This is a genomic window from Rhizobium acaciae (assembly GCF_025941625.1).
Classification (GTDB): domain Bacteria; phylum Pseudomonadota; class Alphaproteobacteria; order Rhizobiales; family Rhizobiaceae; genus Rhizobium; species Rhizobium acaciae.
Map to the genome: position 1 here is coordinate 1 of NZ_JAPCZO010000041.1, position 41,259 is coordinate 41,259.

General features: G+C 57.9%; 32 protein-coding genes and 9 pseudogenes. 18 read left to right on the forward strand and 23 right to left on the reverse strand.

All coding sequences use genetic code 11. The features are described 5' to 3' along the window. The 4 genes from OLZ32_RS36865 to OLZ32_RS36880 form a co-directional block, all read right to left on the reverse strand. Nucleotides 1-372: gamma-glutamyl-gamma-aminobutyrate hydrolase family protein (locus tag OLZ32_RS36865; protein WP_264425296.1), on the reverse strand; the 372-nt coding region annotated here is incomplete at its 3' end. A 132-nt stretch (nucleotides 373-504) separates the two neighbouring features. Then, nucleotides 505-1,878, reverse strand: coding sequence for a CapA family protein (locus OLZ32_RS36870; protein ID WP_264425298.1), 1,374 nt, complete (start codon nucleotides 1,876-1,878; stop codon nucleotides 505-507). Between the two features lie 289 nt (nucleotides 1,879-2,167). Next, nucleotides 2,168-3,403, reverse strand: coding sequence for an ATP-grasp domain-containing protein (locus OLZ32_RS36875; RefSeq protein WP_264425300.1), 1,236 nt, complete (start codon nucleotides 3,401-3,403; stop codon nucleotides 2,168-2,170). Between the two features lie 425 nt (nucleotides 3,404-3,828). Further along, nucleotides 3,829-4,233, reverse strand: a complete 405-nt coding sequence (locus OLZ32_RS36880; protein WP_319641155.1) for a reverse transcriptase domain-containing protein — start codon at nucleotides 4,231-4,233, stop codon at nucleotides 3,829-3,831. Nucleotides 4,234-4,572: 339 nt separating this feature from the next. Between OLZ32_RS36880 and tnpA (OLZ32_RS36885) the strand changes: the two are divergent. Both tnpA (OLZ32_RS36885) and tnpB (OLZ32_RS39525) read left to right on the forward strand, forming a co-directional pair. Then, nucleotides 4,573-5,016, forward strand: a pseudogene (tnpA, locus tag OLZ32_RS36885) (IS66-like element accessory protein TnpA). 127 nt (nucleotides 5,017-5,143) lie between these two features. Next, nucleotides 5,144-5,227: an IS66 family insertion sequence element accessory protein TnpB gene (gene tnpB, locus OLZ32_RS39525; RefSeq protein WP_406649421.1), complete on the forward strand. Its 84-nt coding sequence runs from the start codon at nucleotides 5,144-5,146 to the stop codon at nucleotides 5,225-5,227. Nucleotides 5,228-5,234: 7 nt separating this feature from the next. Here the strand turns inward: tnpB (OLZ32_RS39525) and OLZ32_RS36890 are convergent. From OLZ32_RS36890 to OLZ32_RS36900, 3 genes and pseudogenes are all read right to left on the reverse strand, one after another. After that, nucleotides 5,235-6,330, reverse strand: a pseudogene (locus OLZ32_RS36890) (ISAzo13 family transposase). A 106-nt stretch (nucleotides 6,331-6,436) separates the two neighbouring features. Further along, complete coding sequence (locus OLZ32_RS36895) at nucleotides 6,437-6,565, reverse strand: hypothetical protein (RefSeq protein ID WP_264425302.1); 129 nt, start codon at nucleotides 6,563-6,565, stop codon at nucleotides 6,437-6,439. 590 nt (nucleotides 6,566-7,155) lie between these two features. Continuing rightward, nucleotides 7,156-7,696: pseudogene (locus tag OLZ32_RS36900) on the reverse strand (IS701 family transposase); the annotation flags it as partial. Between OLZ32_RS36900 and OLZ32_RS36905 the strand changes: the two are divergent. Both OLZ32_RS36905 and OLZ32_RS36910 read left to right on the forward strand, forming a co-directional pair. Next, nucleotides 7,688-8,011, forward strand: a pseudogene (locus tag OLZ32_RS36905) (IS701 family transposase); the annotation flags it as partial. The pseudogenes OLZ32_RS36900 and OLZ32_RS36905 overlap by 9 nt on opposite strands. Nucleotides 8,012-8,120: 109 nt before the next feature. Next, nucleotides 8,121-8,249, forward strand: a pseudogene (locus tag OLZ32_RS36910) (IS3 family transposase); the annotation flags it as partial. A gap of 164 nt (nucleotides 8,250-8,413) precedes the next feature. Here OLZ32_RS36910 and OLZ32_RS36915 read toward each other — a convergent pair. From OLZ32_RS36915 to tnpA (OLZ32_RS39295), 3 genes and pseudogenes are all read right to left on the reverse strand, one after another. After that, nucleotides 8,414-9,075, reverse strand: a pseudogene (locus tag OLZ32_RS36915) (IS66 family transposase zinc-finger binding domain-containing protein); the annotation flags it as partial. 43 nt (nucleotides 9,076-9,118) lie between these two features. Then, nucleotides 9,119-9,475, reverse strand: coding sequence for an IS66 family insertion sequence element accessory protein TnpB (gene tnpB / locus OLZ32_RS36920; RefSeq protein WP_264425305.1), 357 nt, complete (start codon nucleotides 9,473-9,475; stop codon nucleotides 9,119-9,121). Continuing rightward, nucleotides 9,472-9,926, reverse strand: a pseudogene (tnpA, locus tag OLZ32_RS39295) (IS66-like element accessory protein TnpA). The gene tnpB (OLZ32_RS36920) and the pseudogene tnpA (OLZ32_RS39295) overlap by 4 nt, the downstream one beginning before the upstream one ends. Before the next feature lie 168 nt (nucleotides 9,927-10,094). On the opposite strand from tnpA (OLZ32_RS39295), the gene OLZ32_RS36930 reads away from it, so the two are divergent. Continuing rightward, nucleotides 10,095-10,808 (forward strand): hypothetical protein, encoded by a 714-nt coding sequence (locus OLZ32_RS36930; RefSeq protein WP_264425307.1) that lies wholly within the window; start codon nucleotides 10,095-10,097, stop codon nucleotides 10,806-10,808. 328 nt (nucleotides 10,809-11,136) lie between these two features. Here OLZ32_RS36930 and OLZ32_RS36935 read toward each other — a convergent pair whose 3' ends face one another. Together OLZ32_RS36935 and OLZ32_RS36940 are read right to left on the reverse strand one after the other, a co-directional pair. Beyond that, the gene (locus tag OLZ32_RS36935) at nucleotides 11,137-11,307 is read right to left on the reverse strand and encodes a hypothetical protein (protein ID WP_264425309.1); all 171 of its coding nucleotides are present in this window, start codon (nucleotides 11,305-11,307) and stop codon (nucleotides 11,137-11,139) included. Nucleotides 11,308-12,063: 756 nt separating this feature from the next. Continuing rightward, nucleotides 12,064-12,780, reverse strand: coding sequence for a GntR family transcriptional regulator (locus OLZ32_RS36940; protein WP_264425311.1), 717 nt, complete (start codon nucleotides 12,778-12,780; stop codon nucleotides 12,064-12,066). A 283-nt stretch (nucleotides 12,781-13,063) separates the two neighbouring features. Between OLZ32_RS36940 and OLZ32_RS36945 the strand changes: the two genes are divergently transcribed. From OLZ32_RS36945 to OLZ32_RS36995, 11 genes are all read left to right on the forward strand, one after another. Continuing rightward, nucleotides 13,064-13,795 (forward strand): GntR family transcriptional regulator, encoded by a 732-nt coding sequence (locus tag OLZ32_RS36945; protein WP_264425313.1) that lies wholly within the window; start codon nucleotides 13,064-13,066, stop codon nucleotides 13,793-13,795. A 47-nt stretch (nucleotides 13,796-13,842) separates the two neighbouring features. Then, complete coding sequence (locus OLZ32_RS36950) at nucleotides 13,843-14,991, forward strand: ABC transporter ATP-binding protein (protein WP_264425315.1); 1,149 nt, start codon at nucleotides 13,843-13,845, stop codon at nucleotides 14,989-14,991. Nucleotides 14,992-15,013: 22 nt separating this feature from the next. Further along, nucleotides 15,014-16,096 (forward strand): ABC transporter substrate-binding protein, encoded by a 1,083-nt coding sequence (locus tag OLZ32_RS36955; protein ID WP_264425317.1) that lies wholly within the window; start codon nucleotides 15,014-15,016, stop codon nucleotides 16,094-16,096. Between the two features lie 11 nt (nucleotides 16,097-16,107). Further along, nucleotides 16,108-17,901, forward strand: a complete 1,794-nt coding sequence (locus OLZ32_RS36960; protein WP_264425319.1) for an ABC transporter permease subunit — start codon at nucleotides 16,108-16,110, stop codon at nucleotides 17,899-17,901. Nucleotides 17,902-17,915: 14 nt separating this feature from the next. Further along, complete coding sequence (locus OLZ32_RS36965; RefSeq protein ID WP_264425321.1) at nucleotides 17,916-19,049, forward strand: M24 family metallopeptidase; 1,134 nt, start codon at nucleotides 17,916-17,918, stop codon at nucleotides 19,047-19,049. Continuing rightward, nucleotides 19,046-20,062, forward strand: a complete 1,017-nt coding sequence (locus tag OLZ32_RS36970; RefSeq protein WP_264425324.1) for a D-2-hydroxyacid dehydrogenase — start codon at nucleotides 19,046-19,048, stop codon at nucleotides 20,060-20,062. The genes OLZ32_RS36965 and OLZ32_RS36970 overlap by 4 nt, the downstream gene beginning before the upstream one ends. Nucleotide 20,063: 1 nt before the next feature. Then, nucleotides 20,064-20,846, forward strand: a complete 783-nt coding sequence (locus OLZ32_RS36975; protein ID WP_264425326.1) for a gamma-glutamyl-gamma-aminobutyrate hydrolase family protein — start codon at nucleotides 20,064-20,066, stop codon at nucleotides 20,844-20,846. 17 nt (nucleotides 20,847-20,863) lie between these two features. Further along, on the forward strand, nucleotides 20,864-22,237 hold the full coding sequence (locus OLZ32_RS36980) for an aminotransferase class III-fold pyridoxal phosphate-dependent enzyme (RefSeq protein WP_264425329.1): 1,374 nt from the start codon (nucleotides 20,864-20,866) through the stop codon (nucleotides 22,235-22,237). A 94-nt stretch (nucleotides 22,238-22,331) separates the two neighbouring features. Further along, entirely contained in the window at nucleotides 22,332-23,780 is a 1,449-nt protein-coding gene (locus OLZ32_RS36985) for an NAD-dependent succinate-semialdehyde dehydrogenase (protein ID WP_264425331.1), read from the forward strand. 28 nt (nucleotides 23,781-23,808) lie between these two features. Further along, nucleotides 23,809-24,888 carry a tartrate dehydrogenase gene (locus OLZ32_RS36990; protein WP_264425333.1) on the forward strand — a complete coding sequence of 360 codons (1,080 nt, stop codon included), beginning with the start codon at nucleotides 23,809-23,811 and terminating at the stop codon, nucleotides 24,886-24,888. A 261-nt stretch (nucleotides 24,889-25,149) separates the two neighbouring features. Continuing rightward, nucleotides 25,150-25,836 (forward strand): aspartate/glutamate racemase family protein, encoded by a 687-nt coding sequence (locus OLZ32_RS36995; protein WP_264425335.1) that lies wholly within the window; start codon nucleotides 25,150-25,152, stop codon nucleotides 25,834-25,836. Nucleotides 25,837-26,915: 1,079 nt separating this feature from the next. Here the strand turns inward: OLZ32_RS36995 and OLZ32_RS37000 are convergent. After that, on the reverse strand, nucleotides 26,916-27,389 hold the full coding sequence (locus tag OLZ32_RS37000) for a transposase (protein ID WP_264425338.1): 474 nt from the start codon (nucleotides 27,387-27,389) through the stop codon (nucleotides 26,916-26,918). A 297-nt stretch (nucleotides 27,390-27,686) separates the two neighbouring features. On the opposite strand from OLZ32_RS37000, the gene OLZ32_RS37005 reads away from it, so the two are divergent. After that, on the forward strand, nucleotides 27,687-28,220 hold the full coding sequence (locus OLZ32_RS37005; RefSeq protein WP_264425340.1) for a DUF4334 domain-containing protein: 534 nt from the start codon (nucleotides 27,687-27,689) through the stop codon (nucleotides 28,218-28,220). 193 nt (nucleotides 28,221-28,413) lie between these two features. On the opposite strand, the pseudogene OLZ32_RS37010 reads toward OLZ32_RS37005, so the two are convergent. The 4 genes and pseudogenes from OLZ32_RS37010 to alr form a co-directional block, all read right to left on the reverse strand. Then, nucleotides 28,414-29,887 (reverse strand): annotated as a pseudogene (locus tag OLZ32_RS37010) (NAD-dependent succinate-semialdehyde dehydrogenase). A 125-nt stretch (nucleotides 29,888-30,012) separates the two neighbouring features. Further along, nucleotides 30,013-30,393, reverse strand: coding sequence for a RidA family protein (locus tag OLZ32_RS37015; RefSeq protein ID WP_264425342.1), 381 nt, complete (start codon nucleotides 30,391-30,393; stop codon nucleotides 30,013-30,015). A gap of 36 nt (nucleotides 30,394-30,429) precedes the next feature. Then, nucleotides 30,430-31,680, reverse strand: coding sequence for a D-amino acid dehydrogenase (locus tag OLZ32_RS37020; protein WP_264425345.1), 1,251 nt, complete (start codon nucleotides 31,678-31,680; stop codon nucleotides 30,430-30,432). A gap of 39 nt (nucleotides 31,681-31,719) precedes the next feature. Further along, a pseudogene (gene alr / locus OLZ32_RS37025) lies at nucleotides 31,720-32,848 on the reverse strand (alanine racemase). A 124-nt stretch (nucleotides 32,849-32,972) separates the two neighbouring features. On the opposite strand from alr, the gene OLZ32_RS37030 reads away from it, so the two are divergent. Continuing rightward, nucleotides 32,973-33,437 (forward strand): Lrp/AsnC family transcriptional regulator, encoded by a 465-nt coding sequence (locus OLZ32_RS37030; protein WP_264425346.1) that lies wholly within the window; start codon nucleotides 32,973-32,975, stop codon nucleotides 33,435-33,437. Between the two features lie 283 nt (nucleotides 33,438-33,720). Here OLZ32_RS37030 and OLZ32_RS37035 read toward each other — a convergent pair whose 3' ends face one another. From OLZ32_RS37035 to OLZ32_RS37060, 6 genes are all read right to left on the reverse strand, one after another. Beyond that, nucleotides 33,721-35,097, reverse strand: coding sequence for a CapA family protein (locus OLZ32_RS37035; RefSeq protein WP_264425348.1), 1,377 nt, complete (start codon nucleotides 35,095-35,097; stop codon nucleotides 33,721-33,723). Nucleotides 35,098-35,360: 263 nt separating this feature from the next. Then, nucleotides 35,361-36,380 carry an ABC transporter ATP-binding protein gene (locus OLZ32_RS37040; RefSeq protein WP_264425351.1) on the reverse strand — a complete coding sequence of 340 codons (1,020 nt, stop codon included), beginning with the start codon at nucleotides 36,378-36,380 and terminating at the stop codon, nucleotides 35,361-35,363. Further along, entirely contained in the window at nucleotides 36,377-37,426 is a 1,050-nt protein-coding gene (locus OLZ32_RS37045; protein ID WP_264425354.1) for an ABC transporter ATP-binding protein, read from the reverse strand. Before OLZ32_RS37045 ends, OLZ32_RS37040 begins: the two co-directional genes overlap by 4 nt. A 1-nt stretch (nucleotide 37,427) precedes the next feature. Next, nucleotides 37,428-38,309 carry an ABC transporter permease gene (locus OLZ32_RS37050; RefSeq protein ID WP_264425356.1) on the reverse strand — a complete coding sequence of 294 codons (882 nt, stop codon included), beginning with the start codon at nucleotides 38,307-38,309 and terminating at the stop codon, nucleotides 37,428-37,430. Between the two features lies 1 nt (nucleotide 38,310). Then, nucleotides 38,311-39,252: an ABC transporter permease gene (locus OLZ32_RS37055; RefSeq protein ID WP_264425358.1), complete on the reverse strand. Its 942-nt coding sequence runs from the start codon at nucleotides 39,250-39,252 to the stop codon at nucleotides 38,311-38,313. Then, nucleotides 39,252-40,847: an ABC transporter substrate-binding protein gene (locus OLZ32_RS37060; protein ID WP_264425360.1), complete on the reverse strand. Its 1,596-nt coding sequence runs from the start codon at nucleotides 40,845-40,847 to the stop codon at nucleotides 39,252-39,254. Before OLZ32_RS37060 ends, OLZ32_RS37055 begins: the two co-directional genes overlap by 1 nt. Nucleotides 40,848-41,259: the final 412 nt, after the last annotated feature.

Below are 41,259 nucleotides of genomic sequence, written 5' to 3' on the forward strand. Positions count from 1 at the left end.
CAGCAACGGAACGCCTTGGTCAATTGCCCTTCGTATCAACGGTAGCGTCGCCGAGTCCCGCGCTGGATCATAGGGGCCATTCGCTTCACTCGCATCGCCGCCATAAAGAGAGGGATGCACGTTGGATCCTGACCCTGTAATTATGACGCCGTCGACAGCGGCAAACAGTTGGTCGAAGTCGAGCCGTTTGCCAAAGGAAGGCACCACCAGGGGGAACACTCCGGCCGCTGCGACCGCAGCCTCAAGGTACTGTTGGGGTGCCGCGTGCCAAAGGTCATTATACAACTCACAAACATCCGCCGAGACCGCAACAAGCGGCTGAGTCGGCTGCGACGTGCGAATCTGTTGCGCCCTCGAAAATGCATCAGCCACTGCGACTTTGCCCTGTGACATATTCGTGGTCTTTCATTCGTTGGATGTATCGTGAAGCCGCCGGCTCGATGATGCAGACTAAATCACGGAGACGCGCGGTGTCCCTCTTTGTGGCATTGGTTGGATTTAGTATCACCGTCTTATGACTCCGACGTCGTTTTCGATTGTAATCTCAGTTCCGAACGGCTCCGAGAGCTTCTGAAGGCGTTCCAGAATAGATATTGCCAATGGCGGGGCAGCGAAGCTTGGAACGCCCCTGTTGGCGAACCTCTTGGAGTGGCCAAGGTCTAGGGGATGGAGTCGCAATTCAACGAGCTGATTTTGCTCAAAACGGCTGACGGTGACGATGCTCTCGTAGAAGACCGGGTCTGAAAATCCCGCATCCGTCTCGTACCCTCGCGCCATCTCTGCCAGCGTTACCTCCGCATCCGTGTCGGTCCGCGGATCCTTATCGTAAGCCGCGAACATGTCAGCGCCGACTGGCGTCCGGAGGTCGTCCATTATGAAGTTTCCGATGCTGTAAAGGATCGGTCTGCCTTTGTAGATTTCGATACCTCTAAGTTGATGCGGCCCATGCACAATATAGGCGTCGGCGCCGGCATCGATCATCTTTCGCCCAAAAGCTTGCTCGTAATCAGGCGTCTGCTGGCACCAGTTTCCAGGCTCATGCCCGTGGTTGGTGACTATGCAGAAGTCTGAGAATTGCTTACCCTGACGCACATCGCGAAGAATGCGGGCGACGTCCGCCGGGTCGGGCAGGTAGCTGTAGCCAACCTCGTCGCCCGCCTTGAATCTGGCCCCGGCTATCGTGATGCAGTCCGGATCGCCATGGGCGGGATTGTAATACGGCAGAGCATCCCGCACTTGTCGCAGATTCTCGAGCATCGGCTGTGGAACCGTGATGTCTTCGCGCAGTCGGAGGGGATTGAGGCCTGGTCTGCCCGACGTTCCACCGGCCGGATCGCACGCACGCGACATCGGTGTGAACGTGGAGGCAAACGACACTAAGGCGACCCGTCCGCGCGGCGTTTCCAGGTATCGAGCAGCACTGGCCTGCGAAAGGTTTTCGCCAACACCGGCATAGACAATCCCGTTTTGATCGAGCGCCCTGCAGGTTTCGCGCATACCCTCGGCACCCCATTCAAACGTGTGGTTGTTCGCGTAGCTTACCAGGTTGAAACCCATCATCTTCAAGTCAGGCCCGAGTTCCGGAACGCTGACATGATAGGCACCGCCATGTTCGGCTTGCGGGCTTCCGCTGAACGACCGGGCGTCAAAGATATTGGTTTCCATGTTGCCGAAAGTGACATCGGCGTTCTGGAGGATCTCGACGATTTTTCCGAATCCCGGATGGTATCCGTTGGTTAAGGGCCGTGTCACGATGAGGTCGCCGACCGCAATTAAAGTGAATCCGTCCGCGATGTTCGTATCTACCGACCCCGCTACGTCATACTCACCAACATGCTCCGCTCGAACTCGGGTAATATCTAGCGCCTGAGCATCCATAGGTTAAACGTTCTCCTTCGTAAGGCAGGTGGTGCTTTTTGCGTTCAACCGGTCAGAACGAGCGACCTCTTACTGAGCCGCACAAGTCTTATGTCGCCCAAACACGCTATTCTCTTAAGATGCGAACGAGTGCAACATCTGCGGATAGGTGATTGGTTCATCGGCCCGCACCTGATGCAACTGGATCGATGCAAAGCGAGCAATCACCGTCTCAGTTTCCGGCAAGACAAAACGGACTCTAACCTGACGCCACCACGCTGGTGCAGCGAGGTGAGGGTCACCGACTTTCCTATCCGCCCATTGCCGGAAATGGGGTGATCGAGCAATCGATTAAGCTAACGGCAGCCTGAAGTATCGCCTCGGTCTGAGCAAGGGTAGGTGAAGCGGCGATGACATATCCGATCCAATCTCGGTAGTCTCCTTTCCTGATTATCGGCGTTTTGGGCTCAATATACCATTTGACCTCGGCGACACCCGGTACAGCAGCCGCAAAATTGTCATTGTCGCTCCAATCCACGATCCCATCGCGATCAGGAACAAGGAACCGCGCGGCAGCAGTGTGCGAGAGCTTTCTGCGCAAATTCCATTCGTCGCCAATGACAAGCTTGATGTTCTCCGTGATGAGATCGACACCGTACGCCAGCTGAATCAGTTGAGGAGAGGGCGCACCGCCAAGACGCGGATTGACTTCAATTACGACCGGCCCAACCTTTGTCCACCGGAATTCAATGCACGTTGGCCCCCAGGCAAGGCCAAGAGCTCGCAAACTGCTTAGGGCAGTATCGGCGATAAGCTCATGCTCGTCATCCGTTAACGCGGCCGGATATGCGAATTCACGAAAGACGAAATACGGCGGGGGGCCGAAGCCGCCCGCGGCAATCCCAATGATCTCATTTCCCATTATGTCGACGCAATAATAGGGACCTTGTGCGAATTCTTCGACGAGTATCCTCGGCGATGACCGCCATATGTGTTTCCCGCTCATCAGATGAGTCGTATGTTCGGCCACCTCATCGATGGTGCAGCACAATCTGACACCGACGCTGCCACTGCCTTCGACTGGTTTAAGAAGCACGGGAAGGCCGATTTCCGCGGCAAAGCCTTCAACCTCTGTCGCATTCGCTGCTAGGCGGTAAGCAGGTACTGGAACTCCGGCCGCCGCAAGGAGCTGACGTTGAGTGAATTTATCGTAGCATCGTTCAACCGATGCGGGGTTCGGCCCTGGTAAATCGAAGTGCCGGCAGAGCTTGCCAACCGTCACATAGACCGACTCGTCCAAGCCCGAAAAGCCAGTAATGCCAGCAATGTCATAGGTTGCACGTACTCGGGAGCATTCTCGGATCAGCGAATCGAGATTGTCTGTATCGACCCGGATTGCTTCACTCCTTGCCGCCGCAAGATAATCGTAGCAAGCTGGATTGGCCGACAGGGTAATTGGATGAAGACCAAGACGCCGGGCCGCTTTAACGAATAGCGGACCAATACCTCTATGACCTTCAACCATGATGAGCGCTCTTTTTGTCATTAGGCGTTGACCTCCTTAGGGGATGCGCGGCAATCCGACGCGTAGATCGGCATCAAACTTTTTTGCCTGGGCCTGACCTCAAACCTTTGGTGAACGTACCATTGCTAGCGATTTGCAATCGTAAAGGTTCTGTAAATTTAGGTTGAACGATGTGTTGCAGCGTCGATCAAGTTGTTGGGGGGAGTCTGCAATGAGTCATGCCGAGAGCGAGATGTCCTTTGTTTAACTTCGCCGCCGAACCTATTCACGCGCGCACGTAAGGGACGTCACGGCAACTCGTTGTCAGCCTCCAGCGAAGCCTTGCAATCGAGAGAGGTGGAGTACAAACGGCTCTGGGACTTTCACCGCTCGGCGAAGCTGGTACCATCTGCTTCGCATCACCTTTCTCCCTCTTCCTCGAAGACGGATGCCGCGCATGGTGTGTCTTAGTCGGGCCGAACGACGCAAAACAGGCGCGAGCTCGTTAGGCCCGCGATGTTGACCGGCGGCGCACGTGGGACGAGCCAGATCCTTGCGAAAATGCTCGGGGGCAAAGCTATAACCAAGGAAGTCGAAATGCTCCTGACGGCATCCTTCACCGAGATCTTCAACTCGTTGAGGGTGAGCCCGAGCTTCGTCATCACCGTCTTTGTCCACGCCAGAGCCTCCGCCGCGCAACCGCGGCCGAGGATGACGAAGTCGTTGGCGTATGCGACGACGTTGGCTTGGAACGCTTCGCGTGCAGTCTGTCGCCAATGCTTCGGAAATCGGTTCATGTAAATGTTGGCCATCAAAGGACTTGCGTCACCGCCCTGAGGCGTTCCGCGCATCGCATTGCGACCACTACTCATACGCCCTTCCCGTCGCCATCCCGTTCCTCTACGGGCGCCTTAAGCCGCATCTTGATCAGATGCAGCACATGCCTGTCGACGACCCTGCGGGCCACGGACCGTAGAAGGTCCGAGTGTGTGAATGTTGTCGAAATATGTCCCGACAAATCAGCATCGACCACATCGGTATAGCCCCGACAGATCAGCCGGTGCAGTTCCTTGACCAACTGACCAACGCCGCGGTTGGGACGATAGCCGTAGGCGTTGTACTGTAAGCGACGTCTCCGCCCCATTGGATTGGCTGTATATTGATGCTTGCTGGGTGTGCGAGAAGGTTTCCGGGGCTATCTGGAGATTTGCATGGCAGAAGATGGATTTGTGGGGCGCTACGAAGTTGTCGAGCCGCGCCGCGGAAACCGGCGTTGGCCGGATGATGTGAAGGCGCGGATCGTGGCGGAAAGCCTTGAGCCTGGTGTTCGTGTTGTTGATGTCGCTCGCCGTCATGACGTTGTTCCGCACCAGCTTTCCTTGTGGCGCCGGCAAGTGCGCGAGGGCATTCTGGCCCCTGCCTTTTGAGTCTATGTCGGGCCTGTCGGAGAGCGGCGATGCCGAGCCTGCATTTGTGCCTTTGGCGATTGCGGCAGAGCCGAGCGAGGCTGTGAATGTTTGGCGCCGCCGCTGCCGGAGGCGGTTTCGTCGGTCTTGACGTTGGAGATCGGCCCGGACGTTGTGATGCGGGTTCCCGGCGATGTGCCGGTTGAACGTGTGGCGGCTCTGGTGCGAGCCATGCGAGGGACGGCATGATCGTCGCGGGCCAACGACTGCCGATCCTGATTGCAACGCGGTCGGTGGACTTCCGCTGTGGGCATCAGGCGCTGGCTCCTGATGGTGCAGACCGAGTTGAAGCTCGACCCGCATTCCCGGGGTGACGGTGATCTTTCGGTCGAAGCGCGGTGAACGCCTGAAAATCCTGGTGTGGGATGGCACCGGAATGGTGCTAAGGAAGCGTCGATAAATTGCGGCTACGTTTTTGGCGGTCTTGGGCTAATTGTATAGTTCCATTCGCCGTGGAAGGTATGGCGGAAGATATTGATCGAGGCCATTTCGGCGTCGGAGATTTTGATGCCGGCGGGATAGAGATTTTCATCGAGTTCGCAGCGAACGGTGAGGCCAGCGGTCGAAGTGGTCGCGGCGATGAGTTCGACAATGGTGCGATAGTCGATGAGCGGTCGTCGCCCTCACCAGTTGCGCGAGATGAATGAGAAGAGGCGATGTTCGATTTTGTTCCATTTGCTGGTGCCGGGCGGCAAGTGCAGGACGTCGATGGTCAGGGCCAGTTCGTCGGCGAGCTTTTGAAGTTCGATCTTCCAAAGGCGAACGCGCGAGCCGTTGCTTCCCCCGCCATCGGCGGTGATCGTCAAGGTATGGGCGTGCGGGTAGCGGTCGCGTCCCATGCTCATCCACCAGGAGCGTATTGCATTGACGGCGAAGGCGGCTGTGTCGTGGTCGATCCCGACGCTGACCCAACCTTTGTCGTCGGCGATGTCGTAGATGCCGTAGGGCGCGGCGCGGCCCAGCTTGGGGTCGATGAAGTCGTGGTCCCGGACTTGCTCGGGTGATCCGGCCGGCTGGTCGGCAGCGATGGCGGCCTTGACCGTCTCGGCGATATGCTGGAACTGCGCGTCGCGATCGGCGTGGCCTGATCCCTCGATCGTCTTTCGATTGGCTTGAAGAGAGTACCCAAGGCTTTTCAACAGGGTCCCGACGACGTCGTAGCCGACCCGATGACCCATGGCGCAAAGTGCGCCCGCCAGGTTTCGCAGGCTTTTCGAGGTCCACTTCAACGGCGACATCGGATCGCCGCGCGTCGCCGGATCGACAAGATCTTCCAGGTCCGACAGAAGCGTCGGGTCCGTCTCGGTCAGGGGCTTGCGGCCCGCACCCTTGCGGCGGATGCCGCCAAGCGATGAATCCGGCGCCTGGCCGCGCAGCTCCCGCAACCCATAGCCGATGGTGCTGGGCAATCCCCGTCGCCGCGCTCACCGCCGCGATCCCACCCCATCCGGCCGCAAGCGCTTCCGCCGCAGCAAAACGACGCCGACCCCGCTCGTCCAACATTGGACGGAGCGCCTCATAACGAAGCTTTATCGCGGCAACATCGATCACCAACACTGTCTACAAACAAACCGCGAAAATGGGAATCCTCCAAATCCGATTGCTCGATTCAGAAATTTGTCGATACTTCCTTAGTGCAAAACTCTAAGCAGACGACGCCGTCGTCCAGGTCCCACAGTGCGGCGCAGCCATAGTCGACCACTGGCTTTGTTGCGAGCTTCAGGTCAGTGATGGTCATCACGCCTCTCCACGTTTCACCGAGCTAACGTGCCGTCGGACGAGAGACAACTCCGCATGCCATCGGCGACGTAGAAATCCCCCTACTCGGTGGCGAGAGCGAGATAGGCTGGAGCGGCGAGGCTTTGCACCTTTAGACATTCAACGAACTCGTCGATGGCCCTGTAGAGGCTCTGCTTCACGTGAAGGCGTTCGGCTATAGCTTCGATATCCAGTCGACCCGGTTAAGGAGCTCCATGTCGTCGGCGCTCGAACCGGTGGTGCTGGGCCCCGCAAAAGCTGCATCCATGAAGCAGTTCGCTTTCAGCTGGCGAGCAATGCTCCTATCGGCCCGTTTCTTTTCCATGTCGAGAAGAAAACCTCTACGCTGACAATGGCGAGATGGGTGGTAATGCCAGAACCCATCGTGCCGTTCCTATAACTGCCGCCTTGCGAATCTTTGCCATCATTACGACCTCCAGCTGCCGGCGATCATCAGTTCCAGCCTATCCCAACAACTTCGGAAGAAGAGCATAATATGAAGTTCCCAGCTTCTCGAACTACCGGTCTTGTAGTTTTCACAGTGCATTCCTGGGTTTAGTCTGCGCCCAGAGGATTACCCGACCAGAAGCCGAAATGGTGGTCCGACTTAACCGCAAAAACGTAGTCTTTGCAGGTTCGGCGCAGGCTTCCTTCGACGTCCCCGGCGCATACACCGCATCTGCGGCAACCCATGAAAACGGCACATCGGCTGCCAGCGCACGCCGTATCATATCGACAGCCAAGCCTGGCGTGGTAACGAAGGCTATAGCCTCAGGAACATGGGTTGCTGCAAGCCTTGCCGGATCGCCGGTCCAGCTTTTGGGCAAGTACAAGGCCCGATCGATAATGGCATGACCGCGAGCGGACACATAGGCGGCGAACACACCGATCTGGCAGTTCGTTATCTTGCCTGCCGAACCTGTATATCGACGCGCAACACGGCACGATGTCTTGCCCGCTTGAGGAAGCCCGTCTCATCGATGACCAGGACCGCATCATCTGTGGCGAGGTTTTCTACAACATACTCTCGCACGATGGCGCGAAGTCCGTCTGCGTCCCAACGCCTGCGACCCAGATTGGCTTGTTGCCGCCGTGGGCCGGGATCCCCGGCCATGGACGACCACGCAAGCATTCCATCCCCGATACACTCTCGGCAGTCGCCGAAACGATGCTGGCGGGCACGACTTGGAAGACGGTCAGTTGGCGGCGCGGTACGAGAGGTCGATTGACCGCGCGCTTTGCCGTCCTGCGCGTCCGGATCGCCGATTGCAATCCGCAACGTATCCTCGCAAGGGACAGCAGCATCTGCCGGGCGAAGAAGCGTGGCTCGTTGGCGATGGCGCTCAAACGACGAACGCGAATACTATCTCTCCAATCCGCCGGCCGAGGCGAATTGAAAGAGCTGGCGGCGGCCATCAAAGAGCGCCCGGCATTCCTCTCGGATTTCCTCTGCCGGGGCCTTGGTTTAAACAGAGAGCCGTATGCGCTGAAAGGTGCCATGTACGGTTCGGGAAGGAGAAGCGCATCCGCTCCTTACTCCACTCGTCACCTGGCAAGGCTTCGTCTACGTGGCCTCTATCATCGACGTCTTTGCCCGCCGCATCGTCGGCTGGCGAGTGAGCCGGACGGCGCATGCCGGGTCCGTCCTCGATGCTCTGGAGCGAAAGAGGCCGTCGCCGCCGAGGAAACCCACGGGGCCGGTGGGCGAACGGCGGAGGCTGGTGTCGAGCCTTGCCACGCTTCTCATCGAGGCAGCAACAGATACGAAGGAGGACCGGCACGATGACGAGCGTTGAGATCCTTCCTCCCACCATCCTGCAGCGGAAAGCCAGGCGACCCGCGTCACCCAGGCGCCGAGCGTGCCTCGATCAATAGTCACGCCGCAGGAGGCCAGCATCTGCGCCTGGCGATGGAGCGGAGATGCCAGGCAAACTTCGAAACAGCGACATGCGCGGCAAATGCAGTGGTCACCATGCCGCCGTCCATCACGCGCGCTGGTGCCGGCGCCTGCACGATGACACTTTCGGAGGCCCGGCATGCATAGCGCGGCCGGATCGTCCGCTTTACCCGGACAACCGCAGGTACGATGTCGAGCGCTTCGCTGACATCCGTGCCGATGCAATGCAGTTCGAACGAACAGCAGGGGCAAGTCTTGCTCTCCGGCTCAATGATCTCGTCATAACGCGGAAAGTGTTTGGGCAAACGCCCGATATTGCGGGCTGGCGATCGCCGTGCCTGCGTTTTCCCCTCGGCGACGGGCGCAACATCGTCCTTGGCAGCAACGGGAATGTCGCTGAGATCGCCAAGATCGAGCGTCGCCTGCGTTGGATCGAGCGTCGTCATCTTCTCCGATTTCGGCCCAAAGAGCTGGCCCTCGAGAAAGGCAACGCGCGCTTTGAGATCGGCATTCTCTTCGTCGAGCGAAAGAATGATCCGGGTCAATTGCGCAGCATCCTGGCGCAAGGGATCGGGTCGATAACGGCATGACAGACCCTACCATATGAGTCTGAATCTTTAAGCAAAACCAATAGGATCAGCCTGTCTTTGTTGGTCTTTTTACCGGGTTTTGCTTGACCCTTGTCCAATCAATTCCGGCCAGCAGAAGCGAGAACTCTGCACGCGTCATCTGAATCGAACCATCGCGGATTGGCGGCCAGACGAACGCCCCATTTTCCAGCCACTTCGTCGTCAAGATCATGCCTGATCCGTCCCAGTAAATGCAGCGCAGCCGATCGAGACGCTTGGCGCGGAACACGAAAACATCGCCACAATAGGGATCGGAAGCAAGCGCTGACGCCACCAAAGCCACAAGGCCATTCATGCCGCGCCGGAAGTCGACAGGTTGCGTCGCCACCATGATCTTTACGCCGCCCGGCGAAAGACCGATCACCGGCGCCCCCGCAACGCCGTCACCATCGCGTGCGCCACCGAGCCGATCACGGTTATGCGCGCGCCGGCAAGCTCGATCTCAATCCGACCCGCGGCGAAGTGGGCGACATCCGACGGCGAGCTCTCGGGAGACGTTCGATCGCCAACCACCGTCACCGGCACGATCGCCTGCTGCGCGCAGGTCTTGGCAGAGCGATGAGAGGTCGGCCCAGCTTCCGACGCCAGACGTTCAGCAAGCCGCGATTGACGCCCCAGCGCCGGGCAACAGCCGAGATGTTCACGTCGGGTTCTGCGCTCTCGGCAAGGATCCGAGCCTTCTCTTCGTCAGTCCAATTCCGCCGCTGGCGCCGACCGGTGATCACCTCGATCCGACGGTATTTTCCCTCATGCCTGGCTTCATGCATGCCTTCATCCATGACTTCAAGCATGGCATCAGCGCGATCTCCAACCATTCCATTCCGCTCCTGTCGATGAAGGAGCTTATCTCGCGGCCTCGATCACAAAAGAAAAGGTGGGCTGTTCGTCGCGCTCACTGTCAACTACAAAGGATGGGAGTATCTTCTGCGGCCGCAGGCTCTTATTTTCAGGCGCACTATCAAGCTAAGGCGGGGCGCTAAACAATGGAAAAATACGTGACCAACCTGGAGGTATCGCAATACATTTGTTCGTTTGATGAAGCAGGCCGCAAAGCGGGAATACGCTTCAACATGGGGGACAATTTTGAAGAATATCTTGAGATTACGACAAACATCCCCGGAAAATCGCCGACCTTTCCGATGTTCCGGCCGGATTGTTCAAGGCTTGAGCCTGGCTGTGCGTTTTGGATTATCGGAGAAGATCAATCGGGCGAAGTAGCGCATGTTCAGGCACTTCGTATGGACAATCTAAGAACAACCAACTTGGCTGAACACCTCGAGTCATTGAAAGCCTGCTATGCGGATCCAAAGAGCCAAGCGGGCTCAGGCTCCTCATGTGTTTGCCGTGCATCGACCGCTCGGAAGATAACAGGAACCGTAGCTTATCAGGGCGACATATGGCTCCGAGATGATTTTAGGGGACAGGGGTTACCTAGAACGTTTTCAAGCCTTGCGTTTGGGTTGGCGTGGGCGAAATGGTCACCAGATTTCATTTATGGCCTTGTCCCCACTTGGTCAATCGACAAGGGAGTCGCAGATCTGTATGGCTATCTCCACAGAGAGGCGCACGGGTCCGTTCTGCGTTTACCTGACCGCGGAATCGAAGATGATGACTGGCTTGTGTGGCTAACGCGACGCGAATTGTCCCAGCTGATTAAACGCACGGTGACCGGTACCCTCGTGCCGGCCCTTTCTTAACCGCCGCCGTCGTTCTTGCAGTTGGACATTCTTTGGTCGATGCGGTGGGCCGGCTCCTTTCGGCACTGGGACTACACAGTCTGGACCAACGGACAAATCCGCAATGGTTCCGTTTCCGGCTTGGGGCTCCGTGTACGCCGCTGAGCCATAGGTCCTTCGTCCATGCCTACCAGTTTAACGGCAAGCGTTGCCGGAAAGTGCTGGGGTCCACGATCTCGCCGTTAGTATAGATATGGGGTGTCAACCGCCGTCGTGACTTGTCGAATATCGGCGTCGCCGGAAACTCCGTCGCTGGATCCAGACGCGTCATGTAGGGCGCAAACCGGCTTCACGATTGCCAGTCGTCCAGCCCAGGTAAAGGGGCGATTGACGCGCGATCTGTCCTTTGCCAGTTGATGGCGGGGTCACTGGTCAGCGTGCCACAGTCCTGCTCGTCAGCGAAATCGGCAGAGGAACTCAGCAGTCGAGTATTGGGGCCGCTGACGCTGAAGCCGATCATGGAGCGCTCGAGCAGTTAGGCGGCGACAGGCTCCTTCTTGTTATCTTCGTCGTCATCACGCTCTCCCTGGCCAAGGACGAGCAACAGCCGATAGCCGCTCGAGATCGAGCTTGGTGTAGATCTTTGACGTGTCGAGGCTGCGATGACGTAGAATATCGGCGATGTGCTTCATGGAAGTACCCTCGCATAGCGGTCGGTCGCCATACTGTGGCGCAGAACATGCGGGTCGCAGCGATCCCAACCGCACACAGCCGAAACGCAGTAATGACTGCTCGCTTGGCTCCCTTGCGGCCGCGGCATCGACCTTCGTGACGTCGACGGCGCCTGTGCCAAAAAGTGTGAGCGAGGAATCTGCCGACAATCAACCCACGTTGCCGGCGCGTGGTCTCCGCCAAGCCTGGACATCACGCAATTAGGCATCGAACGCGGCCAGTTCCTCGCTTAGTCCATCAGTCCATCCTGCTTGTCGGCAGACTGAATGGCCTCGGCCTCAAGCAGTCTCAGCAGGGAGCGAATGGCGGTCCGCAGTTCATACCGCGTCCGGCGAACCGGCTAAGGACAACTGCAGATTAAGAAAGCGATCGAGCACCGCCGCGCCTAGCGATGGAGGCCGGGCGCTGCTCGCCGGCCAGCGCGCAAAATGGGCGACACTCGCAAGATAGAGGCGGATCACATTGTGCGCATACCGATCTTCCCGCAGACGAGCGACATAGCGTTCCTAATAGGCTGATAGAATGCTGGAGGTCAGCCATGCTATCATTGCTGCTGCTTGGATAGTCCAGACAGGCCATAGCCCGCCGGCAAGACAAATGTCGATTGGGCCTCTCGTGCCCGCAGGACTGCCGTCAGGCGTTCCCTGCCGGCCCGTATGTGCGAGCGCATAATCTCGGCTGCGTTGGGCCCGTCTTTCATCTCGATGTACTTAACAATCCGCTCGTGCTCATCCTGCGAACCCGCTGACGCCCCTTGAGGCTCATGCAAGACCTCCATCCACATGAAGGTCACCATTTGGTTTAAAACACGGACGAGGGCTTGGTGTAGTTCCTTATTTCCGCTGACACGAGCGATTGATTCATGAAGGATCATCCCAACCCTAACTTCGTCGGCACGCCGCCCCGGTAAAGTTCGGAAATGGTTCACCTGTTCGACGATCTCTCGGAACTCTTGGAGGTCGCTCTTTGTGGCCTTTTCAGCGGCCAGGCTGACAGCCGCAACTTCAAGTACCTCTCGAAGCTGGTAAAGGTCGAAAGCTCGCGAAGAACTCATTTCTACCACGAAATAGCCGCGGTCGCGTTTCTCGACCAGTCCCAATACTTCCAGCCTTCCAAATGCCTCACGAACTGGCGTGCGACTGGCCTGCAACTGGGCAGCTAGCGTGCGATCGACCAGCTTTTCACCCGGGCGAAGTTCGTGCCGCAGAATCATATCGCGCAATGTGTTGAGTACAGCGGTTCCGATCTGGGCGTCGCTCATTGAAAATCCTAGGAATGTCATTTGGAATACCGAACCTTTTCGGCTAGCAGTCATCCCGTGGTGGGTCAAGACACCAACACGTGCCGCCTAATACGGAATTCGCGGAAAGGGGCTTGGCTCAACACGATCAGAGGGTTGCCATCTTCTTGTCCAAGTCTCCGACAGATGCAGCTGCGTGGATGGCTGCCCTGAAGCCAATGTCAACCGAAAACTACCCAGAACCGGACTTGACTCAATGCGAAACCTGTGGCATTCGAAATGGAATACCAAAAGGAATTCAATCATGGTTGAGCGCCAGTTGAGCGACGTTACGCTCGACCGACTTAGGACAATGATCATCAGCAACGAACTACGCCCAGGAATGAAGCTCGTCGATCGGGCTCTGGCCGGCGTTCTGGGAGTGAGCCGCACCCCCGTCCGGGAAGCGTTGGGCCGGCTAGTCGAGATCGGCATTGTGGATAGCCGCGAGCGAGGTTTCTACGTCGCTGAGGCGGACTCAAGGCGAGTTGCGGATCTCTATTTCCTCCGAGAGATCTTGGAGATGGGATCGATCCAACTCGCGGCTGCGAATGTCCAGCCGACTGATATTCTAGAACTACGAGATATCCTGGCGCAGATTGAGAAGTTACAGGCTAATCCGGGGCTCAAAGGTGAAGAGGTTCGCTTAGGGCTGACTATTCATCAGGTTCTCGCGCGCTCGAGCGGCAATGGCGCAATTCAGCAGGCCCTCGACCGCCTGCTGGACCAGATGCTGACCTTTATCTGGATGGAGGTTCTCAATGAGAGCGATGAGGCTTCTGCGACCTCGCATCGCGAGCATAAGCTACTCGTCGACCTGGTCGAGGCTGGCAGGGGGCAGGATGCGGCGGAGGTGATCCAGGTGCATCTTCGTTCGGCGAGGGAGCACGTAATCTCCGTCATGCGCGTTCGTGAAGCAATGTTCGCCCCAGCTAGAGCATCGCTGCCGAAGGATGTCGTGCACCACCAGCCGGCTGGCCCCCCCCCGAACCAATAAAGGAGGCTTTTGTGTCTAGCGAAATAACTCCCACTCTCGAATATTCAATGTCAGATGCAGGCTTCTCGTCATGTCCAAGCATAGAAACACGAGGCTTCGGCAAAAGCGTTCAGGTTAGGCTGGCCTCCAAATTCTATGGCGATTTCGCGGCGCTGAAAGATGTCACTTTAACAGTTAATCCAGGTGAGTTCCTGACGCTGCTGGGGCCAAGCGGCTCAGGAAAGACGACGACGATGATGGCGATCGCCGGGTTCACCGAACTAAGCTCTGGCGCAATTCTAATTGATGAAAACCGCATAGATCACCTACCGCCCAATCGCCGCAATATCGGTGTTGTGTTTCAGCATCTAGCGCTTTTCCCGCATATGTCGGTCGCAGACAACGTGGCATTTCCGCTGAGGATGAGAGGCGTCCCTGAGGATAAGGTTCGCCTGCGGGTTCGGCGTGTGCTCGAACTGGTCGAGTTGCCCACATTCGGCGAAAGGCTGCCGTCTCAGTTAAGCGGCGGACAACAGCAAAGGGTTGCATTCGCTCGCGCCGTTGTCTTTGACCCGCCTGTTCTTCTGCTTGACGAGCCTTTAGGCGCTCTCGATCGCAAGTTGCGTGAAAACATGCAAGCCGAGTTGAAAAGACTTCAACGGCAGCTCGGGATAACGACGATCATGGTCACCCATGACCAGGAAGAAGCGCTGACTGTATCTGATCGAATCGCGGTCATGAGCAACGGTCAACTTGAGCAGATTGGTTCTCCTGAAGAGCTCTACCAATATCCGGCTACGCCCTTCGTTGCGGATTTTGTGGGTGACTCAAATCGCATTGTAGGGACAGTGCGCACTGTAGCTGGGGACACTTGCACGATCGTAACCGCCGGAGCGATCGAATGTATTGGCAAGAAACGCAACTGGGATGACGCAAGTGTAGCAGCATTGGTAGTGCGGCCTGAGCGTGTTCTGGTTGGGCGAGAAGTCGGTGCTGTTGCGAACCGGTTTAATGGCGTGATTGAGAACGTCAACTATGCCGGAGACTCTATCAAGTATGTGATCCGAATTTCTCGCGAGGACACTTTGGTGGCGAAGGTCCGGAATGCACCGCATCATTCCCGGCTACACGTGGGAGAAGCCACCGTAGTCGGCTGGGGAGCCGATGACGCCGTCGTGTTCACTCCGGCGAATTCTCTTGGAGACTACCGGAACTGACAACCAGTAAGGGAGGAAGACTATGAAGCAAAATTTAACGCGGCGCTCGTTCACAGCAGGTCTTGCAGCAGGTGCAGCACTCACATGCGCTGGTCGAGCGCGAGCTCAGAGCTCCGGCACTGTGGTGATCGCTTCGTTTGGCGGTCAGTTTCAGGACGCCCAGCGTAAAGCGCTCTTTGAGCCGTTCGAAAAGTCTACCGGCATCAAGGTAGTGGAAGCGACGGGGCCTTCGCTCGCGAAAGTGCGCACAATGAATATGAGCGGCAACATCGAATGGGATGTCGCTGAGTTTACGCCTGCAGACTTCCTTGTACTGGCGGAGAATAATCTCCTTGAGAAGATCGATTACAGCGTCATCGATAAAAATGTCATCGCCGAGGTCGACGAGCGCGTCGTGCATCCTTATGGGGTCGGGGCGTTGTTCTATGCAAACGTCATCGCATTTAATACGAAGCGATATCCCACCGGCAAGCATCCGCGGAGTTGGGCAGAGGTTTGGGATGTCCAAAAATTTCCCGGACCGAGAATCTTGCCATCCGGCACCTATGTCGTACGTCCGAACGAGTTTGCGCTATTGGCGGACGGCGTTCTACCCCAACAGCTGTATCCGCTGGATCTGGAACGGTCCTATCGTAGTCTTTCCAACATAAAGCAGCACGTCGTGAAATGGCAAACGACAGGCGCCATGGCTCCCCAAGCAATTGTCGACGGTGAAGCCGACGTCGGAATGGCGTCTCAAGGGCGCATAGCACAGTTGAAGGCGCAGGGAGCGCCAGTTGACTATGACTGGAACCAAGGTCTTGTCACAGCCGACTATTGGGGCATCCCTAAGGGGGCGAAGAACGTCGAGAACGCCCTGAAGTTCATAGAGTTCGCATCACGGCCGGAACCGCAGGCTGAACTCAGCAAGTTGATCCCATACTCTCCGGCAAACCCCCAGGCCTTCAAGCTGCTTACTGCCGAGCAAACAAAGGACCTCGCGACCGCCCCTGACAACCTGCAAAAGCAAGTTTGGCTTGATGCCGCATGGTGGGCTGCAAAGACGAATGAGAAATCGAATATCGAACGTAACACCGACATGTGGAACGCTTGGTTGCAGCGCTGAGGAGATCACCGATGAGCACAGGAGCTGTGACAGCCAGAACATGCGCGGGTGTTCGGAGTGAGAAGTTTTTTGCTGGGTTGTTCGGCCGCCACGGCTTCCTGCTGCTCATGTTTCCGGCGCTCCTACTACTTGGCACGATTTACGGAGTGCCTATTTTCAGGTTGCTTGCTACCAGTTTCGGCGCGAACGAATGGTCGTCGAACAACTACCAGGTGGCGCTGACGGATCGCTACATGTGGAAGGTGCTTCTAAGCACTCTCCGGCTATCCGCAGAGGTGACCGCGGTATGCCTGCTTCTCGGTTACCCCGTCGCCTATCTAATGATCAGGACCGGGCGTCGCTGGGCCCAAGTCCTGACAATTCTGGTCGTGTTGCCTATGTGGACCAGCGTGCTCGTGCGATCATATGCATGGATTGTGGTGCTAGGCCGCAATGGGATTATAAATCAGCTTCTGACGGATAGCGGACTGATCGCAGAACCTCTCCCACTCTTGTACAATCGGTTCGGTGTCTACGTCGGCATGGTTCATATCATGCTGCCTTATATGATCCTTCCGCTCTACGCGGCCATGAAACGGGTTGATCTTCGACTCGTTGATGCAGCCAGAAGCGCCGGTGCCGGCGGATTCGCAGCTTTCACCTTGGTGTTCGTTCCGCTTACCACGTCTGGGATTGTAGCGGGCTCGCTGCTCGTCTTTATTCTAAGTCTAGGCTTCTTCGTCACACCGGCATTGCTGGGAGGCGCTGGTGACGTAACATACGTCATGCTTATTGAGCGCCAACTGAACGAGTCCCTCAATTGGGAACTCGCGGCGGCAATGGCCGTTATCCTCCTGGTCGCGACCCTTATCCTTGTTGCCTTGTATTGGAGGCTTGTCGGCATTGCCGGCCAGAGCGATGCAGATCGTGGAAAAGCGACACCGAGCCGGGTCTTGCGCACGGCAACACGTGCGCTCGCCGCTTGGCAGTCCACATTCGGTTACGGTTCGTCCGCGAGCCGCTTGCTCGCGCCAGCACTGGGATGGACTGTGGTCGGGTTTCTGATTGCCCCCATCATGATCTTGTTCCCACTCAGCTTCAGCGCATCGCCATTCCTGGAATTTCCGCCACGTGGGTTTTCGTTGCAGTGGTTTCAGAACTACTTCAATCGCCCTGATTGGACCGCGGCTACCTGGGTTAGCATCAAGGTCGCGACGCTCACAATGTTCGCAGCCACACCGCTGGGAACGCTAGCTGCTATCGGCCTCGTGCGGGGGCGTTTTCTAGGGGCTCGTCTCGCCGCGGGGTTTCTGGTGTCGCCTTCGATTGTGCCTACCCTGATAACAGCAGTGGCTATTTACTTCCAGTTTGCACGGTTCCAGTTGGTTGGCACTATCACGGGGTTGGTACTCGCTCACGTGGTGCTGGCTCTGCCCTTGGTCGTGATCGTCGTTTCAGGCGCATTGAGCAGCGTCGACATCCGACCCGAGCAGGCGGCTCGTAGTCTGGGCGCCACTCCGATCATGGCTTTTCTCAAGGTGACGCTGCCAGCGATCAAGCCCGGTATTCTCACAGCGGCTTTCTTTGCCTTCCTTGCCTCCTTCGATGATGTGGTCCTGGCATTATTCCTCAGCGGCACCTCGGCAACGACCCTCCCAAAACGAATGTGGGATGGAGTTCGTTTCGAAGTCGATCCAACCATCGCTGCGGTCTCCACGATGATGATTATGGTCTCGATCGTTCTCTTGGCTGCGCCGCAACTGCTTGCACTCAGATCCCGCCGAGCTGGACGCGCCGACGGTGGGACCAAGACTGTATCACTTTGAGTAAAGGACACATCATGGGCACGAACCTCATCTTCTCGAGGGAAGAGTACGAGCGCCGAGTTCGCAATGTTCAGGCGGATATGCAATCTCAAGATCTCGACGCTCTCCTCGCTTTTGAACCAGAATCGATCACGTATCTGACCGGCTTTCTCTCGCCCAGAGGCTACAACTGCTTCCACTTTGCCATCATTCCTCGTGATGGTGAGCCTGTACTTTTTTTTCGCGATTTGGAAGCTTACCATTTTCAGCGAAGCGCCGCGTTTGATAGAAACTTTCGCTGGGCGGACGGAGACGACGTTGACGCTCTCGCGGTAGGCGCCATCAAATCAATTGTCGGGCAGTCGGCAAAGGTGGGGGTCGAGAAGTTTGCTTGGCAATTGAACGCCAGTCGATACGAGAGGCTCGCGGGCCTGCTGCCCGAAACTTTGGTGATCGCAGACGCTCAGAACCTCGTTCGCAAACGACGCCTTATCAAGTCTCGGGCAGAGATGGATTATCAGCGGCGGGCAGGGCGTGCGGCAGAAATGGCAATGGATGCTGCGCGAAAGGCGGCCCGGGCGGGAGCGCGCGAAAGGGATATCGGCGCTGCCGTTGCCGCAGCCATGGTGCTTGCTGGCAGCGACCGGGCCGAGCCCGGACCAATCGCATCTGGCGAGGCTGCGAAGTCCATTCATTGCATGTACACGGATCGCACTCTGCAAGCTGGCGATACAGTTCAGCTAGAAATGTGCCCTCACGTCCAAAATTATCATGCGCGTTTCATGCGCCCGCTCAAAGTTGGGCATGCATCAGCCGCAGAAGAACGTTTAGCGAACCAGCTATTCACGATTCAGGACCACGCCCTATCCGAGATTGCTCCTGGTGTTGCGGCAAGCGTACCGGATAAAATCTACCGAGAGGGGATCGTGGCAACCGGAATAGTCGATCGATACACAAATAAGACCTTCTATTCCGTCGGACTGATGCTCTATCCGAATGGAGCCGAGTATTTGGAAGTCACTCCGCAATCAAGCTGGTCATTCCAGGCGGGCATGACGTTTCATACCTACCTCGTCGTAGACGGTTTTGCGGTGAGCGAAACGATAGCTATTACCGCCACCGGGTGTGAAAAACTGACAAACTATCCTCGGGAGCTTATCGTATCATGAAAGATATCACTTCGACGGTCGAGAATACACAAGAGCATCGCTTCGTGGGATCACGAGACGCGCGGTCGGCTGCCAAAATACTTGTCTACCATCCCGAGCCAGAAGAATATTCGGTGGGCATTCGCCGGGCGCTTCCGGATGCAGAGGTTGTTTCTGGTTCTGATCCAGATTTTCTGAGGCAGCACATCGGCGATACCGAAATCATATTGGCGCCGCGCTTTCCTGTGGAAGCGCTCCAAAATGCGCAACGCCTCAAATGGATTCAGTCGACAAACTCAGGCGTAGATTTTCTCGTGCCGGTTCGCGAGCGCCTAAAGGATACTTTGGTCACCAATGCTCGTGGCGTGCATGGAGAGGTCATGGCTGACTACGTCTTGGGTACCGTGACGATGTTGCATTGGGACTTTCCGAATTTGCTGCGTCAGCAGGCCGCGCAACAATGGCAACCAAAATTCGTTGACCCGCTGTCAGGTAAAACGATCGGCATCGTTGGGTTGGGGGCAATCGGCGCCGAGATAGCGAGAAGAGCAAAGTCGGCGGGTATGACCGTGTTGGGTATGAGACGCGGATCCACGCGGCTCGGCGAGTCAGTCGACCAATATTACACTAGAGAAGAGTTTGACGAGTTTCTCTCTAGGTCCGACTTTGTTGTACTGGTAGTGCCAGCGACCACCGAAACCTACAAGCTTGTAGGCGCGAAGGAGTTTAGCGCAATGAAGCGCTCGGGCTACCTAATCAATGTTTCGCGCGGGTCGGTTGTGGATGAGTTGGCTCTCATAAGAGCTATTGGAGACGGTCAGATCGCCGGCGCTGCTCTTGACGTGTTCGAGGTAGAGCCGCTTCCGCCTACGAATCCTCTTTGGACGATGCCGAACGTCATTGTCACATCGCACATAGCGGGCAATCCAACTGAGTATCCTCGCCGTATACTTGAAATTTTCGTCGAGAACGCCAAGCGATATCTGGCTGGCGAAGATCTTATCAACGTCGTGAACCTCACGAGGGGCTATTAGGATGCTACAAAGCGTCTCTCCTCTCGTGGGCATCTCCACCTGCATTCGGTCGATTGAGGGTCAAGACTGGCATGCCGTGCAGGACAAATACATCGTCGCAATAGCAGCCGGCGCAGACGTTGCCCCGGTTCTATTGCCGGCCCTGGGCTCCGACTATGCGAAGAGCATCATCTCGCATCTCGATGGGCTGTTTTTGACTGGCAGTCTCTCCAACGTTGCACCTGAAATTTACGGTGCTTCGCAGGAAATCGAACGTGACTTCCTTGATCCCAAACGTGATGAAACCGCCATTAGCCTCATCAAATTAGCGATCCAACAGGATCTTCCGCTGTTTGGTGTTTGCAGAGGGTTGCAAGAGCTGAATGTCGCCTTGGGCGGCACCTTATGTGCCAGGCTGCACACGCGGCCCGCCAAGATTGATCATCGAGCTATTGCAAATGCAACCAAGGACGCGCGCTACGGCAAGGCGCACTCCGTGAGTTTGGCCGGCGGCTCATTGTTGTCGGAACTGGTTGGGGCAGACACCATCGACGTGAACTCATTGCACGAACAAGGAATAGATCAACTGGGAGCAAGCCTGGAGATCGAGGCCCTGGCACCGGATGGACTGATAGAAGCCGTGCGCGTACGCGACGTGGGGTTCGCTGTCGCCGTTCAATGGCATCCGGAATGGCGTTTCTGGGAGGATCCGCCGTCGCAGGCACTTTTCAAAGCGTTTGGAGAAGCCGTGCAGCGGCGAGCATATCAAAGACGTCGTCATGCTGCCCTACCGGTATCTGTTTAATCAAGGACAATTGTATAATGTTCAAAGCCCTCCGGCCGCGCCAAAATGCGACTAATCAATTCATCCATCCCTTCACTCAGCTTGCCGATGTCGAAGACGATGGGCCAAATGTGATCGTCTCGGGTAAGGGAGTCACGGTAACGGACCGTGACGGCCGTGAGTTGCTCGACGGTTTTGCGGGGCTATGGTGCGTGAACATCGGGTATGGCCGAAGCGAGCTTATCGAAGCAGCACAGCAGCAGATGTCAAAGCTGCCATATGCTTCCAGTTTCTTTGGTTTTGCCAACGAGCCGGCACTGCAACTCGCCGAAGAACTCGTTCGGCTTACTCCAGAAAGCCTTCAGCATGTCTTCTTCACGTTGGGTGGCTCGGACGCTATTGACACTACGCTGAAAACAATTCGCTATTTCTTCAACATCACGGGCCGGCCTGATAAGAAACACGTTATTGGACTTGAACGGGGCTATCACGGTGTGAGCTCGACCGGCGCGGGTCTCACCGGTCTCTCTGGTTGCCACCGCTTCTTCGATCTTCCTCTTCCGAACCAGCACCATATTCCATCTCATTACCGGTATCGCAGTTCCTATGGAGTCACGGACGCTGCGATCATCAGCGGGAGCGTGGCCGCGCTTGAAACGAAGGTCGCGGAACTCGGCGGATCGGAGAAGGTAGCTGCATTTTTTTGCGAGCCTGTGCAGGGGTCCGGGGGTGTCATCGTGCCGCCGGATGGTTGGTTAGCTGCCATGCGCATTGCCTGCGCAAAGCTGAACATTCTGTTTGTGATTGACGAGGTGATCACTGGATTTGGTCGCACGGGCCAGCTTTTTGCGTGCGATTGGGAACATGTCGAGCCCGATCTTATGACCATCGCGAAGGGTTTGACATCAGGCTATTCGCCCATGGGAGCGGTGCTAATGAGTGACGAGATCTACCGCGCCCTGGTCGACAAAGTGCCGCGCGAGCTACCTTTCGCAAATGGCTTCACTTACACCGGTCACCCCGTCTCTGCAGCCGTTGCTCTCGCGTGCCTTGAAATTTATGAGCGCGAAAGACTGCCTGAGAACTCGAAAGTTGTCGGAGCCCACTTGCTTAAGGGCCTCGATGCGCTCCGGGAACATCGTTGGATCGGCGATGTTCGTGGCAAAGGACTGCTTGCTGCGGTCGAACTGGTCGCGAACCAGGAGAGCCGTGAGCCATTTGATCCTCGGCTCAACGTCGGCCAACTTGTCCGTAAGAAAGCCTACGAAAACGGCCTGATCGTCCGCGCATTCTCCGACAACGTTATTGGCTTGGCGCCACCCTTGATCGTGGGCGAAGCCGATATCGACCGAATGCTGGATCGGCTCGCCCGAGCAATTCATTCAGCCGAGGCTGAATTGCACGAGATATGAAGTGGGCTTTCCCAGCGGTTATGTGAGGAGCGCAATCATAGGTGCTCCGGTGACAAACGCTCCGAGCGTGCAGGAACCTGAAGGACGAAAAGTAATGGTGAGCTGGTTTGAATTGAAGCGCGAAAAGAGCTTCATCGGAGGTGTTTGGGTCGAAGCGGACTCTGGCGCATCTATTGAAGTCATCGATCCGGCAACAGGTGAAATCATTGGAACCGTACCAAATGGAGGCGCGCGGGATGCAAGGCGAGCGATCGGCGCCGCCAAGACTGCATTTGAGGCATGGAGTTGCACGACCGCAGACCACCGCAGCAAGGTGTTGCGCAGGCTGTCTACATGCATCTTGGACCACCAGGATGCGCTCGCGGAGCTGTTGACGCGGGAACAGGGTAAGCCGCTCGCTGAAGCTCGCCTCGAGGTAGGTGCGAGCGCCGCCTATATCCTGTGGTTCGCCGAGGAGGCACGTCGCATTTACGGGGATATCATCCCCTCGCCATGGCCAGATCGTCGCATCACCGTAACCAAAGAACCAGTTGGCGTGGTTGGGGCCATTACGCCATGGAACTTCCCTTCCTCCATGCTCGCGCGAAAGATTGGACCGGCACTCGCAGCAGGCTGCACCGTGGTCGCGAAGCCAGCCACGCAGACTCCCTATTCGGCACTTGCCTATGGAGTTCTAGCGGAACAAGCTGGTGTACCCTCTGGCGTGATTAACGTATTAACCGGCTCGGCGCGAGAGATTGGCGGCGAGATGACCGGTAGCCCAGACGTCGCCAAGATTACATTCACCGGATCCACTGAGGTCGGCAAACTGCTCCTTCGGCAATCGGCCGACACTGTTAAGAAGGTCTCGATGGAGCTTGGCGGAAATGCGCCTTTCATAGTTTTCGACGACGCTGATTTGGAGCGCGCTATCGGCGGCGCGATAGCGGCCAAATTTCGAAATTCTGGACAAACTTGTATTTGCACAAACAGACTCTATGTCCAGGCCGGTATCTACGATCGGTTCTTGGAGCGATTTGCGGCTGCGGCAGCGAACTTGACGGTTGGCTCAGGGCTTGAGAGCGGCATCACGCAAGGCCCGCTTATCGATAGATCTGCCGTTGAGAAGGTCGAGCAGATTGTTGCCGACGCTTGCACAAAAGGCGCCAGGATCGTGTTGGGCGGTGCGAGACGCGATCCTGACAGTTTGTTCTTTCCTCCGACTATTCTAGCTGACGCACGCCCTAATATGCGATGCACGCAAGAGGAAATTTTTGGTCCGCTAGCACCGGTGTATAAATTCGAAACCGAAGATGAAGTCATTAAGTTGGCGAATGATACCGAGTATGGATTGGCCTGCTACTTTTATTCAAGAGATCTCAGCCGAACCTATCGCGTATCTGAAAAGTTAAAATATGGATTGGTCGGCGTAAATGAAGGACTAATCACGACAGAGGTGGCTCCATTCGGCGGAGTTAAACAATCTGGTTTGGGAACTGAAGGATCGAAATATGGAATAGCCGACTTTTTGAATATAAAATACACCTGCGTCGGCGGCATTTAGAAATACTGTAGAGTATGGGGGGTATATCGTGAAGACGTACAAGATTGCTGTCATTCCCGGCGACGGTATAGGCGTAGAGGTTATCAACGCTGCGTGGAATGTCCTACGAGTTGCCGCTGACCATTTTGGATTCGCCCTCGATAGTACCGAGCTCGACTGGTCATGCAACTATTACCTGAAACACGGTAGGATGATGCCGGAAGATGGCATCGAGCAGTTGCGAGAGTTTGATGCCATCCTCCTAGGCGCTGTGGGCTGGCCAGATAGCGTACCAGATTCTGTATCGCTCCATGGTTTGTTATTGCCCATCCGAAAGGCATTCGATCTTTACGCAAACGTACGCCCGCACCGCCTCTTGGCCGGTGTTCTCGGACCGTTGCGGACGCCCGATTTCGATATTCTCTGCATTCGAGAGAACACAGAAGGCGAATATTGCGGTGCGGGCGGCCGCCTTCATCAAGGAACACCCGAAGAGGTCGCTGTCGAAACAGCAATCTTCACCCGCCGCGGCGTCGAGCGCATACTTCGTTTTGGATTTGAGCAAGCAAGGCGACGGCGAGGGAGACTTGCGTCCGTCACAAAATCAAATGCGCAGAAGTTTACGATGGTATTATGGGATGAAGTAACGGAGACGGTTTCCTGCGATTACCCCGACGTAGAGGTAACTCGGTATCATGTCGATGCCGTCGCGGCACGATTTATCATGCAGCCGGACTCATTGGATGTCGTGGTGGCGTCCAACTTGTTTGGTGATATCCTCACTGATATCGGGGCGGCGATTCAAGGTGGCCTAGGCTTTGCCGCCTCAGCAAACCTAAATCCTGCAGGTCGGGGGCCATCCATGTTCGAACCGGTCCATGGCTCTGCCCCAGATTTGGCCGGTCATGGCAAGGCCAACCCTCTGGCTGCGCTTTGGTCCGGAGCTCTAATGCTAGAACATTTAGGGGAGTACTTAGGTTCTCGGGCAATCCTCGAAGCAATGGAAAAGGTGACTGCTGCAGGTGACGTGAAAACGCCAGATCTTGGAGGCACGGCTGCAACTAACGATGTGGCGAACGCAGTCATCGCTCAAATGCGAGTTTCGCGATTAGAACACCTGTCGTCATGAACTGAAGAGAGGCGCAGATATTGGGCCGTTGTGCTCGATATTGCTGAGCTATCGTGTTCGGGATGGTGATGTCGCGTAATGCGATGTCAACTGTGAGGCTCAAGGATAACCAATAAACATTCCTTCCAGCCGAGTATTGACGGACGTTGTTACCGCAGAAGGTAGCGCGGTTCCGGAAGGGAACGCAGGTTTGGGGAAGCAGTGCTTGCTGCTCTGCCTCCAGACATTGCCGTGTCTGAAGATTGCAAAAGGAGGACAAAGATGATTGGCAAAACCCTCGGCATTTTGGAGCTTGAAAATAAGCCGATGGAGCACCCTGGGGCTCTTTCGGCGCCTGGAACGTTTCCGTTTCCGGTGAGGCGGTTAACGGTTCCCGGAGCAACGACTCGAAACGTTGTCGATGGCGATCCATCCGTGAAAGACGCCTACATTAGAAGCGCGCGCCAGTTGGAAGATGAAGGTGTCGCAGCCATTATCGCAAATTGCGGCTTTAGCGCGGTGTTCCAAGCTGAGGTATCGGCGGCAGTTTCGGTACCAGTTGCTCTTTCAAGCCTTTTGCTTGTGCCTCTTGTAGCCAAGACACTGCCGCCTGGGCGGAAAGTTGGCATCGTAACTTATGACGCCAGCAAGTTGAAAGAAGATCACTTTCGCGCCGCAGGATGGTCGTCAAGGGAAATAGACGTTGCCATTGCGGGAATTGAAGGCTCGGAGTCGTGGCACCAGTTCGCGAAGCCAGTTCCTGTTATCCCGCAAGCCTTGCTCATAAACGATGTGATGGCAGCGGCAACATCCCTCATCAAGACGGAGCCCGACGTTGCAGCCTTGGTGTTCGAATGCGCAGGCTTTCCGCTTACGGCGGAACCGGTGCGGATTGGCACGGGACTGCCTGTAGCTGACTATGTCAGCTTGGCAAAAATGATCATTGAGATGAGTCCGCCGGTCTCCTAAACTCGGTGGGTTGCCTAGCGCAAAGCGCCTGTTTATGGGGAACCGTGATTGAGTAGCGTGACCGGTGTTCACGGGGGCTGAGAACCACACCATGGTTTGCGTGAAAGTTTGTTGAAGCCAATCTCGTTGTTTACCTATCGCGGTGGCGACGTTGTCGAGGCGGCGATATATTCGCTCGCTCGATCAAGAATGATGCGACGTTGAAAGGCCTTGGAGAAGAACGTCGAATGCAATCGGTTTTCCCGACATAGAAGTCTCGATACCGTGCGATGGAGCGGAATTGGCAAAGCCTCGCGGCACTACGAATCTAATCTCTCAGTTGATCCGACAGGATATGGAGCTTGTGGCGGTGATCAGTTCGAGCCGCCAAATCGTGGATTAGTCGAGGGGAGGCGCGCCAGCATTTCTCGAAGCTGAGCATTTTCCACTTGGAGGCGAGAGCGCCACACAGCCTTCAGGCGGCGGTTTTCGGTCTCCAGCGCTTCCAGGTCATCGGGGCCGGCTTTCCCTGCTTGCGCGGCAGGGTCGGACTTCGCCGTCGTTTTCCTCGCGAGCCTTGTGACTTTCGAAGCCGCGCGGCGCCCCACGGGGGCAGCGTGATCTGTCTGCTCTTGTGCGGACACTGATACCGGTACCACCGATGCGTCTTCCGTCTCCCCGGTGTCTCGTCCGCGTCGGCCGGCGGTGTTGGCACCACGCCTATCGCTGGATCGCCAGAAGGTGCCGCAGGCAGTTGATCGCTCGGCATGTCGATCGTCTCGAGGATCCTGGCGGCTGGCCGGACCGGAACCAGCGATGACCGTTCCGCTGCGCGCTCCGCGTCGGTTTCCCCGCCGGCGTTCGGCAGATCGGATTCCACCGCACGAGTGATGGCCTGGAGATCGGTGTCACCCCAGATTGAGGCGCTTGTCCCTTTTGCCTGAGGTCGGCTCGACTTGAATTCGACAACGAAGTTTCGTCGTGCTTTCATGCAAATGCATATCCGAAGAAAAGGAGGTTGGTCCCCGGCAAAGCGGGATCGGCCGGAGAGATAAGCGAGAGCGCGCGCTATTGCAACGCGGGCGCCATGGCCCAGCGGTTCAATCCAAACCGAGCCGTTTGCGAAGCTCGGCGTTTTCGGCGCGCAGCTTTTCCGCGAGCTGAATGCGCAGCAGCTTGTTTTCTTCCTCAAGCGCGATCAGGTCCGCCAGCGTGTCAACGACGGCGCTGGCTTCGGCTTTGGCTTTTGGCTCCATCGCCGCGCCGGCGGCGCGTTTCCACTGATAGAAGGTCTGCTCGGAAATGCCCGCTTCCTTGATTGCCGCCTTCAGGGTTTCGCCCTCCGACGCACGCGTCTCGATCTGTGCAAGCTTTTCGGCCCGTTCGGTATCGGAATAGCGCCGCGGTTTTGCCTTGCCGGAAACGGGCTCCATAGTCTTGGCCCTTGATAGAGGAGCCCCGCTCTTCCCGTTCGCCGAGGACCCCCGCTTCCTGGAAGCAGGTGCGGTTCCATCGCTCTCGGTCTCGGTCACGGTCATAGGCTGTGGCTGTTCGAGGTTTTCTTCGTCCGCCATGGTAAGCTCCCGGTTGGAGACCTCTTTTCAATCGGTTGAAGCGGCGAGTCAACAGGTGGTGGTTTGGATTCCGCATCGACAGGATCTGACCGGTACCAGCAAGACTTGCCGAATGGCGTCCCACGGAGGGCTGATGCATGTTTCGCAGGAGGTATTTCGTGTTGATGGTTCGATGGACCGGAGATGACGTAGAACCCGAACGGTGCGTGCCGGCCCGTGCGAGAGCTTGCAGGCGAGACGCATGGCTCGCGATGATCATTCTCCGGGCAGGGCAAGGCAAAAGATGGAGCAGGACGATTGCGCGAGACACGGCCACGAACCGCGATAGAGATCTTTGACGCCCTCGAACCCGTCGACCCGAAGGAGATGATCGGGCTTTGGACGGGCAGGTCTGTTCCGTCCGGTCATCCCTTCGACGGAGTGCTCGAAAACCTCGGCTGGTTTGGAAAGCGGTTCACCGTCGACCTGCGCGCCGACGCGCTGTTGTTCCACGCCGGCGGCCAGCGCCTGATACCCATATACCCAGGCTGGATCCCGCTCCGAGTGGCGCTGCGGTTCCACAGGCTTGGGCGTACCCGGGCCGCGGGCAATCTGTTCTCATATCTGGTGGGCAGGCTGCGCGCGAAGGGACCGGTGGCGTCTTTGCGACCCCTCCCGTTTCGCGGCGTTTCGAGCGCGGCGATGATCTATGACGCCCAGCCGATCACCGATCATTTCCGCAGGCTCGATCATGACCGGCTGATGGGGGCGATGACCATCACGGAGGATGAGCGCATCTATTTCTTTGAACTCGAGAGGGTGGATGAAGCGCAAGATCCCTCGGCGACGTAAGCGCGATTCCGGCGAAACTGACCCGCCCCTCCAAAAGGCGCCGTGCCTTCACATCTATTACCCACCACCCGTCTTAGATGACCGCTTGATGCGAGCCGGCTATCGGCCGCGCGCAGTCGTCCGGGTTGAACAGGGCGTTCCCCGAAAGGGTCGAGTGCCCTGTTCGTATAGCGGCCGTGCTCGGGGCTGCCGGCTAAAGCCCGCCCATGCAGAGGTACTTCATCTCGAGATAGTCCTCGAGGCCGTGCCGAGATCCCTCGCGGCCGATGCCCGACTGCTTGACGCCGCCGAAGGGCGCGGCCTCGGAGGACATGCGTCCGGTGTTGATGCCGACCATGCCATATTCAAGCGCTTCGGCAACGCCAGACCCGCTTGAGATTGGAGGCGTAGAAATAGGCCGCAAGGCCGTAGATGGTGTCGTTCGCCGCGCGCACCACCTCGTCTGGATCGTCGAAGCGGATGATTGGCGCCAGCGGCCCGAAAGTCTCCTCCCGGGCGATCCGCATGGTCGCTGTCACCTCGGTGATCACCGTCGGCTCGAAGAACGTCCCGGATTGACCGATCCGGTTGCCGCCGCAACTGATGGTCCCACCCTTCTGCACGGCATCGCCGACATGGGCTTCGATCTTTGCAAGAGCCTGGGCATCGATCAGCGGTCCGATCGCGGCATCCGGCTCGAAGCCGTCGCCGACGCGCAAGGCCCGCACCTTCTCGGCAAACTTTTCGGCAAACTCGTCGTACATACTGGCATGGACGTAGAGCCGGTTGGCGGACACACAGGTCTGGCCACCATTGCGGAATTTTGCCTGGATTGCGCCATCGACGGCGTCATCTACGTCCGCGTCGTCGAAAACGATGAACGGGGCGTTGCCGCCAAGTTCGAAGCTGACCTTCTTGATCTGGTCGGAACACTGTCGCGTCAGCAGCCGACCGACTTCGGTCGAACCGGTGAAGCTGATCTTGCGAACCTTGGGATTGCTGCAGAGTTCGCGGCCGACCGCGTCACCTTCCGAGGCATAGATCAGGTTGAGGACGCCGTCGGGAAAACCTGCCAGCCGGGCAAGCGCGAACATGGCGCCGGCGACGAGCGGCGTTTGCTCCGCGGGTTTGAGGACGACGGTGCAGCCGGCTGCAAGGGCTGGCGAGATCTTGCGGGCTACCATCGACGCGGGAAAATTCCAGGGGGTGATTGCACCGACCACGCCGATCGGCTGCTTGATCACCAGCATGCGGCGATCGTTGGACGGCGCCGAGATCGTCTCGCCATAGATGCGATTGGCTTCCTCGGCATACCATTGCAGATAGGCCGCGGCATGGGCGATTTCGGATTTCGCCTCGGCGAGCGGTTTGCCCATCTCGGCCGTGAGAATGGCCGCGAGATCGTCGCTGTGGTCGAGAATCAGTTGGTGCCATCGCCATAAGGCATCTGAGCGCTCGCGAGCCGGGAGGCCCGCCCAAGGCTCTCTCGCGGCGTCAGCCCGATCGGTGGCCGCGGCAACGTCCGCCGCCCCCATGTCCGGCAGCTCTGCCAGGAGCTCGCCGGTGGAGGGATTGAAAACCGGGAAGCACCTGGCACCTTCTGCTGCGGTCAGGTCGGCAACGGATGCCAGGTCGGCGAACAGTTCGGGCTTGTTGAGATGCCTGGTCAACAACTGCGAAAGCGTCAACGGTGATCCTCCTCGTGGTTCGAAACATGCCGCAATCTATAGCCAGTCGTTCTCAAAACGGCAGCACCGGAGCGAGCCTTCCGATCGCTCCGGTCACTGAACATGAATAGCGGACTGCCGGTCGATCAGCCGACGGCGATGACCGCTTCGATCTCGACCTTGGCGCCCTTCGGCAGGGCCTTGACCTCGTAGCAGGCGCGGGCGGGATAAGGCGTCGTGAAGAACCCGGCATAGACGCGGTTGACCTCCGCGAAAGCACCAAGGTCGGTCAAGAGCACCGTGGTCTTCACCGTCTTCGACAGCTCGGTGCCAGCTTCCCTTGCGATGGCGGCCATGTTCTTGAGGCACTGCTCGGCCTGCTCGACGGCATTGGCGGAGTTGAATTCACCGGTTGCGGGATCGATCGGCAATTGTCCGGAGACGAACAGCAGATTGCCGACCTTGATGGCCTGGGAGTAGGGGCCGACAGCGCCCGGTGCATCAGCAGTGGAAATAGCGGTAATCAATTCAGGTCCTCCTTGGTTGAAACTGTCGAGATTGTGTCAGGCGTAGCGGGCGACCGCCAGCTCGGTGGCGTCGATCTCCGGCTTGCGACCGCTGACGAGATCGCTGATCACCCGGGCTGAGCCAGTGCTCATCGTCCAGCCAAGGGTGCCGTGGCCGGTGTTGAGATAGAGGCCGCCGATCTTCGTCGGGCCGATCACCGGCGTGCCGTCCGGCGTCATCGGTCTCAGCCCCGACCAGAAAGTCGCCCGGGAAACGTCGCCGCCCGGAAAGAGGTCGGTGACGGAGTGCTCGAGCGTGCGCCGGCGGGCTTGACCGAGATCGTTGGTATAGCCGGAAATCTCCGCCATGCCGCCGACCCGGATGCGGTCGCCAAGCCGGGTGATCGCGATCTTATAGGTTTCGTCCATGACAGTCGATTTCGGCGCGCGAGAGGCGTCGGTAATCGGGATCGTCAGCGAATAGCCCTTGACCGGATAGACCGGCAGCTTGATGCCGTAGCGCTCAAGGAAGACCGGCGAATGGCTGCCGAGCGCTACCACGACCGCGTCCGCCGCGATCCGCTCGCGATCGGTGACGACGCCGCGCATCTTGGCATCTTCGACGTCGAGCCGCTTGACCGCCGTGTTATAGACGAAGCGGACGCCGATCTCCCCGGCTTTGGCGGCCAGCGAATTGGTGAACTTGAAGCAGTCGCCGGTTTCGTCCTTCGGGGTCAGAAGACCGCCGACGATCTTGTCACGGACATGGGCGAGCGCCGGCTCGACCCGCACGCAGCCATCCCGGTCCAGCACCTCATAGGGAACGCCGTCGGCGGCCAGCGCCTTTACGTCCTTTGCGGAGGCATCGAGCTGCTGCGCGGTCCTAAAGAGCTGCACCGTGCCCTGCATGCCTTCGTCATAGGATAGACCGGTTTCAGAGCGCAGTTCGGCGAGCGCGATGCGGCTGTAGTTCGCCAGGCGCAGCATCCGGCTCTTGTTGACCGCATAGCGCTCCGAGGTGCAGTTCGACAGCATCCTGAGCAACCAGGCGAGCATGGCGGCATCGAATTTGGGCCGCAGGATCAGCGGTGCGTGCTCCATGAACAGCCACTTCAACGCCTTCATGGGAATGCCCGGTGCTGCCCATGGCGAGCAATAGCCGAAGGAGACCTGGCCGGCATTGGCAAAGCTCGTCTCCAGCGCCGGACCCGGCTGACGATCGATGACCGTGACCTCATGACCTGCTTTCGCCAATTGATAGGCGGATGTGACCCCGACGATGCCGGACCCGAGAACAACAACTTTCATGATTTCCTCAAATGTGGAGGGCAGCAAGGGCCTTCAGCGCTACTGCCGATGGTAACGATGACCGAGACCGGTCAGGATTTCGTACGAGATGGTCCCGGCGTCGCGGGCGATGTCCTCGAGCGTCTGGTGTGGGCCGATGACCTCGACGAGGCTGCCAAGTGTAAGCGCGCCTTCGGGCAGGGCGGAGACATCGACTGTGATGCTGTCCATGGATACGCGGCCGACGATCGGCAGGCGGGTTCCCTGATAGTAGACAGCGCCGCGTCCGCTTAGGCTTCGCGGCAGGCCGTCGGCATAGCCGGCAGCGATGGTCGCAAGCCGAGCTTCTCCCTGAGTGACATGGGCGCCGCCGTAACCGGACCTTGGTGCCCGCCGGAACAGTGCGGGTCTGCACGACGGCGACATCGAGGCTGACCACCGGCTCCATCGGGTTCGGCACGCCTGCGGTCGGCGCGCCGCCATAGAGCGCGACACCAGGACGGGCCAGCACCCCGTGATAGGCCTCGCCGAGGAACACGCCGCCGGAATTGGCGAAGGAGATGTCGAAGCCGGCGAATTCGTCGGCAATCCGGCGCATCTCGGCGAGTTGTTCCGTGTTCTGCGCATCACCCGGTTCATCCGCCGCGGCGAGATGGCTCATGATGAACAGCACTTCGATATCGCCGTTGTCGCCAAGCGACCTCGCTAGGGCCGACCGCTCCTGCGGCGGAAAACCAAGCCGCGACATGCCGGTGTCGAACTGCAGCACGGCGGGCAGGGCACGCTTCAGCGCGCGAGCTGCCATGGACCATGACTTAAACTGATCCAGTGAATTGAGAACCGGGATGATGCCACCGTTGGCACAGGCTAACTCGTTGCCAGGTTGCAGCCCGTTGAGGACGAAGATCTGTGCGTTGGCCCGCAGCATTGGTCTCAGTTTCACGGCTTCGACAAACTGCGCCACGAAGAAGTGCCGGCAGCCTCTCTCGTAGAGCGTCCTTGCGACGCGTTCCGCACCGAGGCCATATGCGTCCGCCTTCACGACAGCAGCGGCACGACCAGGGGCCAGCATCGCGGCAAGCTTCTCGTAATTGCGGCCAAGCGCGACAAGATCGATCGTCAGATAGCCCGTCGCTGCGGCAACTGATGTGCTGGTGTTCACACGATGTAGTGAAATGGCGCTGCTCATCTTCGGCTCCCTGGACGGACACGAAGATATGAAATAATCAGCGAATTTGCTGCCATTCGGTGCTCGACGTGTGCGTAGTGCAGCTTAGGTTTGCACAAACGTTCAAATATTGGACGATTCTGCCATGGCCGCTTTAGACAACATCGACCGCAATATTTTGAGGCTGCTGAGGGTCAATGCCCGCACGAGCAATGCAAAACTGGCAACTGAAGTGGGACTGTCGCCGTCCGCCTGCCTGCGGCGCATCAAGATCATGGAGAAGGTGGGCGTGATCCGCGGCTACACGGCACTGGTCGATACCCTCAACGCAGATGCGACGATCGCGGTGATCATCAACATCACGCTGGAGCGGCAGACGGAGGACTATCTTGACCGGTTCGAGGCTGCGGTTCGAAAATACCCCGAAATACGAGAGTGCTACCTGATGACCGGGGGCTCCGATTACATGCTGCGTGTAGACGTGGCGAACGCTGGCGAATTCGAGCGCATCCACAAGGAGGTCCTGTCTAAGCTGCCGGGTGTCCTGAGGATCCACTCGAGTTTCTCGATCCGGAGTGTCCTGGCGTCAAGGGTCAGAGGGACGCTATGACGCGCTCGTATCGTCCGAACGGACACTGTGCAATACCGCGCGACTTGAACGGCTCTGTCGCACGGCTGCGTACCGCGTCCCAAGATCAGTGTGCTGCTTTTCGCACGCACCGGTTTTCCTTTCGCCACAACTGTTCTGCGCCGCATGACAGCTTGGCCAGTCTACGATATCGCGGAATTTTGTCGTGTGAGGTTGATGGCTACTTCGGTAAGTTCGGGACGCGCAAAGCTTCGCCGCTTCGGAAACTCTCCGAAGAGGCGCGGCAAAAAGGCGAACATCGGTCTCACGACAGCCTGATAACGCCAACGTTATTCTCAATCACGATTTCCGTTCCGAACGGCTCCGAGAGCTTCTGAAGGCGTTCCAGAATAGATATTGCCAATGGCGGGGCAGCGAAGCTTGGAACGCCCCTGTTGGCGAACCTCTTGGAGTGGCCAAGGTCTAGGGGATGGAGTCGCAATTCAACGAGCTGATTTTGCTCAAAACGGCTGACGGTGACGATGCTCTCGTAGAAGACCGGGTCTGAAAATCCCGCATCCGTCTCGTACCCTCGCGCCATCTCTGCCAGCGTTACCTCCGCATCCGTGTCGGTCCGCGGATCCTTATCGTAAGCCGCGAACATGTCAGCGCCGACTGGCGTCCGGAGGTCGTCCATTATGAAGTTTCCGATGCTGTAAAGGATCGGTCTGCCTTTGTAGATTTCGATACCTCTAAGTTGATGCGGCCCATGCACAATATAGGCGTCGGCGCCGGCATCGATCATCTTTCGCCCAAAAGCTTGCTCGTAATCAGGCGTCTGCTGGCACCAGTTTCCAGGCTCATGCCCGTGGTTGGTGACTATGCAGAAGTCTGAGAATTGCTTACCCTGACGCACATCGCGAAGAATGCGGGCGACGTCCGCCGGGTCGGGCAGGTAGCTGTAGCCAACCTCGTCGCCCGCCTTGAATCTGGCCCCGGCTATCGTGATGCAGTCCGGATCGCCATGGGCGGGATTGTAATACGGCAGAGCATCCCGCACTTGTCGCAGATTCTCGAGCATCGGCTGTGGAACCGTGATGTCTTCGCGCAGTCGGAGGGGATTGAGGCCTGGTCTGCCCGACGTTCCACCGGCCGGATCGCACGCACGCGACATCGGTGTGAACGTGGAGGCAAACGACACTAAGGCGACCCGTCCGCGCGGCGTTTCCAGGTATCGAGCAGCACTGGCCTGCGAAAGGTTTTCGCCAACACCGGCATAGACAATCCCGTTTTGATCGAGCGCCCTGCAGGTTTCGCGCATACCCTCGGCACCCCATTCAAACGTGTGGTTGTTCGCGTAGCTTACCAGGTTGAAACCCATCATCTTCAAGTCAGGCCCGAGTTCCGGAACGCTGACATGATAGGCACCGCCATGTTCGGCTTGCGGGCTTCCGCTGAACGACCGGGCGTCAAAGATATTGGTTTCCATGTTGCCGAAAGTGACATCGGCATCCCGAAGAATTTCGACTACGGGGGCAAGTCCGGGATGATTCCCCTTAGTAAGCGCACGCGCTACGATCAGATCGCCAACCGCCACCAATGTAAAACCGTCTGCAACATTCGTATCGAGCGCGCCAATGGTGTCATATGTACCAATATGCTCGACGGAACTAGATCCGCTGCCTTGCCTCTGCCGCTCCATAGACGAACTCCACTCCATAATGCTATTTTAAGAACCCGAAGAGATGGGCGTATCTTCCTCATGAGCCAGATCGGCTCGGATTTTCCGGGACGATATGATCGACCCTGCCAACTAGTCGATTTCGCACCGCCGCAACCGCAAGCGTCAGTTCAAAATACCCTGCCATTTTGCAACAAGCGAACAAGTGCCGACCTTTGCGGGTAAGTGATTGGTTCGTTGGCCGCCACTCCGCATCGGGCGGGGCGCCTGGCATGAGGTACGCGTTATCGATCTGTGCCACTGGCATTTTCGAAATCAGCGGATACGCCCTCGGCCGGAGCGCGTACATGACAGGCGACGATGCGTCCATCGGTCGTCGGCGTCAATTTGGGCACTTCCACTCGACAGCGCTCTTCTGCGAGAGGGCAGCGCGGGTGGAACGCACAGCCGCTCGGCGGGTTCACCGGGCTCGGCACCTCGCCTTCCACCGGAACGTCCGCGCGCACCTGTGTAGGATCGGGAATCGGAGCCGCGGCAATCAACGCTTCGGTGTAAGGATGGATAGGCTTGGCGAACAGCGCCTCGCAAGTCGCGAGCTCGACGATGCGGCCGAGATACATGACCGCTACGCGATGGCCGATATGCTCCACGACGCCGAGGTCATGCGAGATGAAGACGAAGGCGATGCCTGTTTGCTCCTGAAGGTCCATGAGCAGGTTGAGGATCTGCGCCTGCACGGAGACATCGAGAGCCGAGACCGCCTCGTCGGCGATGATGATTGATGGTTTGAGGGACAACGCTCGCGCAATCCCGAGCCGCTGGCGCTGGCCGCCCGACAACTCCGATGGGAGCCTGTGCATGATCTCGGGCGCAAGGCCCACTTTCTGGAGGAGCTCCGCCGCAAGCGCTTCGCGCTGCTTGCGGCTCAGACGTTCGAAGTTCTCAACCGGTTCTGTGATGATCTGACCGGCCGTCAGCCGTGGATTCAGCGACGAGTACGGATCCTGAAACACCATCTGCATCCGCCGGCGCCAATCCCGAAGCTCCTTCTTGTTGAGACTTGCAATATCGGTTCCTTCGAGCAGCACACGGCCATCCGTCGGGTCCACGAGCCGCATCAACAGCCGTGCGACTGTCGATTTCCCGCATCCGGATTCGCCGACAATGCAGAGCGTTTCGCCTGCGTTAACGGAAAAGGAGACGTCCTCGACCGCTCGCACGACCAAGGGATCTCTATTGAAGATTCCCCCACCGAGCGGATAGTGCTTGACCAGCTTCTCGACTTGCAACAACGGACTGCTCATGCGCTCACTCCCTCCTCTGCATGCCAGCATGCAGCCGCATGATCCGCGCCGTAGTCCTCAAGAACCGGCGCCTTTTCCCGGCAAACTTCGGACGCGAACGGACAACGCGGCGCAAAGCTGCACCCGACAATGGGCTCTCGCAGGCTCGGCACGATGCCAGGAATTTCCGGCAGTCGGCGCTCCTTCCCGCGTCGTCTGTCGGGGACCGAGCGCATGAGAGCCTTTGTGTAGGGATGCATGGGTCGCGCGAATAGATCCGTCACGCTCGCCTGCTCGACGATCCGGCCGGCATACATCACGATCACCCGCTGACAGGTCTCGGCGACGACGCCGAGGTCATGGGTGATGAACATCACCGCAGTTCCTGTGCGCTCCTTCAGATCGACAATCAACTTGAGGATCTGCGCCTGGATGGTGACATCCAGCGCCGTCGTCGGTTCGTCGGCGATCAGGAGTTCAGGTGAACAGGCAAGCGCCATGGCGATCATGGCACGCTGGCGCATGCCGCCCGACATTTCGTGGGGATAATTGTGAACCCGCCTTTCGGGGTCCGCAATGCGGACGAGGCGCAGCATCTCTGCGGCCTTTGCCAAGGCCTCGGAACGAGAGGCGCCGGTGTGGATTTCCACTGCTTCCGCAATCTGGCGACCGACCGTGTAGACCGGGTTGAGGCTCGTCATGGGATCCTGGAAAATCATGGCGATCTTATCGCCCCGGATCTTGCGCATTTCCCGCTCGGAAAGATCAAGGAGGTTGCGACCCTGAAAGCGAACTTCGCCGCCCACTGTCTTGGCCGATAACTTGGGCAAGAGGCGCATGATGGATAGCGCCGTCACGCTTTTGCCGCAGCCGGATTCGCCGACAACCCCGAGCGTCTCACCTTTCTTCACTTGGAAACTGACCCCGCCGAGAGCGCGGGTGACGCTCTCATCACCGAAGAAGTGGGTCTCGAGATCTCGGACATCCAAAAGCAGGTCATTCTCGATGGTCTTATCCTCCCGAACATCCTCAGTTACTCTTTCCTCCTTGGAGACTCGCATCAGCATCTCAACGCCTCCGGTTCGCACGCGGATCGAACAAATCGCGCAGGCCATCGCCGAACAGATTGACCGCCAAGACCGTGACGGCGAGAAAGATGCCTGGAGCGAAGATCGTCAACGGCGCGGACGCGAGATAAACACGCGAACTGGAGATCATATTGCCCCAACTCGGGATCTCGGGTGGTACGCCAACGCCGAGAAAGCTCAACCCGGCCTCGGTCATGATCGCATCCGCGCAGACGATGGCGCTCTGGACCATGAGGGGCGGAATTGTGCTCGGAAGAACATGCCGCCACAGAACCTTCGGCAGCCGCGCACCACCGCAAACCGCAGCCTCCACATAAGGACGCTCCCGCACGCTCAGCACCACCGAGCGCACCAGCCGGGTCACGCTTGGCGTCTGGGGAAGTGTGACGGCGACGATGAGGATGCCAATCCCGGGACCAGTCAGTGAGATGAGGGCGATTGCCAGTAGAATTGTCGGGATCGACATCAAGGCGTCCATGACTCGCATGATGACGTTGTCGAACCTGCGCACGTAGCCTGCGACCACACCGATCAGCAGCCCGGCACAGGCCGCCAAGAGTGCCGATATCAGACCGACCATCAAAGAGATGCGTGCCCCGTAGATGGTTCGGGCGAAGACGTCCCGACCCAGGTTGTCGGTCCCGAACCAGTGTTCGGATGACGGCGGCTGCAGGCGGACGAAGGGGTCCATATTCCGCGGATCGCCGGCGTAAAACGGAGCAGCGAGCGCCAAGAGGATCAGCAGGAGTAGGAGGCCGCCGCCGATAAGGACCAAGGGATGCCGCCTTGTGAGGCGGGCAAGACTCGACGGTCCAACTCGGCTGGTCGGCACGGAGTGAATATTTGCGGAAGAGAGTGTCATATCAGTACCGTATGCGCGGGTCGATGAGGGTATAGGTCAGATCGACGGCGAGATTGATGAGGACGTAGAGGCCTGAAGTAAGGATGAGCACGCTCTGGATGATCGGATAGTCCCGGTTGTTGATCGCGTCGACCACCAGGCGCCCAACACCGGGAATGTTGAAGACGGTCTCGGTCAAGACGACCCCACCGATCAGATAGGCGAAGCTGACACCGATCACAGTGAGGATCGGCACGCCGGCATTCTTCAGGGCATGGTGAAACAGCATGGCATAGGACGAGGCGCCCTTGGCGGCCGCGGTGCGCATGTAGTCCTCGGTTAGTACCTCGAGCATGCTAGTCCGCGCGATCCGTGCGACGAAAGCGATGTAGGGCACGCTCAGGGTCGTCGTCGGCAGGATCAGATGTATAAACCAGCGGCCGAGCCCCTCACCGATCGGCGCGTATCCCTGGACCGGCAGCCACCCGGTACTGATGGCCAGCAGGTAGACGAGGAAGTAGCCGATGACGAACACCGGGACCGAATAACCGAAGGCTGAAAAGACTAGGAGCAACCGGTCGGCGAGACCGCCAGCGCGCCACGCGGCCAGGATGCCGAAGGACACCCCGACCGTTACCGAAAGAGCCAAGGTCAGGATCGAAAGGGAAATTGTCGGCTCCAGCCGCTGCGCGAGGAGCTCGAGGACGGGGCGGCCCGAGAAGATCGACGTGCCGAAATCACCATGCAGCATAGAAGAGAGCCAGTGGAGGAACTGAGCCGGCAGGGGTTCGTTCAATCCCAGATGCTCCCGAATGCCGGCAATGACCTCTTCGGTTGCGTTCCGCCCGGCCATGAGCACCGCCGGATCGCCCGGCGCCAGCCGGATCAGAAGAAAGACAAAGATCCCGACCATCGCCATAACGGCGATGGCCGAAACCATCCTGCGAAGGATGTAAGTACCCATCACGCTTGGCTCTCGTGCATGTTCCACATTATGACTTCTGACGATGGCGAATTGATCATGTCCACCAATGAAGTCCTGCGCGCTGCAGGAGCCAGCGTCTGGCAAAGGTAAACAACGCCAACGTAGTCCCACCAAATGCGCTGCATCTCACGAGCCAACTCTTTCCGCTCTTCGAGGGTTTCAATGTCAGGCCATTTGGCTCGAAGCGCTTCATATTCGTCGTTCTTCGGCCAGCCGTACCAACCGTTATCGCCGTCCATGACGAAAATTGACCAAGTAAGCGGATCGCGCATACTGAAATCCGTAGTGGTGGTGATGAAGATGCTCCAGCCGCCGTCTTCCACCGGCTCCTTTTTGCCTCGGCGTACGGCCAACTCACTCCAGGTCATCGGCGCAAGTTCGGCATTGATCCCGGCCTTCTGCATGACATTGGCGAGGAGCTGCGAGGCCAATTCGCATTCGGGCCAATCTGTTGGGTCAAGAATGACGACTTTCTCGCCGGAATATCCGGACTCCGCAATCAGTTGCTTCGCTCTCTCAAGGTTGCCGCCCTCCTTGAACCAGTCCGTACTCACGTCGTTGGTGTATGGGGAGCCAGATCCGAACATCGATGTCACGGTTCGGCCGAACGCCCGATCGGGGGCCAATACGCTCAAAAATGCAGTCTGATCGATCAGGTGAAGTAACGCTTGGCGCATCTTGATATTATCGAAGGGCGGTTGCAGGTAATTCAACCGCACAACCCAGTCAACGCCGTTTTTGCCCATCGTGTCGAGCGCGAGGTGGGGATCGCTTTTGATCGCGGGATAAAGGTCGGCTACCGGCAGCCACCAGAAATCGACTTCCCCCGCCTGCAGCGCCGCTAGCGCGGTCTGCGCGTCCGTAATGTTCTCCCATATGATCTGATTGACTTTCACGACCTTGCCACCGGCGAAGCCGTTGGCTGGCTCGTCGCGGGGCACATACTTTTCGTTGCGGTCGTAGACGACGCGGGAGCCAGGTCGGGTGAGGCCTGCGTTGTATTTGAACGGCCCCGACCCAATGTTCGTCTTAACTTGCTCAGTTGCCGCAAGTTTCGCGTCCTGTTCGCGCATCATAAATAGCGGCTGCCCGGGAGACGCCAAGATGTCGAGAACCAAAGCAAAGGGTTCCTTGAGTGTAATTGTGAATGCTTTGTCGTCCGTTGCCTCAACGGCCACGGCTCGCTCCAGAAGCAGCTTGCCGGGAGCAACAGCCTCTCCCCAACGGCGGATCGACGCTACGCAATCTTTTGCTGTAACGACAGTGCCGTCGTGCCAGTGCAAGCCGTCACGAAGCTCAAATTTGTAGGTCTTCTTGTCGTCAGACAAATCCCAATTGCCGACCATCTGAGGTTGCGGCCGGAGATCGGCATCAACCGAAAACAGAGTGTCGTATATGGCAAGACCATGTATCTGCACGACATCCGCTGTTGTGAAGACCGGATCAAAGATCTGGAGGTCTTGCATAATCATTCGAACTGTTTGTTTATTTTGCGCGCGCAACGACCACGGGGCGGCCAACACTGCCCCGCCGGCCAAAGTGGACTGCATCAAAGCGCGTCGTGTGATTATCATGTCAATTCCCCTGTTTTTCTGAATGTTCTGAACAACTGCAATGCTTCCTAGGTGGCACGAAAGGTTGCCAGATGTCTCAAGTCGGCCAGCCTGCACAAAGACGGTTCCTGTGCAGTCAAGGCTTGAGCATTTAAACGCACCCTCCGAACATCCTAAGAGTAAGCTGTCTCCTAAGCCGGATTCCGGCTAAGGCGACAGCCGATTGCACAAATCCTGCAAATGTGCGGCAGAAAGCCGCGCAATTGTGCATTATTACCGACTACATCACCAGTGACGTGGCCGTTAGCGATGCCTTGCACAAACGCATCCTGGACCATATCGCTTTAGCGCCGGCATGGACATGAATTATCGATCAGCCACGCCTGCCAGAAGGAGCGCTGCGTTGTTTGCGGCGTCATAGGCTGGCAATCCA

Bases quoted from the DNA above. Each gene is read 5' to 3' on its own strand.
- OLZ32_RS36870 (WP_264425298.1), bottom strand. From the start codon at position 1,878: ATGGATGCTCAGGCGCTAGATATTACCCGAGTTCGAGCGGAGCATGTT.
- OLZ32_RS36875 (WP_264425300.1), bottom strand. From the start codon at position 3,403: ATGACAAAAAGAGCGCTCATCATGGTTGAAGGTCATAGAGGTATTGGT.
- OLZ32_RS36880 (WP_319641155.1), bottom strand. From the start codon at position 4,233: ATGAGTAGTGGTCGCAATGCGATGCGCGGAACGCCTCAGGGCGGTGAC.
- OLZ32_RS36895 (WP_264425302.1), bottom strand. From the start codon at position 6,565: ATGACCATCACTGACCTGAAGCTCGCAACAAAGCCAGTGGTCGACTAT.
- OLZ32_RS36930 (WP_264425307.1), top strand. From the start codon at position 10,095: ATGGAAAAATACGTGACCAACCTGGAGGTATCGCAATACATTTGTTCG.
- OLZ32_RS36935 (WP_264425309.1), bottom strand. From the start codon at position 11,307: ATGATCGGCTTCAGCGTCAGCGGCCCCAATACTCGACTGCTGAGTTCC.
- OLZ32_RS36940 (WP_264425311.1), bottom strand. From the start codon at position 12,780: ATGAGCGACGCCCAGATCGGAACCGCTGTACTCAACACATTGCGCGAT.
- OLZ32_RS36945 (WP_264425313.1), top strand. From the start codon at position 13,064: ATGGTTGAGCGCCAGTTGAGCGACGTTACGCTCGACCGACTTAGGACA.
- OLZ32_RS36950 (WP_264425315.1), top strand. From the start codon at position 13,843: ATGTCAGATGCAGGCTTCTCGTCATGTCCAAGCATAGAAACACGAGGC.
- OLZ32_RS36955 (WP_264425317.1), top strand. From the start codon at position 15,014: ATGAAGCAAAATTTAACGCGGCGCTCGTTCACAGCAGGTCTTGCAGCA.
- OLZ32_RS36960 (WP_264425319.1), top strand. From the start codon at position 16,108: ATGAGCACAGGAGCTGTGACAGCCAGAACATGCGCGGGTGTTCGGAGT.
- OLZ32_RS36965 (WP_264425321.1), top strand. From the start codon at position 17,916: ATGGGCACGAACCTCATCTTCTCGAGGGAAGAGTACGAGCGCCGAGTT.
- OLZ32_RS36970 (WP_264425324.1), top strand. From the start codon at position 19,046: ATGAAAGATATCACTTCGACGGTCGAGAATACACAAGAGCATCGCTTC.
- OLZ32_RS36975 (WP_264425326.1), top strand. From the start codon at position 20,064: ATGCTACAAAGCGTCTCTCCTCTCGTGGGCATCTCCACCTGCATTCGG.
- OLZ32_RS36980 (WP_264425329.1), top strand. From the start codon at position 20,864: ATGTTCAAAGCCCTCCGGCCGCGCCAAAATGCGACTAATCAATTCATC.
- OLZ32_RS36985 (WP_264425331.1), top strand. From the start codon at position 22,332: ATGGTGAGCTGGTTTGAATTGAAGCGCGAAAAGAGCTTCATCGGAGGT.
- OLZ32_RS36995 (WP_264425335.1), top strand. From the start codon at position 25,150: ATGATTGGCAAAACCCTCGGCATTTTGGAGCTTGAAAATAAGCCGATG.
- OLZ32_RS37000 (WP_264425338.1), bottom strand. From the start codon at position 27,389: ATGGCGGACGAAGAAAACCTCGAACAGCCACAGCCTATGACCGTGACC.
- OLZ32_RS37020 (WP_264425345.1), bottom strand. From the start codon at position 31,680: ATGAAAGTTGTTGTTCTCGGGTCCGGCATCGTCGGGGTCACATCCGCC.
- OLZ32_RS37030 (WP_264425346.1), top strand. From the start codon at position 32,973: ATGGCCGCTTTAGACAACATCGACCGCAATATTTTGAGGCTGCTGAGG.
- OLZ32_RS37035 (WP_264425348.1), bottom strand. From the start codon at position 35,097: ATGGAGCGGCAGAGGCAAGGCAGCGGATCTAGTTCCGTCGAGCATATT.
- OLZ32_RS37040 (WP_264425351.1), bottom strand. From the start codon at position 36,380: ATGAGCAGTCCGTTGTTGCAAGTCGAGAAGCTGGTCAAGCACTATCCG.
- OLZ32_RS37045 (WP_264425354.1), bottom strand. From the start codon at position 37,426: ATGCTGATGCGAGTCTCCAAGGAGGAAAGAGTAACTGAGGATGTTCGG.
- OLZ32_RS37050 (WP_264425356.1), bottom strand. From the start codon at position 38,309: ATGACACTCTCTTCCGCAAATATTCACTCCGTGCCGACCAGCCGAGTT.
- OLZ32_RS37055 (WP_264425358.1), bottom strand. From the start codon at position 39,252: ATGGGTACTTACATCCTTCGCAGGATGGTTTCGGCCATCGCCGTTATG.
- OLZ32_RS37060 (WP_264425360.1), bottom strand. From the start codon at position 40,847: ATGATAATCACACGACGCGCTTTGATGCAGTCCACTTTGGCCGGCGGG.